Raw genomic sequence first — 55,061 nt, forward strand, 5'->3', positions numbered from 1 at the left:
CATGTTCGTGCGCGGCTTTGCCGACGCCATCATGATGCGCCTGCAACAGGCGATGGCCTTCGGCGGGTCCGAGGGTTACCTGAATGCCCACCACTATGACCAGATCTTCACCGCCCACGGCGTGATCATGATCTTCTTCGTGGCCATGCCGCTGGTGACGGGCATCATGAACTACGTCGTGCCGCTGCAAATCGGCGCGCGCGATGTGTCCTTCCCCTTCCTGAACAACTTCAGCTTCTGGATGACCACGGCCGGCGCCGTCATCGTCATGGCCTCGCTGTTCGTGGGCGAGTTCGCGCGCACCGGCTGGCTGGCCTATCCGCCGCTGTCGGGCATCGGCTACAGCCCCGGCGTCGGGGTCGATTACTACATATGGGCGTTGCAGATCGCGGGGGTGGGCACGACGCTGTCCGGCATCAACCTGATCGCGACCATCGTGAAGATGCGCGCGCCCGGCATGGGCATGATGAAGATGCCGGTCTTCACCTGGACCTCGCTGTGCACCAACGTGCTGATCGTGGCATCCTTCCCGGTCCTGACCGCCGTCCTGGCCCTGCTGACGCTGGACCGTTACGTCGGCACCAACTTCTTCACGAACGACTTCGGCGGCAACCCGATGATGTACGTGAACCTGATCTGGATCTGGGGTCACCCCGAGGTCTACATCCTGATCCTGCCGCTGTTCGGCGTCTTCTCGGAGATCGCCTCGACCTTCTCGGGCAAGAAGCTGTTCGGCTATACCTCCATGGTCTACGCCACGGTCGTCATCACGATCCTGTCTTACCTGGTCTGGCTGCACCACTTCTTCACCATGGGCTCTGGCGCCTCGGTGAACAGCTTCTTCGGCATCACGACGATGATCATCTCGATCCCGACGGGTGCGAAGATCTTCAACTGGCTATTCACGATGTACCGCGGGCGCATCCGGTTCGAGCTGCCGATGATGTGGCTGGTCGCCTTCATGCTGACCTTCGTGATCGGCGGGATGACGGGCGTGCTGCTGGCGGTGCCGCCGGCCGACTTCGTGCTGCACAACTCGCTGTTCCTGGTGGCCCACTTCCACAACGTCATCATCGGCGGCGTGCTGTTCGGCCTGTTCGCGGCGATCAACTTCTGGTGGCCCAAGGCCTTCGGCTTCAAGCTGGACAAGAAGTGGGGCCTGATCAGCTTCTGGTGCTGGGTGCCCGGTTTCTGGCTGGCCTTCCTGCCGCTGTACGTGCTGGGCCTGATGGGCGTGACGCGCCGGATGCGGGTGTTCGACGATCCCTCGCTGCAGATCTGGTTCGTCATCGCCGCCATCGGCGCCGGCGTCATCGCCCTGGGCATCGCGGCCATGTTCATCCAGTTCGCCGTGTCGATCCTCAACCGCGACAAGCTGCGCGACACGACGGGCGACCCGTGGGGCGGCCGCACGCTGGAGTGGGCGACCTCGTCGCCGCCGCCGGCCTACAACTTCGCCGCCACGCCCTACGTCCATGACGCCGACGCCTGGTGGGACATGAAGAAGCAGGGCTATCAGCGTCCGCTGAGCGGCTACAAGGCGATCCACATGCCCTCGAACACGGGGGCGGGGATCATCATCTCGGGCCTGTGCCTGGTGATGGGTCTGGCCTTGATCTGGTACATCTGGTGGCTGGCCGCCATCAGCTTCATCGGGGTGCTGGCCGTCTCGATCGGCCATACCTTCAACTACAAGCGCGACTACTACATCCCCGAGGATGAGGTCCGTGCGACAGAAGAGGCGCGTACCCGCGCCCTGGCCGGAACGGAGGCCTGATCATGAGCGCGAGTGCGACTGCGACCGAGATCGACCGGACCGTCTTCCACCTGGAAGAGGAGCCGCACCACGAGGAAGGCTCCAGCACCATGCTGGGCTTCTGGCTCTATCTGATGAGCGACTGCCTCATCTTTGCGATGCTGTTCGCCGTGTTCGGCGTACTGGGCGGCAACTACGCCGCCGGGCCGGGACCCAAGGAGCTGTTCGACTTGGAGCTGGTGGCGATCAACACCGCCATGCTGCTGTTCTCGTCGATCACCTATGGCTTCGCCATGCTGGCGATGGATCGGAACAACCAGCGTCAGACGCTGGTCTGGCTGGCGATCACCGGCCTGTTCGGCCTAGCCTTCCTGGGGATCGAACTCTACGAGTTCGCGCACCTGATCCATGAGGGCGCGACGCCGCAACGCAGCGCCTTCCTGTCGGCCTTCTTCACCCTGGTGGGCACCCACGGCCTGCACGTCACCTTCGGCATCATCTGGCTGGTAACGCTGATGGTTCAGGTCAGCATGAAGGGCCTGATCCCCGCCAACAAACGCCGCCTGATGTGCCTTTCGATGTTCTGGCACTTCCTGGACGTCATCTGGATCGGCGTCTTCACCTTCGTCTATCTGCTGGGCATGCTGCGATGAGCGCCGACAAGAACGACCACAGCCCTGAGTCTCACGAGACCGACCACCTGGGTCACGAGGGGCACAATCACGGCTCCTTCAAGAGCTATATGATCGGTTTCGTGCTGTCGGTGATCCTGACGGCCATCCCGTTCGCCCTGGTCATGACCGGCGTCCTGCCGACCCAGGCGACGGCCCTGATCGTCATGGGCTTCGCCGTGGTGCAGATCGTGGTCCACATGATCTTCTTCCTGCACATGAACTCCAAGTCCGAGGGCGGCTGGATCATGCTGGCGCTGATCTTCACCATCATCGTGGTGGTCATCGCCCTGTCGGGTTCGCTGTGGGTCATGTACCACCTGAACACCAATATGATGCCCATGACGCACGACATGGCGCAGATGGGCGGCTGAGGTCGAGATCACGGACCCGTCCTCAGTCCCGGCCGGCGGCAAGGCCAGACGTTCGCGAACCTTCCGCATGGCGGTCGTGGTCGCGGGCCTGGCGTTGTTCGTCGGCTTTCTGGCGCTGGGCGGGTGGCAGGTTCAGCGCCTGGCCTGGAAGACCCATCTGATCGCCCAAGTCGATGCGCGCGTTCATGCGGCCGCCGTTGCAGCGCCTGGCCCGACCCAATGGGCCGGCGTGACTCGCGACAAGGATCAGTACCGCCGCGTCACGGTTCATGGTCGATTCCTGCACGACAAGGAAACCCTGGTTCAGGCGGTGACCGACGCCGGCGGCGGCTTCTGGGTCATGACGCCCCTGGTTGACAACCGGGGCTACACCGTCCTGATCAATCGCGGCTTTGTGCCCGCTGGCCGACGCGATCCGGCCGTCCGCGCCGATGGTCAGGTCGAGGGGCAGCAGACGGTGACCGGACTGCTCCGGATCACCGAGCCCAAGGGCGGCTTCCTGCGCGCCAATGATCCCGCCGGGGATCGCTGGCGGTCCCGCGACGTCGCGGCGATCGCTGCGCGGCGCGGCCTGACGACTGTCGCACCCTATTTCATTGATGCGGACGTCAGTCCGAACCCAGGCGGATGGCCGCGCGGAGGGCTGACGGTGATCCGGTTCGCCAACAGCCATCTGGTCTATGCCCTGACCTGGTTCGGCATGGCGCTGCTGACCGTGGTCGGTCTTTGGCTGTTCCTGCGCGACGGCAGGCGCAACAGGTCGTGACGACAACAACTTTGCAAAGACTGCTGGGCCTGGGGCTCAGAGGCGGGGTCGCGACCCACGGCGGCGCCAACCGCCGCAACATGCTTTTGCTGATCCAGTTGCGCTGGCTGGCGGTCGCCGGGCAGGTGGCGACGATCCTGCTGGTCCAATATGTGATGCGGATCCCGCTGCCGGTGCTGTGGTTGCTGGCGGCGCCGGCGGGTCTGGTGCTGGTCAATCTGGTCAGCGCGCCTTTGACCGTGCGCCGGCAGGAGGTCGAGGATCAGGCGCTGATGATCGCCCTGTTGGCCGATGTGGCGGCCCTGACTTGGCTGCTGTTCCTGACCGGGGGCGCGGCCAATCCGTTTGTGGCGCTGTATCTGCTGCAAGTCGTCTTGGGGGCGGTGCTGCTGGCGCCGGTCTATGCCTGGGCGCTGATTGCTATCACCAGCCTCTGTTTCGCCGGGCTGGGCCTGCATTCCCGCCCGCTGAACCTGCCGCCGGCGCGCGAGGATTCGCTGCTCAGCCTTTATCTTCAGGGCAGTCTGATCTGTTTCGTGCTGATGGCCGTGCTGCTGGTGTTGTTCGTCACCCGGATCAGCCAAAACCTGCGCGAGCGCGACGCCTCCATGGCCGCCCTGCGCCAGCAGACGGCAGAGCATGATCATATCGTCCGCATGGGCCTGCTGGCGTCGGGCGCGGCGCATGAGCTGGGAACGCCGCTGGCCTCGCTGTCGGTGATCCTCAGTGACTGGAAGCGGATGCCGGCCCTGACCCAGGACGCCGACCTGGCCCAGGACATGACGGTGATGCGGGCCGAGGTCGAACGCTGCAAGGCGATCGTCACCGGCATCCTGATGTCGGCCGGCGAGGCGAGGGGACAGGCGCCCGAGCGCACCACTCTGCGCACTTTCGTCGCCGATGTGGTGGCCAGCTGGAGCGGTGACGGGGTGGCGGTGCAGATCCGCGACGAACTGGCCCAGAACCCGTCCATCATCGCCGACCCGGCCCTGCGTCAGGTGCTGGGCGTGCTGTTCGACAATGCGGTCGAGGCCGGAGCGAGCCGCATCACCGTGACCACGACACGTACGGACGAGGATTTCGGCATTGCGGTCCGCGACGACGGGCCGGGCTTTCCGCCGGCGATCCTTCAGGCCTGGGGCAAGCCCTACAACTCCACCAAGCCCAGGCCCGGCGCCGGTCTTGGCCTCTTTCTGCTCATGAATGTGATCCGGTCGCTGGGCGGACGGGTAGAAGCCTCCAATCCCCCGGCGGGCGGCGCAGAGGTGCGTCTGACCCTGCCGCTTTCGGCCTTGGCTCCGACGGACGAGATCGCGCATGACCGATGACGCCAGATTGCTGCTGATCGTCGAGGACGACGAGTCGTTTTCAACTACCCTGCGACGCTCGTTCGAACGGCGTGGCTATACGGTCGTCAGCGCCGCAAGTCCCGACCAGATGGCCGAGGTGCTGAAGACGCATCGCCCCGGCTATGCGGTCGTCGATCTGAAGCTGGGCGGACATTCCGGCCTGACCTGTGTCGAGGCTCTTCACGCTTTCGATCCCGAGATGAACATCGTCGTCCTGACCGGCTTCGCCAGCATCGCCACGGCGGTCGAGGCGATCAAGCTGGGCGCCCGGCATTATCTGGCCAAGCCCGCCAGCACCGACGACATCGAAGCCGCCTTCGGCCGGGCCGACGGCGACGCCGAGACGCCGCTGGGCACACGCCCCACCTCGATCAAGACGCTGGAGTGGGAGCGGATCCACGAGACGCTGGTGGAGACCGACTTCAACATCTCGGAGGCAGCGCGGCGGCTGGGCATGCACCGCCGCACCCTGGCGCGAAAGCTGGAAAAGCGCCGCGTCACCTAGTCCAGTTCGGCCGCGATCCGGTCGGCCAGCGCCCGTAAGGTCGCCGTATCCGCCATCGGCGCATGGCCGTGACCTTTCATCTCGCGATCGGCCCAGCGCGGCACGATGTGGAAATGCAGATGGAAGACCGTCTGTCCGCCCGCCTCGCCATTGAACTGCAGGATCGACAGACCTTCGGGCTTCAGCGCCTTCTCGACCGCCTTGGCCGTGCGTTGCAGGGCGGCGGTCACGCGGACCAGCACCTCGGGCTCGATCTCCAGCAGATTGCGCGCCTGGGACTGTTTGGCGATGATCAGGACGTGGCCTTTCGATTGGGGAAACACGTCCATGAAGGCCAGGACGTGGTCGTCCTCCCACACCTTCACCGACGGAATATCGCCGCGCAGGATCTTGGCGAAGATGTTGTTCGTGTCATAGGCGCCGTGCAGGCTCATGGGCGGTCTCGGTGCGGTTCGGATCTTCGATAGCAGCGCCGTCTGCGAAGGGGGAGCCTTCGTCCACCTTGTGCATTATGGTCACGCTTGAACGTTACGAGGGCCGTCATGATCCGTTTCATCATCCAGGCGCTGGTCACGATGGCGGGCCTTTGGCTGTCCGCCCGGATCGTGCCGGGCGTCGATTTTACCAGCACCGGGTCGTTGATCGCGGCGGCCATCATCTTGGGTCTGGTCAACGCCTTTGTACGGCCGATCCTGGTCGTGCTGACCTTCCCGATCACCGTCGTGACGCTGGGTCTGTTCCTGCTGGTGGTGAACGCCGCCATGATCGGGCTGACTTCCGTCTTCCTGGACGGTTTCCGGGTCGACGGCCTGTGGGCCGGCGTCGGCGCCGCCATCGTGACCGGCGTCGTCAGCTGGGTGGCCGGCGCCTTCATCGGCGGCGGCGAAGAGGCGCGGGGCTGAGCCTTATCCCACCTTCACCCGCGTCGCCGCCTCGGGCAGGTCCTCGCCGAAGGCGCGCTGGTAGAACTCGGCGATGGTCGGGCGTTCCAGCTCGTCGCACTTGTTCAGGAAGGTCAGGCGGAAGCTGAGGCCCAGGTCGTCGTTGAAAATCTGGGCGTTCTGAGCCCAGGTGATGACGGTGCGGGGCGACATGACGGTCGAGATGTCGCCGTTCATGAAGGCGTTGCGGGTCATGTCGGCGACGCGGACCATGGCGGCGATCCGGCGGTGCCCCTCGGCGTCCTTCCACTCGGGCACCTTGGCGGCGACGATCTCGGCTTCCACGTCGTGATCCAGATAGTTCAGCGTGGTGACGATGTTCCAGCGGTCCAGCTGGGCCTGATTGATCTGTTGCGCACCGTGATACAGGCCCGTGGTGTCGCCCAGGCCGATGGTGTTGGTCGTGGCGAACAGGCGGAACCAGCGGTTCGGGCGGATGACGCGGTTCTGGTCCAGCAGGGTCAGGCGACCCTGGGCCTCCAGCACGCGCTGGATCACGAACATCACGTCGGGCCGGCCGGCGTCGTATTCGTCGAAGACCAGGGCGATGGGGCGTTGCAACGACCAGGGCAGGATGCCCTCGCGGAACTCGGTGACTTGCTTGCTGTCCTTCAGGACGATGGCGTCCTTGCCGATCAGGTCGATCCGGCTGACGTGGCTGTCCAGGTTCACGCGAACCAGCGGCCAGTTCAGCCGGGCGGCGACCTGTTCGATGTGGGTCGACTTGCCGGTGCCGTGATAGCCCTGGACCATCACGCGGCGGTCGAAGGCGAAGCCGGCGCAGATGGCGATCGTCGTCTGAGGATCGAAGCGATAGGCCTCGTCGATCTCGGGCACATGGCTGTCGCGCTCGTCGAAGGCGGGCACGGTCATGTCGCTGTCCACGCCGAAGGCGTCGCGCAGGGTCACGCGGCGATGCGGTTCGAGCGTCAGCAGGGGATCGGGGGAGGCGTCGAGCGGGGAGGTCATGGACCTCATCTAGAGGCGCCGCGCGCGCGGCTCAACACGCGCGCGGCCCTTGGCGTCGGTTATTTCGCGCTCAGGCGAACATCGACGTTGTTGCGGGTGGCGTTGGAGTAGGGGCAGACCTGGTGCGCCTTCTCGATCAGGTCGTCGATCACGGCCTGGTCCAGGCCGTGGTCGGTCACGGTCAGGTCGACGTCCAGGTTGAAACCTTCACCCTTGGTGTTCTTGCCGAAGCCGACGCCGGCGGTGACCTTGGTGTCGGGGCTGACGGGCGTGCCGGCCTTGCCGCTGACCAGACGCAGCGCGCCGAGGTAGCAGGCGGCGTATCCGGTGGCGAACAACTGCTCGGGATTGGTGCCGTCGCCGCCCTTGCCGCCCATCTCGGTCGGCGTCGATAGTTTGACGTCGATCTTGCCGTCGTCGGTGGCCGAACGACCGTCTTCGCGGCCTCCGCCCGATGCCGTCGATTGGGCGCGATACAGAACTTCCATGGCAGGCTCCTTGGGTTGGGATGCTTGAGATGGGAGCTTAACGGCGTACGGGAAGGGGGCGTTGCATCGCGGCTCTAGCCATCGGCGGGCGACGCGGGCTAAAGCACCTGCTGGGGCGCGTCGTCGGAGTACGCAGTGAAGATTGCCGAACGCTGGTTCGTGTGGGCGGGCATGGTTCTGCTGGGCGGCATCGCCCTGGCGGGGTTGGTCGTCGCCGTCTATGCGGCGTGGCTGTTCCACGATCTGCCCGACGCGTCGGAGCTGGCGGACTATCGCCCGCCGACCGCGACGCGAGTCTATGCGGGCGACGGCACTCTGATCGGCGAGTTTTCCGACGAGCGCCGGATATATGTCGCCTACGACCAGATTCCCCAGCCGGTGATCCACGCCTTCCTGGCGGCCGAAGATCGCAACTTCTTCCAGCATGGCGGCATCGACGTGGGCGGCATCGGCCGCGCGTCGCTGAAGAACGTCTTCAACCTGGCGTCGGGACGCCGGCTGGAGGGCGGCTCGACCATCACCCAGCAGGTGGCCAAGAACGTCCTGCTGACCAACGAATCCAGCCTGAACCGCAAGCTGAAGGAAGCCATCCTGGCCAATCGCCTGGAGGCGACCCTGTCTAAGGAGCAGATCCTAGAACTGTATCTGAACGAGATCTTCCTGGGCTATCGCTCGTTCGGCATCGCGTCGGCGGCCTACAACTACTTCGGCAAGTCGCTGGCGCAGCTGACGCCGGACGAAGCCGCCTTCCTGGCGTCCCTGCCCAAGGGGCCGAACAACTATCACCCCAAACGTCACCCCGGGGCGGCCAAGGGCCGCCGTGACTGGGTGCTGGGCGAGATGGAGCAGAGCGGCTGGCTGACGCCTGAACAACTGATCGAGGCGCGCGCCAAGCCTCTGGTCACGCGCGATGCGCCGCAACGGTCGGATTACAAGGACGCCGACTTCTTCGTCGAGGAGGCGCGCCGCCAGGCCGCCGCCAACCCCCAGTTCGGCGAGCAGCTGCGCGCCGGCGGCTTCTATATGCGCACGACCCTGGACCCGACGCTGCAGACGGCGGCGCGTCGGGCCTTGATGCAGGGGCTCGAAAACTACGACCGTCGTCACGGCTGGCGCGGCGGGTGGGGCACGACCGACTTCGCCGACGGCTGGCAGGCGGTCGCGCTGAAGGAACAGGCGCCGCCCGAGCGCCGCAGCTGGCAGGCCGCCGCCATCGAAAGCGTCAGCGGCAACACGGTGCGCATCCGCACCGCCCGCGACGACAAGTCCGGCACGCTGCTGGCGTCGGACGCCGCCTGGGCCAACGCCAATCGGCAGCTGAAGCGTGGCGAGCTGATCTTTGTGGAGCCGCAGGGCGGCCAGTTCGCCCTGAAGCAGGTGCCTCGCGTCAACGGCGCGCTCGTCGCCATCGAGCCGCAGTCCGGACGCGTGCTGGCGATGGTCGGCGGCTATTCCTATGCGCTGTCCAGCTTCAACCGGGCGACCCAGGCGCGCCGTCAACCGGGTTCGGCGTTCAAACCCTTCGTCTATGCGACCGCGCTGGAGGGCGACTTCACCCCGGCCTCGATCGTCCTGGACGCGCCGATCAGCTTCGCCGGCGGTCCCAACGGCACGCGCTGGACGCCCGAGAACTACAGCCGCCAATACTATGGCCCTCAGACGCTGCGGCGCGGGCTGGAACTGTCGCGCAACGTCATGACGGTGCGGCTGGCCCAGTCGGTCGGCATGAAGAAGATCGTCGATCAGTCGGCCAAGATGGGTCTGCCGGGCATGACGCCGAACCTGTCGGTGTCGCTGGGCGCCGGCGAGGTCACGCCGCTGGAGATCACAGCCGCCTATTCCGCCTTCGCCAACGGCGGGCGGCGGGTCACGCCCTATCTGATCGACTATGTTCAAGACCGCGACGGCGAGACCATCTTCCGCGCCGACAACCGCAGCTGCCGCGAATGCGGACGGGGCTTCTCGGGTCAGGAATCGCCGCGGCTTCAGCAACGCGGCACCCAGGTCATCGACCCGATCACCGCCTATCAGATGAGCTCCATGCTGGAGGGCGTGGTTCAGCGCGGCACCGCCGCCAGCGCGCGCGGTCTCGGCCCCTGGGTCGCGGGCAAGACCGGCACGACCAACGAATATCGCTCGGCCTGGTTCGTCGGCTTCACCACCGACATCGTGGTCGGCGTCTTCATCGGCTTTGACGACAACCGCTCGCTGGGATCCGGAGAAGCCGGCGCCTCGGCCGCCGTGCCGGTCTTCACCGAGTTCATGCAGACGGCGTTGAAGGAAAGGCCAGCTCGCCCGTTCGTGCGGCCCAAGAACGCCATCTTCCGCAGCGTCAACGGCATCGAGGAGGCCTTCCGTCCCGGCACCGAGCGCCAGGCCCCGCCGCCGCGCCCGACCGGCCCGGCCCAGCCTGTCGGACCGCAGAACTACTATGAGGTGATCCGCCGCGAGCAGGAGGCCGCCAGCGGCGCGCCCGCCTCGTCGCCGGCGCCCACCGCACCGCCGCCGCCGAAGAAGGCGCCGGCGGAGGACTTGAGCGGATTGTACTGAAGCTCTAGGTAGGCCCATCGAACGGCGCGTCCTCGGGCGCGCCGTTTTCCATTAATCCTGCCCTGTCGCGCCGCCTGCGGGCCTCGCGACGTGAGGGCGTTGTGTCGCTGGAGATTGCGATGAGACCGGATGTCGAGGCCATGAAGGCCGACATCGAGCAGAGCGTCGCTCTGCTCAGGAGGCGTCTTTGACTGGGATGTCGCTCTAAGGAAGCTCGATGAGCTGAATGCGCGGGTCGAGGATCCGACGCTGTGGGACAAGCCCGACGAGGCCCAGGCCGTCAGCCGCGAACGCTCGCAGCTGGAAGGCAAGATCAACACCGTCAAGGCGATGGAGCAGGACCTCGAAGACGGGGTGATGCTGGCCGAGATGGCGGACGAGGAAGGCGACGAGGGCGCGCTGGAAGACGCTCGCGCGGCTCTGCGCGGCATCAAGGAACGCGCCGCGCGCGCCGAGCTGGAAGCCCTGCTGTCCGGCGAGGCCGACGGCAACGACGCCTATCTGGAAGTGAACTCCGGCGCCGGCGGCACCGAGTCGAACGACTGGGCCGGCATGCTGCTGCGCATGTACTCCCGCTGGGCCAAGGCGCACGGCTATGAGGTCACGATCGAGGCGCATGAAGAGGGCGAACAGGCGGGGGTCAAGTCGGCCACCATCCTGATCGAAGGCCCCAACGCCTATGGCTGGTTGAAGTCGGAATCGGGCGTGCACCGCCTGGTCCGCATCAGCCCCTATGATGCGGCGGCCAAGCGCCACACCAGCTTCGCCTCCATTGGGGTATCGCCGGTCGTGGACGACGCGATCGAGATCGACATCAACCCCTCGGACGTGCGCACCGACACCTATCGTGCGTCGGGCGCGGGCGGTCAGCACATCAACAAGACCGACTCGGCTGTGCGCCTCACGCACACCCCGACCAACACCGTCGTGGCCTGCCAGGCCGGCCGGTCGCAGCACCAGAACCGCGAGATGGCGTGGAAGATGCTCCGCGCGCGCCTATACGAGCTGGAACTGCAGAAGCGGGAGGCGGCGGCTCAGGCGCTGGCCGACGCCAAGACCGATATCGGGTGGGGGCACCAGATCCGCTCCTATGTCCTGCAACCCTATCAGATGGTGAAGGATCTGCGGACCGAGGTTGAGACCTCGGACACCCAAGGCGTGCTGGACGGCGACCTGGACGCCTTCATGGGCGCGGCCCTGGCCCAGCGGGTCGGCGAGACCCGGGGATCGAGCGTGGACTGACGGAAAAGGGCGGCTCCGACGAGCCGCCCTTTTTGTTTTGGGCTTCAGGCCTTGCGGCCGTTCGGATTCGACGCGGTCAGGCGGCGGTCTTGTCCGCCTTGTCGGCCTTCGGCGCGGGAGCTTCCAGCATGGCGGCGCCGGGGGTGTCGCGCTTGGCCTGATTGCAGCGGCCCTGGAACCAGGCGCCCTGGTCGATGGCGAGTTGCTCTTGCGTGATATCGCCCTCGACGCGGGCGGTGGCGTGCAGCTTGACCTGTTTGGCGACGATGGCGCCCGAGACGCGGCCGCGCACGTCGAGGACGTCGGCATGGACCGTGCCCTCGACCGAGCCGCCTTCGCCGATCACGACGCGCGAGACGCGGACGTCGCCCTTCAGCGAGCCGTCGACCTGAAGCTCGCCGGCGCCGGAGATGTTGCCTTCGTATTTCACGCCGGCCGACAGGGTCGACAGATTGCTGGACCGGGCTGCCGGACGGGCCGGTTCGGGCGCGCGCGGCGCAGGCGTCGTGGCGGGCAGGGACGGCGTGCTCGCAGCCGTCGGCGTGGGCGTGCTCGGTTCGGGCGCTGGGGGGATGCCCAGGCCGTTCGATCCGCTGTCGTAGGATTTGCTCTTGGTGAACATGGTGCGCTCCGCATCTGCCAGCCAAGGCCGGCCAAGCCCCTATTAGCCCCGACGCCCACTAGGCCGTGGAGGAGGGGCCAAGGTCAAGCATCGCTTCCGAACGATGCTCGCCGATCACAGGACCCTGGCGGCCTCCAGCACGGCGGCGGCGTGGTCGGCGACCTTCACATTGCGCCAGGCCTTGGCGACGCGGCCCTCGGCGTCGATCAGGAAGGTAGCCCGCTCGATGCCCATGTATTCGCGGCCATAGAGCTTTTTCTGCACCCAGACGCCCCAGGCTTCGCAGGCGGCGCCGTCCTCGTCGGAGGCCAGGGTGACGGCGAGATCGTATTTGGCCTTGAACCGGTCGTGCTTCTTCACCGTGTCCTTGGACACGCCGATGACCGGAACGCCCAGAGCGGCGAAGTCGGGCGCCAGGGCGGTGAAGTCCTGAGCCTCAAGCGTGCAGCCGGTCGTGTCGTCCTTGGGATAGAAATAGACGACGGCAGGCTTGCCCTTGAGGGCGGCGAGGGTGACGCGGCCGCTGCCGTCCGTTGGCAGGTCGAGGGCGGGCGCGGGTTGGCCTTCGGTTGCGGACATCAAACAGGCCTCACCAGAACGATCTTTTTCTTGCCGGCCGCCAGTTTGATGACGCCGTCCTTGAGGTCGGCTTCGGTCAGCAGTTGGGCGCCGTTGGACACTGAGGCGTCGTTGAGGCGCAGGCCGCCGCCCTGGGCCAGGCGACGAGCCTCGCCGTTGGAAGCCGTCAGGCCGGCCTTTGTCACGACGGTGGCGATCATGGCGCCGTAAACCTCGGCCGACGGCAGTTCGACGGTCGGCAGGTCGGCGGACAGCTGGCCTTTTTCGAAGGCGCTCTCGGCGGCGGCGCGGGCGGTTGCGGCGGCCTCCGCGCCGTGCAGCATGGTCGTTGCGGCGTCGGCGAGGGCCTTTTTGGCGTCATTGATGGCCGCGCCTTCCAGCGCTTCGTAGCCGGCGATCTGTTCCAGGCTCAGGTCGGTGAACAGGCGCATGAAGCGGCCGACGTCGGCGTCTTCGGCGTTACGCCAGAACTGCCAGTAGTCGTAGGGGCTGAGTTGTTCGGCGTTCAGCCAGATGGCGCCTTGGGCGGTCTTGCCCATCTTGCCGCCCGACGCCGTGGTCAGCAGCGGCGTGGTCAGGCCGAAGGCGGCCTTCTGATCCACGCGGCGCACCAGATCCACGCCCGAAGTGATGTTGCCCCACTGGTCCGAGCCGCCCATTTGCAGTGTGACCTTGTGGCTGCGGTTCAGCTCCAGGAAGTCCACCGACTGCATCAGCATGTAGTTGAACTCTAGGAAAGTCATCGGCTGCTCACGCTCGAGCCGCAGCTTGACCGAGTCGAAGGCCAGCATCCGGTTGACGGTGAAGTGGGTGCCGAAATCGCGCAGGAACTGGATGTAGCCGTAGCCGGACAGCCAGTCGTCATTGTTGACCATGACCGCATCGGTCGGTCCGTCACCGAACGTCAGGAACTTGGCGAAGACGGTCTTGATGGTGTCGATGTTCGACCGGATCGTCTCTTCGGTCAGTTGCGGACGCGACGTATCCTTGCCGGTGGGGTCGCCGACCTTGGTCGTGCCGCCGCCCATCAGGACGATAGGCTTGCCGCCCGCCTGCTGAAGCCGGCGCAGCATCATGATCTGGATCAGGCTTCCGACGTGCAATGACGGCGCAGTGGCGTCGAAGCCGATATAGCCCGGCACCACGCCCGCGGCGGCCGCCTCGTCCAGTTCGACGGGATGGGTGATCTGATGGATGTAGCCGCGCGCCTGAAGCGTGCGCAGGAAGTCGGATTTGAAGGCGTGTTCGGTCATGGTGAGGCTGGGTTAGCAGGGATGACGAGGGTCGTCTTCCCCTAGTCGAGGCGGCGTCGGCTGTTCAGACGGCGCGGATGAAAAACACCGTCTAAAGTGTCTAATTCGTCTAATCTCCGACGGCGCGATAAGGTCCGGCGCCCGGTTGCGCCAGTCGATGCGAGGTTGGCTGTCCAGACGGTGATGATGAAAAACACCGTCTAAAGTGTCTAATTCGTCTAATCTCGGTCGGCGCGAAATTGCACCGCAACGCGAAAACGCGTGCAAAATGCAAGGGGGTGCAACTTCAGACGGAGCGGCTTTGGGCATGGCGCGCCCATTTTAGCGGCGTTTCAGGCCGCGATGGGTGGAACGGCGCTGCTTGGCTCTAGGGCGTTGTAATGCCAGCCGACATCTCGAGAAAATGCGATGGCTGGCGACCTTGAGACCGGCGATTTCACTTTCAAGGAATCAGCCGGTTGAGGACTAGCGCGACCAGAGCGGCGCCCACTGTCCACGCCAGAAACACAGAGGACGGTTCGGAAGAAGCGCCGCTGACAGCCAGGCAGAGAACGAGCGGTCCGATCAGGAGGTGGAAGCGATCCTTCAGCATCTGACGCTTCTCAGGGAAGGTCATCTGCGGACCGTAGGGGGAGCGCTTGGGCATATCGCGATGTTTTCACGGAGGTCCGACGCCCGCAAGGGTTGATGAGGCGTTGGGGAGAAAGTCGGAGGCCGGCATTTGATCTAGCGCGTGGGCTTGCGAAGCAGCTTTCGCTCGAGCAGCCACCAGGTGGCGTTCGCCAGAGACGCCCCGATCGCGCCGCAAAGCGCCACCGTCAGCATGTGCGGCAAAGGCGGCGGCGCGGCCTCGCTCAAGAGCAACAGCGCGAATATGTAGGCCAATGTCAGCGCAAAGAGGACGAGGGGCTTCATCTCCAGATTGTAGATGTGCCGCCTGGGTTGATGCAATCGACGAGTTGGCCGGCCTGCGATACGAAGGTCCTATGCGTCTGCCCCTTATCCCGCATCCGACATCCAGCCCTGCGGGACTGACGCTGGAGGTCGAGGCGCGACGGGCGGGGCGGGTGCTGAGCCTGGAGTATGTGCTGGCCGGACCGGTGGAGGGGGTTTGGCGGCCGGAGGCGGCGGCGCGGGTGCGGACGGACGGGCTGTGGCAGGCGACCTGTTTCGAGGCGTTCGTGCGGACGGCGGGCGGCTATATCGAATACAATCTGTCGCCGTCGGGGGCGTGGGCGGCCTATCGGTTCGACGGCTATCGCGAGGGGATGCGGGATTTGGAGATGCCCGCGCCCTTCATCGTGACGCGGTCGGCGCCCGGACAATTCGTGCTGACGGCGGATGTGACCTTGCCGGAGGATGCGGTCGGGGCGACGGGCCTGAAGACGGGCTTGGCGGCGGTGATCCGGGGCGTGGACGGGGCGATCGGCTATTGGGCGCTGGCGCATCCTTCGGATAAGCCGGACTTTCATCATCCCGACTCGTTTGCGCTGGACCTGACATGAACTTCGGCCTCGACCGCCTTTTGTCCGACGACGCCCTGAGGGCGCAGCTGAAGGGACGGCGCGTGGCCTTGCTGGCGCATCCGGCGTCGGTGACGAAGGATCTGACCCATGCGGTCGACGCCCTGGCCGCCTGTTCCGAGATCCGCCTGACCGCCGCCTTTGGTCCGCAGCACGGGATGAAGGGCGATCTTCAGGACAATATGGTGGAGAGCCCGGATTATCGCGATCCGGTCCACGGCTTCCCGGTCTTCAGCCTGTACGGCGAGGTGCGGCGGCCGCGCGACGAATGGATGGCCGAGTTCGACGTGCTGCTGGTCGATCTGCAGGACCTGGGCTGCCGCATCTATACCTATGTGACGACGCTTTTGTACGTGCTGGAGGCGGCGGCGAAACACGGCAAGTCGGTCTGGGTGCTGGACCGGCCCAATCCGGCGGGACGGCCGGTCGAGGGGATGACGCTGAAGCCCGGCTGGGAAAGTTTCGTCGGGGCCGGGCCGATGCCGATGCGGCACGGGATGACGATGGGCGAACTGGGTCTGTGGTTCATCGATCAGTTCAAGCTGGATGTGGATTACCGGGTGGTGGAGATGCAGGGCTGGGCGCCCGAGGCGGGCCCGGGCTTCGGCTGGCCGCTGCTGGACCGGTCGTGGGTCAATCCCAGCCCGAATGCGCCGAACCTGTCGATGGCGCGCGCCTACGCGGGCACGGTGATGCTGGAAGGGGCGACCCTGTCGGAAGGGCGGGGGACCACACGACCTCTGGAGCTGTTCGGGGCGCCGGATATCGACGCGCGGGCGGTGATCGCGGAAATGCAGGCGCTGGCGCCGGATTGGCTGGGCGGCTGCGTCTTGCGCGACATGTGGTTCGAGCCGACATTCCACAAGCACGTCGGCAAGCTGTGCAACGGCGTGCAAATCCATGTCGATCACCCCGGCTACGACCATGCTTCCTTCAAGCCGTGGCGGGTGCAGGCGCTGGGTTTCAAGGCGATCCGGCGACTGTCTCCCGACTACGACCTGTGGCGGGATTTTCCTTACGAATATGCGTTCGGCAAACTGCCCATCGACGTGATCAACGGCGGGCCGGGCCTGCGGGAATGGGTGGACGATGCGGCGGCGACGCCGGGCGATCTGGATGCCGCGACGCAGCCGGACGAGGCGGCGTGGGAGGAAGCCCGGAGACCGTTCCTGCTGTATTGAAACCCGTCCAAACTTCGCCATGAAGACGGCATCACCTCGCGGTTAGATTGTGGAGGGGCGTCATGATTGGATTGATCCTTGCGGCCGCGCTGTTGGCGCAGCAGGCGCCAGCCGGCCTGAGTGCCGAGGCGAGAACGCTTGTTGCGCCGGTCGCTGAGGCGATCGCAGCCGAAAAGGCGCGGCAGGCCGCCTTGCCGCCGCCAACGACAGATCGCGAGCGACTCGAACGCATGGGCGCGCTGGATCAGGTCGGCAGACGGGCGTTCACAGTGCTGGATTTCAGCGCTCTGCCTGCCGACGAGCGACAAACCGCTGAGACCTTGGCGTGGGCGGACATCAACGCGGTGGACAAGGCCTTGCTGGACGAGCTTTTGACCATGGTTCCGGCGGAAGGATGGTTCAAAAAGTCGGTCTATGGCGAGCGTGCAGCCGGCGCCGCCTTCCTGATCATTCAGCATTCCGATTTGGAAAACTGGCGACGATTCGTTCCTGTGCTGGAGTCGCTGGTCGCGCAGGGCGAAGTCGAGGGTCAGAGCTATGGTCTGATGTACGACAGGCTGGCGATAAACGAAGGCCGCCCGCAGCGGTACGGCACGCAGATGACCTACAAAGATGGGCGCTGGGTGGTCGACACGCTGGAGGATCCCGAACGCGTCGAACAATGGCGTCGTGAGATGAAATTCCCTTGGACGCTGGCGGAATACGAGGCGCGCTTCAGGGACTATCCGCCTTGCACCCAGCAATAACGGCCATAAATAGAATCTATTGTGCATCTGCAAATAAGTGATTGGGCTTATTTGGTGCGGTGCGGTAGGGAGGGCGCCTCCCAACCACCTTGCATTGGATTTTGCGCATGGCCCTCATCAACACGACCATCAAACCCTTTACGGCCGAAGCCTATAAGGGCGGCAAATTCCTGACGGTCACGGACGCCGACGTTGCGGGCAAGTGGGCGATCTTCTTCTTCTATCCGGCCGACTTCACCTTCGTGTGCCCGACCGAACTGGAAGACCTGGCCGACAACTACGCCGAGTTCCAGAAGCTGGGCGTCGAGATCTATTCGGTGTCGACCGACACCCACTTCTCGCACAAGGCCTGGCACGACTCGTCGCCGGCGATCGGCAAGATCGAATACACGATGCTGGGCGACCCGTCGGGCCTGGTGACCAACAACTTCGACGCCATGCGTCCGGGCGTGGGCCTGGCCGACCGCGCGACCTTCCTGGTCGATCCGGACGGCGTGATCCAGTTCACCGAGACGACGTCGGAAGGTATCGGCCGCAACGCCGCCGAACTGCTGCGCAAGGTCAAGGCCGCCCAGTATGTGCGCTCGCACCCCGGTGAAGTCTGCCCGGCCAAGTGGGAAGAAGGCGAAGCCACCCTGGCCCCGTCGCTCGACCTCGTCGGCAAGATCTAAGACCCCAGGTTCGGCCGGCGGCGTTTCGATGTCGCCGGCCTGGACGCCCGATCCTTTCGGGCGTTCGCAGAGGCCGCGGGGTGCGTAGCGTTTCCAGCCCCGCGGCCTTTTTGCGTCCTGTCCTCGCCTGAAGCGGCTTGAGGGCGGCGCTCAACCTATTGAATTCCGAGGAGCATCCGATGCTAGACGCCAATCTGAAATCCCAGCTCGAAGCCTACCTCAAGAACATCGTCCATCCCGTCGAACTGGTCGCCTCGCTGGGGGCGGGGCCGAAGTCGATCGAGTTGAAGACCCTGCTGGAGGAGATCGTCTCGGTCTCGCATGGTAAGGTCGAGATGGGCCGCGACTATGACGACGAGCGCCAGCCCAGCTTCCTGATCCGGCGCAAGGGCACGGACATCGGCGTGCGGTTCGCGGGCATTCCGCTGGGCCACGAGTTCACCTCGCTGGTTCTGGCCCTGCTGCACGTCGGCGGCCATCCGTCCAAGGCGGCGCAGGAGGTGATCCAGCAGGTCAGGGACCTGGACGGCGACTATGTGTTCGAGACCTATTTCTCGCTGTCGTGCCAGAACTGCCCGGACGTGGTGCAGGCGCTGAACCTGATGAGCGTGATCAATCCACGCATCAAGCACGTCGCGATTGAGGGCGGCCTGTTCAAGGACGAGGTCGAAGACCGCAAGATCATGGCCGTGCCGACGGTCTTCCTGAACGGCGAGCTGTTCGGTCAGGGCCGGATGGAGCTGGAGCAGATCGTCGCCAAGCTGGATTCCGGCGCCGAGGCCCGCGCGGCCGAGCGTCTGAAGTCCAAGGATCCGTTCGAGGTCCTGGTGGTCGGCGGCGGGCCGGCCGGAGCGGCGGCCGCCATCTATACGGCGCGCAAGGGCATTCGCACGGGCGTCGTCGCCGAACGCTTCGGCGGCCAGGTGCTGGACACGATGGCGATCGAGAACTTCGTCTCGGTCCCCTACACCGAAGGACCCAAGCTGGCGGCCCATCTGGAGCAGCACGTCCGCGAGTATGACGTGGACCTGATGAACCTGCAGAAGGCGGCCAGGCTGATCCCGGCCAAGGTTCCAGGCGGCCTGCACGAGGTGGTGCTGGAGAACGGCGCATCGCTGAAATCGCGCACCGTCATCCTGTCGACCGGCGCACGCTGGCGCCAGATGAACGTGCCGGGCGAGGAGCAGTACAAGAACAAGGGCGTGGCCTATTGCCCGCACTGCGACGGGCCGCTGTTCAAGGGCAAGCGGGTGGCGGTGATCGGCGGCGGCAACTCCGGCGTCGAGGCGGCGATCGACCTGGCGGGCATCGTGGCCCATGTGACCCTGATCGAATACGACAGCGAGCTGCGGGCCGATGCGGTGCTGCAGCGCAAGCTGGCGACCCTGCCGAACGTGCGGATCGTGACCTCGGCCCTGACGACCCAGGTGCATGGCGACGGCGAGAAGGTGACGGGCCTGTCCTACAAGGACCGCAACTCCGACGCCCATCACGACGTCGATCTGGAAGGCATCTTCGTGCAGATCGGTCTGGTCCCGAACACCGAATGGCTGCATGGCGCGGTGGGCCTGACCCCTCGCGGCGAGATCGAGGTGGATCACCGCGGCGAGACCTCGCAGCCGGGCGTCTTTGCGGCGGGCGACGCGACGACCGTGCCCTACAAGCAGATCGTCATCGCCATGGGCGAGGGGTCAAAGGCGGGTCTGTCGGCCTTCGACTACATGATCCGCACCGAGCCCGCGAAAGAGGCGGTGGTCGAACCGGCGTGATCTAATCGGGCCGTGCGATCCGCTTTCGCACGGCCTTTACGATCTCGACCAGGATCGCCCAGATCAGGGTGACGAGGAAGTAGATCCAGCGGGCGGCGAGATAAAGGCCCATCGGCGCCGCCCACAGCAAAGCCCAGATATTGTAAGGCAGCGAGGAGTGGGTAAGCTTGCCCGCGACCAGTGCAAGCGCCCACATCGGCAGCGACAGCATCAGATAGTTGGGCAGGGTGATCCTGGGCCGTAACCACGCCCAGACTGTCGTGGGTTTCGCTTCCGCCGGCTCGGCCTTTTTTTTCCGCCGCGCCATCTCGCCTAGAATCGTCGTGCGAGACCGACGCCGAACTCAACATCCGGGCTGTCGTCGTTCAGGCCGAAGTTGAGGCCGAAGTCCAGCTGGGCGTCGGGCAGGGCCGGGGGCGACCAGACAGCGGTCAGGTCGAAGGTGGACGGCGTGGTCGGCGCGACGGGATCATCGTCGCGGCTGATCCAGACCTCGGCGCCCAGGTCCCATTGGCCGAAGCCGCGTCCGACGCCCGCGACCATCGTATAGGCGCCGTGGCGGCCGTCGCCGTCCGCATCCGAGACCCAGTCGATCTCGGGCGACAGGCTCAGGCTCCAGTCGTCGTTCAGCGGGATGGAGACCGGCAGAATGACGCCGCCCTCGAACCCGTCGGCGCGAATGTCGCGCGCACCCGTCGGCGCAGTGATGAAGCCGGAAATTGCGACGGACAGGCCCGAGCCGTCAGGGTTCTTCAGCGAGTGCCGCAGGCCGATAGTGAGATCGCCGACGCCATCAGCCACCTCACGGTCACCGGTCGCGCGGTCGAGGATCCGTTCGCGGTTCCAGGTCGTGAGCCCGAGTTGAAGCTCGGTCAGGCCCGTCAGGCCATAGCGCACGAACAGATCGCCGGCGTCCCAGGTGTCGGTCCGTGTGGTGTCGTCCGTCTGACGCGCGCCGTCGAACAGGCCGAGTTCGACCTGCCAGCGGCCCTTGTCGAGGATGCAGGTCGGCGTGCCCTTGCCGGGGCGATCGGCGCAGAAATCGCGCTCTGGCGCGGACTGAGCCGCCACCGCCGTGGGCGAGGCCAGGCAGGCGATCAAGGCGATCAGAAGGGGCGGGCGCATGGCGGATCTCGCAGCGATGTCTCGCCCGATCATGCCGCCTGCGCCTTAATCAGCCGTGACGCCGAGCCGAATAACAGGCCGGATGTCAGGCCGGCTTTTCTTCCAGACGCTTGTCCAGATAGGCGCCGACGCGGGTTTCGACCGCGCTCATATGGTCCTGCCAGAAGTGGCTGGCGCCCTCTTCCAGTTCGTAGTCGATGATGATGCCCTTTTGGGTGCGCAGCTTGTTGACCACGCGCTCGACCTCGACCGGCGGGACGATGGTGTCGGCCGTGCCGTGCAGGAACAGGCCGGACGCCGGGCAGGGCGCCAGGAAGCTGAAGTCATACATGTTCGACGGCGGCGAGACCGAGATGAAGCCGTCCGTCTCGGGGCGACGCATCAGAAGCTGCATGCCGATGTAGGCGCCGAACTGATAGCCGGCGACCCAGGTCTGGCTGGCGCCGGGATTATTGGCCTGGAGCCAGTCGAGGGCGGTGGCGGCGTCCGCCAGCTCGCCGATGCCCGAATCGAACTCGCCCTGCGACTTGCCGACGCCGCGCGAGTTGTAGCGCAGGGTCGCAAAGCCGCGCTGCTGAAACAGCTGGTGCAGGGTGACCGCGACCGGGTTGTTCATGTGCCCGCCCGCCTTGGGGTGCGGGTGCAGGATCAGCGCGATCGGGGCGTTCGGGCGCTTGCCCGGGGAATAGCGGCCTTCGATGCGACCGGAGGCGCCGGGCAGGATGACTTCAGGCATAGGGGCTCTGGAATCCGTTCAACTGTCATTTCGCGAGTGCGTAATACTTGACCGCAGAGGTGGGACTTTCTAAGTCCCTCCGCAAGCGCGCCGCCTTTGCGAAGGCGCGGGTTCTAGCACAGGAGCCCCGAAAAGCGCGCAATTTTTGAAGGTGCGAAATGCGTCTGTCGACCAAGGGACGATACGCCGTGATGGCGATGGCCGATCTGGCGAAGAACGGGCGCGGCGAGAGCGGTGAAATCCGGGCGGTTTCGCTGGCCGAGATCGCCGCGCGCCAGGAGATTTCGCTGAGCTATCTGGAGCAGTTGTTCGCCCGTCTGAGGAAGAGCGAACTGGTCAGGAGCGTTCGCGGGCCGGGCGGCGGATACCGTCTGGCCAAGGCGGCGCACGAGACGGTGGTCGCCGAGATCGTGCTGGCCGTCGATGAACCGATCCGGGCGACGCGGTGCGTGGCGCATGGCTCGCCCAAGGGCTGCATGCTGGCCGGCGAGCGCTGCATCACCCACAATCTGTGGGAAGACCTGGGCGACGAGATCCATCGCTATCTGGCGGGCGTGTCGCTGGAGGATGTGGTGATGAACCGCACGGGCCAGCGTCGGCGCAACGTGGAGGCCCCGGCCGTGGGGGTCGCGGCATGACCGGCGTCTATCTGGACTATAACGCCTCGGGCCTGGTGCGGCCGGAGGTGCTGGAGATCATGGCCAAGGCCCTGGCCGACAACGGCAATCCGTCCGCGGTCCATGCGGCCGGCCGGCGGGCGCGGGCGCGGGTCGAGACCGCGCGGGCGCAGGTCGCGGACCTGGTCGGGGCCGATCCGACGGCGGTGGTGTTCAACTCGGGCGGCACTGAAGCCAATGCCCAGGGCATCGCCAGCGCGCTGGCGGCCGGTTGCGAGCGGCTGATCGTCTCGGCGACCGAGCATCCGTGCGTGGCTGAGACGGCTGCGAATGCGGGGGCGCCGGTCGAGGTGCTGCCGGTCGATGCGAACGGGGTGGTGAAGTTGGACTGGCTGGCGGAGGCGCTGCGCCGTCCGGGCCGGGCCGTGGTCGCCATCCACCATGCGAACAACGAAAGCGGCGTCATCCAGCCGATCGCCGAGGCGGCGGCGCTGGTGCGGGCGGCGGGCGGTTGGCTGCATGTCGACGCCATCCAATCGGCGGGCAAGATCGCGGCGGATATGCGCGCGCTGGACGCGGACACCCTGACCCTGTCGGCGCACAAGCTGGGCGGGGCGCAGGGCGTCGGCGCCCTGATCTTCAAGGCAGGCCTGTCGGGCGTGCGGGTCCTGCACGGCGCGGGGCAGGAGCGGGGCCTGCGCGCCGGGACCGAGAACGTCCCGGGCATCGCCGGGTTCGGCGTCGCAGCGGATTGCGCCGCGCGGGACCTGGAGACGATGGCCTCGCACGTCGCTTGGCGCGATGCGGCCGAAGCCAAGGTCAAGGCCGCGGGCGCGACTATCATCGGCGGAGGCGTGGCGCGGCTGCCCAACACCCTGTTCATGGCGGTCGAGGGCTGGGACAGTCCGCAGCAACTGATCACCCTGGACCTGACGGGCGTGATGGTGTCGGCGGGTTCGGCCTGCTCGTCGGGCAAGGTCAAGCCGTCCAAGACTATCAGCGCCATGGGCCTGAATGCGCTGGCGACCGGGGGCGTGCGCGTGTCCGGTGGATGGGGCACGGTCGAGAGCGACTGGGCAAGGTTCGCCGACGCCTGGGTCGCCGCCTACAACAAGCACAAGACGCGCGCCGCCGAGCGCGTGAGAGAGGTCGCCTGATGGCCGCCGTCAAGGAAACCATCGACGCCGTCGCCGCGCTGGAAAAGTACGAGCACGGCTTCACGTCCGACATCGAGACGGAATATGCGCCCAAGGGGCTGAGCGCCGAGATCGTGCGCTTCATTTCCGAAAAGAAGGGCGAGCCGGAATGGATGCTGGAATGGCGCCTCGCCGCCTATGAGCGCTGGTTGGCGATGGAAGAGCCGACCTGGGCGGCGGTGAAGTATGAGCCGGTCGATTATCAAGACCTGTTCTACTATGCGGCGCCCAAGGCGAAGGAGGGGCCCAAGTCGCTGGACGAGGTCGATCCCGAGATCCTGGAAATCTACAAGAAGCTGGGCATCCCGCTGAAGGAGCAGGAGGTGCTGGCCGGGGTGCAGGGCGCGCCCAAGGTCGCCGTGGACGCCGTGTTCGACAGCGTGTCGGTGGTCACGACCTTCAAGGAAGAACTGGCCAAGGTCGGCGTGATTTTCATGCCGATTTCCGAGGCCTTGCGCGAATATCCGGATCTGGTGCGGCAATATCTGGGGTCGGTGGTGCCGGTCTCGGACAACTATTTCGCCGCCCTGAACAGCGCGGTCTTTTCGGACGGGTCGTTCGTCTACATCCCGCCGGGCGTGAAATGTCCGATGGAGCTGTCGACCTATTTCCGCATCAATGCGAGCCAGACGGGCCAGTTCGAACGCACCCTGATCATCGCCGACAAGGGGGCTTACGTCTCCTACCTTGAGGGCTGCACGGCGCCGATGCGCGACGAGAACCAGCTGCATGCGGCGGTGGTCGAGATCGTGGCGCTGGACGACGCCGAGGTGAAATATTCGACGGTCCAGAACTGGTATCCGGGCGACGCCGAGGGCAAGGGCGGCATCTACAACTTCGTCACCAAGCGCGCCGACTGCCGGGGGGATCGCTCCAAGGTGTCGTGGACGCAGGTGGAGACGGGTTCGGCCGTCACCTGGAAATATCCCTCGTGCGTCCTGAAGGGCGAGGAGTCGTCCGGCGAGTTCTATTCCATCGCCATCACCAACGGGCATCAGCAGGCCGACACCGGCACCAAGATGATCCACCTGGGCAAGAATTCGAAGTCGCGGATCATCGCCAAGGCGGTGTCGGCGGGTCGGTCGGACTCGACCTATCGCGGCCTGGTCTCGGTGCATCCGAAGGCGACAGGGGTGCGCAACTTCACCCAGTGCGATTCCCTGCTGATCGGCAAGGACTGCGGCTCGCACACCATCCCCTATATCGAGGCCCGCAACGGCTCGGCCCAGCTGGAGCACGAGGCGACGACGACGCGCCTGTCCGACGACCAGCTGTTCTACGCCCAGCAGCGCGGCCTGTCGCAGGAAGAGGCGGTGGCCCTGTTGGTCAACGGCTTCGTCCGCGACGTGATGCAGAAACTGCCGATGGAGTTTGCCGTCGAGGCGCAGAAGCTGGTGGCGATCAGTCTGGAAGGGAGCGTGGGGTGAGCAAGTTTGTGCTCGGAGCGATGCTGCTTATTCTGCCTGCCGCAGCGTGTGACGCACAATCGTGGTGTGGCGAAAACGCAATTTCGGATGAGCATTCTACTCAGATCGGCGTTCGACGCGGGTTAGCGGAGCTGCAACATCTCTATCCCGGTGAAGCGATGACACTGACGGCTGTTGAAGCTGCTTGGAAGCGCGCTGCATTTTTGGATGGACCGGATAGATGGCGTGTAATTGCAACCGCTCGGCGGGGTGACTTCGAATACGTGAGTTTTGTGGACGTCGCAGCATGCGGCGGTGAAGTCGTCGATTACGGCACTATGCGGGATACGATTTAGTCAATGCTTTCCATCTCCAACCTTCATGTTTCTGTCGGCGAAAAGCCGATCCTCAAGGGGCTGACGCTCGACGTTCCCACCGGCGAGGTGCACGCCATCATGGGGCCGAACGGGGCCGGGAAATCGACGCTGGGCTACGCCCTGTCGGGACGGCCGGGCTATGAGGCGACCGAAGGGTCTGTCGAATGGTCGGGCGCGGACCTGCTGGCGCTGGACCCGGCCGAGCGGGCCGCCAAGGGCGTCTTCCTGTCGTTCCAGTATCCGATCGAGATCCCCGGCGTGCCGGCTCTGACCTTCGTGCGGACGGCGCTGAACGCCCAGAAACGCGCGCGGGGCGAGGAGGAGGTGGCGGCGCCGGCCTTCCTGAAGCTGGTGCGGGAAGCGTCCAAGGCGTTGAAGATGGACTTCGACATGCTGAAGCGGCCGCTGAACGTCGGCTTCTCCGGCGGTGAGAAGAAGCGGATGGAGATCCTGCAGATGGCCCTGCTTGAGCCGTCGCTGCTGATCCTGGATGAGACCGATTCCGGCCTGGACATCGACGCCCTGCGCATCGTGTCGGAGGGCGTGAACGCCCTGCGGCGTCCCGACCGCGCCATGCTGGTCATCACCCACTATCAGCGCCTGCTCGACTACATCAAACCGGACCGGGTGCATGTGCTGGCCGGCGGTCGGATCGTGGCCTCGGGCGGACCGGAGTTGGCGTTGGAGCTGGAGGCGGAAGGGTACGACAAGTATCTGCCGCAAGCTGCATGAGCGCGGCCTTCGCCATCGACCTGACCGACGCCGAGACCTATCCGTCCAGGCGGACGGAGGCCTGGAAATACAGTGACCTGAAGCGCTACCTTCGCGCCGCGCCGGAGCCGTCGGGCACGGCCGAGGTCGGGCCGCCGGGACCGTTTTATGATCTGGGCGGCGAGGCGATCGTCTTCGCCAACGGACGCGCCGTGGGCGTGACCGACTTCATCGCCTCGGGCGAGCGGACCCTGCGGCTGCGCTATGTGTCGGACGCCGTCGGCACGGGCCACACGGCCAGCGCGCGGGTTTCGGCGCGCGCGGGCGCCAGGCTGCTGCTGCTGGAAACGCATGAGGGCGCAGGCTCGGCCTACGTCGCGCACAATACGCTGGAGCTGGACGTGGCGGCCGGGGCCGAGGTGACGCGCGTCGTCCTGGTCGAGGAGCCGGAGGACGCCATTTCCATCGCCGAGGCCCATGTGAAGGTCGAGGCGGGCGGCGTCTATCGCCAGACCATCGTCACGACCGGCGCCAAGTTGCAGCGGATCGAGACGCGCATCACCCACTATGCCCAGGGCGCGCAGGTTCAGGCCGACGGCCTTTATCTGCTGAACGGAGCGCGCCATGCGGATCTGACCAGCGTGGTGCGTCATGTGGAACACGACGGCGCGACTTCGCAGCTGATCAAGGGCGTGGCCCGCGACACGGCGCGGGGCGTCTTCCAAGGCAAGATCGTGGTCGAGCGCGGCGCCGACGGCACCGATGCGCGGATGGGCCACCATGCGCTGATCGCCTCCGAGCGTGCCGAGATCGACGCGAAGCCGGAACTGATCATCTATGCCGACGACGTCCAGTGCGCGCACGGCAACACGGTGGGGACGCTGGACGAAAGCGCCCTGTTCTACATGCAGCAGCGCGGCATTCCGGCGGACGAGGCGCGCGCCCTGCTGACACAGGCCTTCCTGATCGAGGTCATCGACCGGATCGAGCACGAAGGCGCGAGAGAGGTGGCGCGGGAATGGCTGACGGCGCGGTTGTGAACACCTTCGATCCCTATGCCGTGCGGGCGCAGTTCCCGATCCTGTCGCGACAGGTGAACGGCAAGCCGCTGGTCTATCTGGACAATGCGGCCTCGGCGCAGAAACCGCGCGCGGTGATCGACGCCCTGGTCGCGACGATGGAGGGCGGTTACGCCAACGTCCACCGGGGCTTGCATACCCTGTCGAACGAGGCGACCGAGGCCTTCGAGAAGGCGCGCGAGATCGTCGCCCGCTTCCTCAACGCCGAGAGCGCCGAACAGGTGGTCTGGACCAAGGGCGGGACAGAAGCGATCAATCTGGTGGCCAACGGGCTGGGGCTGAGCATCGAGCCGGGCGACGAGATCATCGTGTCGGAGATGGAGCATCACTCCAACATCGTGCCGTGGCATCTGCTGCGTGAACGGCGCGGGGCGGTGATCAGGTGGATTCCGGTCAAGGACGACGGGTCGCTGGACATGACGGCCTACGCCGACCTGCTGGGGCCCAGGACGCGGATGGTTGCGGTCACCCACATGTCGAACGTGCTGGGGACCATCAATCCGATCGCCGAGATCACGCGTCTGGCCCAGGCGGCCGGGGCTCAGGTGCTGATCGATGGGTGCCAGGGAGCGGTCCATGCGACGCCGGACGTTCAGGCCATCGGCTGCGACTTCTACGTCCTGACCGGCCACAAGCTGTTCGCCCCCACCGGCATCGGCGCCCTGTACGGCAAGGCCGAGGCGCTTGAGGCGCTGCCGCCCTATCAGGGCGGGGGCGAGATGATCGAGACGGTCGAGCAGGACCGCGTGACCTATGCCCGGCCGCCGCACCGGTTCGAGGCGGGGACGCCCCCGATCCTGGAGGCCATCGGCCTGGGCGCGGCGTTGGAGTGGCTGGCGCAATACGACCGGGCGGCCGTGCAGGCGCATGAGCACGCCCTTTATCAGCACGCTGTCGACCGACTTCAGGGTCAGAACTGGCTGGGGATTTTGGGGCAGGCCGAAGGCAAGGGCGCGATCCTGACCTTCGCCGTCGAGGGCGCGCATGCCCATGACGTCGCCCAGATCATGGACCGATACGGGGTCGCGGTGCGGGCGGGTCTGCATTGCGCCGAGCCGCTGGCGAAAAGAATGGGGGTGACGTCGAGCACCCGCGCCTCCTTCGCCCTATATAACACCGTGGAGGATGCCGACGCCTTCGTGGATGCGCTGATCAAGGCGCGGAACTTCTTCGTGTAAGCCGATGACAGATCAACCGATTCAAGACAGCGACGCCTTCAGGGACGCCTGGGACGAACCCCAGAAAAGCGCCCTGTCGCAGGCCGAGCTGGACACCCTGACCGATCAGCTGATCGAGGCGCTGAAGACGGTCTATGACCCGGAAATCCCTGTCGACATCTATGAGCTGGGCCTGATCTACCGCGTGGACGTCAACGATGACCGCGACGTGGTGGTGGACATGACGCTGACGGCGCCCGGCTGTCCGGTCGCCGGCGAAATGCCGGGCTGGGTGGAGACGGCGGTCGAGAAGGTCGAGGGCGTGCGCAGCGCCAAGGCCAATCTGGTGTTCGATCCGCCGTGGGACGCCTCCAAGATGAGCGACGAGGCCAAGCTGGCCCTGAATATGTTCTGATGGACCTGTTCTGATGACCGAGCTTCAAGCCACATCCCGTCCGCGCCGCCCGCGCCCCAAGGCCGTCACCCTGACGGACGCAGCCGCAGAGCGGGTGCGTGAGATCCTGGACAATGCCGAGAACGATCACATCGGCCTGAGGATCGGCATCAAGAACGGCGGGTGCGCCGGGCAGGAATACACCTTCGCCTATGCCGACGAGATCGGGCCGATGGACGAGGTGGTCGAGGACAAGGGCGTCACCATCCTGATCGAGCCCAAGGCCGTGCTGTTTCTGATCGGCACCGAGATCGACTATGAGACGACGCGGCTGGCGTCCAAGTTCGTGTTCAACAATCCGAACCAGACCGACGCCTGCGGCTGCGGCGAGAGCGTGACCATCGTGCCGGTCGCCGCCGACTGAGAGGGGCCCTGATCTGATGGGCTGCCGGACACTGACCGACGCGGCCCTTGACGATCCCGACGAAGCCGTCGCCTGGACGCGGCGGCCGTTGGACGTGGCGGTGGGGAAGACGCCGAAGCGCGCTACTTCGTCGGCGCCTCGATCAGCACGGCCGGCGTCACGGGTTGACCCGTGGCCTGGGCGACGAGCTCGGCGGTGCGGGTCTCGATGACGGCTTCGAGGCGAGCCAGGAATTCCTCCTTGGGCAGGCCGACGGGGATCGGGGCGAGGAACTCCAACGTCGCCGTGCCGGGGTGTTTTTCGTACTGTTCCTCTGGCCAGAAGAGGCCGAGGTTGGTGGCGAGCGGCACGACGGGCACGTCGAAGTCGCGGTACATGTGCCAGACGCCGGAGCGATATTTGAATTTCTTGCCGACGGGCGCGAGATGGCCCTCGGGATAGATCAGGATCTTGCGGTTCTCGGCGCGGGCCTCGGCGGCGCGCATGGCCAGGGCCTTGCGCGCTTCGTGGCCGCCGCAGGAGTTGACGACGATGGCGCCCAGTTTCTTCAGCACGCCGCCCAGCAGGGGAAACTTTTCCAGGTGATCGCCGGTGACGAAGGCGATGTCGTCGAACTGGTCATAGGTCGCAAAGCCGTCGCCCCAGCTTTGATGCTTGGAGGCGATGATGAAGGCGCCCTCGGGCAGGCGGTCCTTGCCACGCACGTCCAGCTTGATGCCGGCGAAGATCGACATGGCCTGGACCATGCGCTTCACATAGCGACGGATGACCCAGCTGGCCGGGCCGCTCCCGGGCGCGAGCGCAGCAAAGGCGGCGGTCAGCCCGTAGCCGATCGACAGGATCCAGTAGGCGACGTTGAAGGCGAAGCTGCGCATGGGACGACTATGGCAGAAAGCTTGGCCTTGTCAGACCCTAAGCCGCCTTTTCGAGCGAGGAGGCCGGCGTGACGCAGTTTCGGCCTGCACGTTTGGATTCGTACAGGGCGGCGTCGGCGCGTTCCAGCAGGCTGGCGGCGGTTTCACCTTTTTGGCGCTGGGCGAAGCCGGCGGAGACAGTCACCGAGCCCAGGTCATCATTGGTCGAACGACGGCGCAGCGCGCGTGACGCCACGTCGTTGCGGATGCTCTCCAACGCGGCCATGACGACGCCAGCGCCTTCACCGGGGAAGATGATGGCGAACTCTTCGCCGCCGAACCGGGCGGCGAATCGGGTCTTGCCGCAGATGTTGGACAGGACGGTGGAGACGTATCGCAGCACCTGGTCGCCGGTCTGGTGGCCCCAGGTGTCGTTGAACCGTTTGAAATGGTCGATGTCCAGGATGGCCAGGCTGAGCGGCGCGCCGTCATCCTCGGCGCACGCGGCCTCCAGCCGTTCGTCGAAGGCCTTGCGGTTGGCCAGATTGGTCAGGGCGTCGGTCATGGCGTCGCGGCGCACCTGTTCCAGGTTTTCGCGCAGGCGGATGACTTCCTTGTTGGACTTTTCCAGACGTTTTTCGAGGATCGCCGTTTCACGGCGCACGCGGTTGGTCGCGGTCGACAGGTCGCCGACCAGATCCTTCAGCGACGACGGATCATCGACGGTTTCCATGCACTGGGAGGCGTCGGCGAGGGTCTCGCCATAGTCGTGTTGGGTCTTGTGCGCCATGGCGATGGCGCTGGCGACGCTGGCCAATTCGCGGTCCAGCACGGCGCCGACGTCGCGGATCTGATCCGGCAGGCGGCCGCGCGGCAGGAACTCGGCGGCCAGCATTTCGGACGTCTTGTCGCTGATGACGGCGGACTGCGCCAGCAGACGGCGGATTTCCTGGGCGAGGGGGCCGTCGGGATCGCTGATGTAGTGCAGCCAAAGCTCGAAGTTCAGCGGAGTGGGCCAAACGCCCGCCTTCTCCATTTCGCCGATGACGTTGCGCGCCAAAGCATAGGCTTGAGGAGCTCTTAGCGCCGTCTCGACCTTTTTCGACATTCTTGTTCCCCTGGGCCCCTGTTCTGGAGCTGTGTCGGGGCGCACACTACGGGATGTTCCGTAATGCAGGGTAAACGACGCGGCGTTTCACCGCGCCGTTGTGCACGAGTTCAGGCGCGGATGACGACCGGCCGGCGCAGGAAGGCGGGGATGTCGTCGCCGAAGCCACGCACGCCCTGGCGCTGAGTATCGCTCTTGTCGGCCCTGCGGTCACCGCGGCGATCCGATTGCAACAGGTGCGGCTCGCGGTCTGCGCGCTCAGTACGCGGGGCGCGGGCCGTTTCGACGGGTTCGACGATCGCATCCGCCTCGACTGCGGCGGCGACGGGAGCTGCAACTTCGACCGGCGCCTCGGGGCGGGCCTTGCGGCGGCTGCGGCTGCGGGGCGCCGCAGCCTCTTCAGACGATGGCGCAGCGTTGACGGGAGCGATCTCGACAGGCTCGGCGGACGGGGTGGGCGCGCTGCTGGTGCGCGACGGGCTGCGACCGCGTTCGCCCGAGCGTTTGTCGTCACGTCGCGGGCCGTCTTTAATGGCGGCGAAGTCGATACCTTCAAGAACCAGCTCTTCCGGATCCTTCTTGATCAGCTTCAGCACCTTATCCAGCGACTTGTAGTCGGCCGGGGTCACGATCATGAAGGCCTGGCCCAGCTTGCCGGCGCGGCCGGTGCGGCCGATGCGGTGGACGTAGTCGTCGGCGTGGTGCGAGACGTCGTAGTTGAAGACGTGGCTGACGTCAGGGATATCCAAGCCGCGCGCGGCGACATCCGAGGCAACCAGAATCGTCAGCGCGCCCGAGCGAAAATCCGCCAGGGTCTTCATCCGGTGCGACTGATCCAGGTCGCCGTGGATCGGGGCAGCGTCGAAGCCGTGGGTCTTAAGCGACTTGGCGACGATATCGACTTCGGATTTGCGATTGCAGAAGACGATGCCGTTGCGCACATCCTCACGACCGACCAAGGCGCGCAGGGCGGTCCGCTTGGCCTTGGGGTCCGAGGTCGGGATGCGGACGATATATTGGGTGATGGTGTCGGCGGTCATCGCCGGACGCGAGGCCTCGATCCGGGTCGGATCCTTGAGGAAGGCGGTCGTCAGGCGCGTGATCTCCGGCGGCATGGTCGCCGAGAAGAACAGGGTCTGGCGGCGCGGCGGCGTCAGTTTGAAAATGCGCTCGATGTCGGGGATGAAGCCCATGTCCAGCATCCGGTCGGCCTCGTCGACGACCATGATCTCGACGCCGGTCAGCAGCATCTTTCCGCGTTCGAACAGGTCGAGCAGGCGGCCGGGCGTGGCGATCAGGACATCGACGCCCTTGTTCAGCGCCGCGACCTGGTCGCCCATGGAGACGCCGCCGATCAGCAGGACCCAGCTGAGCTTGGTGCCCTTGGCGTATTTGGCGAAGCTCTCGGCGACCTGGTCGGCCAATTCGCGGGTCGGCGCCAGGACGATGGCGCGCGGCATGCGGGCGCGGGCGCGGCCGGTGGACAGGCGATCGACCAGGGGCAGGGTGAAGGCGGCGGTCTTGCCGGTGCCGGTCTGGGCGATGCCCAAGACGTCGCGGCCGGCGAGGGCGACGGGGATCGCCTGTTCCTGAATGGGCGTGGCGGTCGTGTAGCCGGTGTCGGCGACGGCCTGAAGGGTCGTGGGCGAAAGGCCCAGTTGCGAAAATTCTGTCATGAATCCTTGGGAGAGAAAGCGTCTGCGTGCATAGCAGCGACGGAACCGCCCCTCTTTGGGCGAGCGGGCGGCGCGTATCGCAGACCTGTCCCGAGGCTGGGGGGCATATAGAAGCCCCTGCGCAGAAGTCAAGTATTCCTGGTTTTTCGCTCAGCAGGCCGCCGGCCGTAAAATGCGGCCCGCAAACGAAAATCGCCGGACGGGCGAGCCGTCCGGCGATCTGCTGGATCAGAGAGAAAGTGCGATCAGCGCTTGCCGAAGATCATGTCGCCCAGTTTGGCGAAGAAGCCCTTTTCCTCGGGCTTGGCGGCGGGCGCCGGCGCCGGCTTGGGGGCTTCGACCGGCTTGGCAGCGGGAGCCGGCGTCGGCGCGGGCGCCGCAGCGGCGGGCGCAGCAGCGGGTGCGGGCGCAGCGGCGGGCTTGGGCGCGGCGACTGGGTCCGCAGGCTTGGGCGCCGCTGCGGCCGGCTTTGCGGCAGGCGCAGCCTTCGAGGCGGCAGCGGGTTTCGAAGCGGCGGCCTTGGGGGCAGCAGGCTTTGCCGCTGTCGACTTCGGTGCGGCCGCTTTCGAAGCTGCAGGCTTCACTGCCGTCTTGGCGGCGGCGGGCTTGGCTGCGGCCGGTTTGGGGGCGGCGGCTTTGGGCGCGGCCTTCGGAGCAGCCTTGGGGGCAGGGGCGGTTTTCGGCTTGGCTGCGGGCTTGGCGGCGACCGGCTTAGCGGCGGCCTTGGGGGCGGCGGCCTTCGGCGCAGCGGTTTTCTCGGCGGCGGTCTTCACGGCGCTCGACTTCGGCGCGGCTTTAGGCTTGGAAGCGGCGGTCGCCGGCATTGGCGACGCAGGTTTAGACGTAGACGGTGACTTGGCCATGTATTCCCCGACCCCTCGGTTTGATAAAAACGCGGCGGCGACGGGCGTTCAGCACCGGATCGCTACGATTCGTCATATTACCGGTGTTTGAAAAATGTCCGAGTCCGCACTTCAGATAATCGCACGCGGCCCGCGCGCCGCCGCAGAGGCCGCCGCAGAGGCCGTAGACGCCGATCCGCGGCTGGAAGGCGCGACCTATTCGATCCTGGAAGAGGACGAGGACAATGACGTCTGGCGCATCGACGCCTTCCCCACGACCGATGACGAGGTCGAGGGGCTGAAGGCGGTGTTGGCGGGCTATCCGGTGACGGTGCTGGTGGAGAAGCTGGCGGACGCCGACTGGCTGGCCATGTCGCTGTCGGGCCTGCCGCCGGTCGAGGCCGGACGATTCTTCGTCTATGGCGCGCACGATCAGGGCAAGGTGCCCGAGGGCCGCGTCACGCTGAAGATCGACGCCGGCGCCGCCTTCGGCACGGGCCACCATGGCACGACGGTGGGCTGCCTGGAGGCGTTCGACAAGCTGCTGGAGACCGAAAGCTTCGAGAAGGTGCTGGACGTCGGCTGCGGCACGGGCGTGCTGGCGATCGCGGCGGCCAAGACGGGCACGCCCATCGCCGTCGGCACCGACATCGACGAGCCCTCAGCCCGGATCGCCAATGAGAACGCCGAGATCAACGAGGCCAAGTGCGACTTCTATTTCGCCGATGGTCTCAGCGATCCGCGCATCGCCCAGCACCAGCCATATGATCTGGTGTTCGCCAACATCCTGGCCGCGCCGCTGGTGCATCTGGCGCCCGAAATCGGGGCGGCGCTGAAGAGCGGCGGGGTCGCGATTCTGTCGGGCCTGCTGCGCACGCAGGAAGAGCGTGTGCTGGAGGCCTATCTGTCGCTGGGCTTTACGGTCGAGCAGACCATCCATCACGACGCCTGGAGCGCCCTGCAACTGCGCAAGGGCTGAGGATCGATCATGCGCCAGACTTTCGACGAGACGACCGACCCCTCCTTCGGGGCCAAGCACCTGCCGCTGCTGCGCGCCGAAATGGCCAAGCAGGGGCTGGACGGGTTTCTGATCCCGCATGAGGACGAGCATCAGAACGAATATCTGCCGGACGCCAATGAGCGTCTGGCCTGGGCGACCGGCTTCACCGGCTCGGCCGGGGCGGCGGTGGTGTTCCGGGATCGGGCCAGCATGTTCACCGACGGCCGCTACACCGTTCAGGTGAGGGCCCAGACCGATCCGGCGCTTTTCGAGCGACGCGACTTGAATGACGTGGCGGCCTATCTGGAGACGGCGACGAAGGGGGCGGTGATCGGTTACGATCCGCGTCTGCACAGCCCGGATGCGCTGGTCACCCTCAAGGCGGCGGCGCAAAAGGCGGGGGCCGAGTTGCGCGCCGTGGACGCCAATCCGCTGGACCTGGCCTGGGGCGCCGATCGTCCGGCCCAGCCGACGGCGCCGGTCGTGCCGCATGAGGACGCCTATTCCGGAGAGAGCCATGCATCGAAGCGGGCGCGGATCGGCAAGGCCGTGGCGGACGCCGGCGCAGATGCGGTGGTGCTGACGGCGCCGATGTCGATCGCCTGGCTGTTCAATGTGCGCGGCGGAGACGTGATCCGTTCGCCCCTGCCGATCGGTCAGGCCATTCTGGCGGCGGACGGCAAGGCGCGGCTGTTCCTGGACCCGGCCAAGGTGACGAATGCTTTGCCGGGCTGGCTGGGCGACGATGTTCGCATCGAGGCGACCGAGCAGCTGTCGGCGGCGCTGGACGGGCTGTCGGGCCAGAAGGTCATGATCGATCCGTCGCTGTCCTCGGCCTGGTATTTCGACCGGCTGGACGCGGCGGGCGCGACGGTGGTGCGGGCGATGGATCCCTGCGCCATTCCCCGGGCGGCCAAGAATGCCGTGGAGATCGAGGGCAGCCGTCAGGCGCATATCCGCGACGGGGCGGCGCTGAGCCGGTTCCTGCACTGGGTCGATACCGTGGTGCAGGCGACCCTGCCGGACGAGCGCGACGTGGTCGAGGCGCTGGAGCGGTTCCGCGAGGAGACCCGCGCGCTGAAGGATCTGAGCTTCGACACCATCGCCGGGGCCGGGCCGAACGGAGCCTTGCCGCATTACAAGCCGGTCGGCGCCAGCATTCGCAAGGTGGAGAAGGGCTCGCTGCTGCTGGTGGACGGCGGCGGCCAGTATCTGGACGGCACGACCGATGTGACCCGCACCATGGCGGTGGGCGAGCCGAGCGAGGACCAGCGCCACAAGTTTACCCTGGTGTTGAAGGCGCATATCGCCATGGCGACGATCCGCTTCCCGTCCGGGACCAGCGGCATGGCGCTGGACGCCATCGCCAGGGCGCCGATGTGGGCGGCGGGGCTGGATTACGATCACGGCACGGGCCACGGCGTCGGCAGCTATCTGGGCGTCCACGAGGGGCCGCAGCGGATCGCGAAATGGGGCACGTCCCAGCCGCTGCTGGAAGGCATGATCCTGTCCAACGAGCCGGGCTATTATCGCGAAGGCCATTGGGGCATTCGCATCGAGACGCTGCAGGTGGTGACGCCGGCCGTGGTTCCGGAGGGCGGCGAGCGGCCGATGCACGGGTTCGAGCAACTGACGTTCGCCCCCATCGACCGCAGGCTGATCGCGGTGGAGATGCTGACGCCGGACGAGCGGGCCTATGTCGACGCCTATCACGCCGAAACGCTGGCCAAGGTCGGGCCGTTGATGGACGGCGAGGCGCTGGACTGGCTTCGAGGGGCGTGTGCTCCGCTCTGACACCTTCCCTGCCGCTCATCCCCGCGAAAGCGGGGACCCAGCGCTTTGGGCGAAAAACTTGACCCCGTTTTCAAGATTGCTGTCCAACGCACTGCCGAGCGACAGAACTGTGTCCCCGCTTTCGCGGGGATGAGCGGATAGGTCAGAGGCCAGACCGAGATCTTCTCCTCAGGTGGGTGACGGGGACCGTCAGTTCGGCCAGCGCGGCCTTCATCGCCTCATAGCCGGTGGCAACGGGGCCGTCGTAGGTTTTCCAGTCGCGAATGTCGCTGCCGGCGACCTGGGGCAGGACCAGAACGTCCGCGTCGGCGCGCGACTGGGTCATCTCGACGTCGGTGGTGATTGTCGCTGAGCGCATCAGGATGGAGACGATGGGAGGACCGGCCTTCCAGGCGCCGGACAGGACCCATTTCCACCAGGACGGCGGATTCTCCAGCGCCTGGGGATCGACGCCGCGCGTCTGGGACATGTCGACGCCGATGATCGGGCCGCTGTTCAACTGGCGCATCACGCTGGTGGGGAAGTTCTTCAGCACGGCGCCGTCCACCAGCACCTGACCGTCCATCACGACCGGCGGCAGGACGCCGGGAATGGCGATGGAGGCGCGCATGGCCCGCCGCATCAGGCCCGTGCGATGCGCCTCGATCCGGCCCGAGGTCAGGTTGGACGAGACGGCGAAGAAGGGCAGGGCTAGGTCCGCCAGATCGATGTCGCCGTAAGCCTGCTCCAGCAAACGGGCGACTTTTCGGGCGCGGGACATGGCGATGATCGGCACGGCGAGGTCCGAGAGCGGATCGGACTCGACGAAGGCGCGCCGAATCTCGAAATCCAGCCGTTCGAAGGACCAGCCCAGGGCCGGGCCGGCGGCGACGACCGCGCCCATGGAGGCGCCGCCTGCGAAGTCGATGGGGACCTTGGCCTCTTCCAGCGCCCGGATCGCGCCGATGTGGCAATAGGCCCGCGCGCCGCCGCCGGACAAAACCAGACCGACCGCCGTGCCGGTGACGACGCGGGCGATCCGCTCGGCGTCCTTGGCCAGTCCTTCGACGCAATGGAACCAGCGATCGGGCTGGAGCGCATCCAGCCAGACGCGCGTGTTGGCCGGATGATGCATGCGCGGATCGCGCAACAGGATCAGGTCGGTCAGGCGGCGGCCGTCGCCGAAGCCCTGACGGCGCGGCACGGCGGACGGCGGCGCCAGAAGGCCGCTGCCGACGATGAACATCCGATCCACCTGACGCGCGCACAGACTGGCCCAGGCGGGCTGGTCCTGTTCGGCGACATAGAGGACGTAGTCGTGGTCGCCCTCCACCCGGCTGAACCATTCGGACGCCGAGGCCAGGGCCGACTGGTCGATGACCTGACAGGTGAAGCCCATGGCCTGGATGGCGGCGGCGATGCGTTCGACGAAGGCGCGAATGGGGCGGGGGCGGGCGGAGACGAAGCCGAAGACGCTGGGCTCGGATGCGCCGGCGGTGCGCTCGCGGGCGCGGTGGATCATCAGGCGCGACAGTTCGACCATCAGGTCCGGCTCGGTGCGTGCGGCCTCGAAAAAGGCTTCGCGCGGCAGGGCCAGGATTTCGCTGTCTCTCAGGGCGACGACGGTGGCGGTGTGCGGCGTGCCGGCCAGCATCGCCATCTCGCCCACCGGCTCGCCCGCCTTGACGACGCCCAGCATGTGCGGCGGTTGATCCGCCTCCATCCGAAACACGCCCAGACGGCCGGAGCGGACCAGATACAGGGTGTCGGCGGGGTCGCCCTGGGCGAACAGCGGCTCGCCGCCGGTCAGGGCGAACCAACTGGCCCGGTCGACCATGCGACCTTCGAAGATGCGCGCGAGCGAGGTCGCCAGCGTGTCGGGGCGAAGCGTGGCCATGGTCCGGTTGTAGGCGCGATTCTGGGGCGGGTGAATGGGATGTTTCGACGTGCGGAAGCGCCCTCGGGCAGTCGCCACGAGCCCCTGCCCGCAGAGCGGGGAGGAGACGATGATGCGAGCTTCTCGCGTTGCCCGATTCCGCGTGGGCGGGTAGAGCGTTCGGCTTCTCCCGCCCAGCCGAAGTTTCAGACCATGCACGACATCAGAGCCATTCGCGAGAACCCCCAGGTTTACGTGGCGGGCTGGTCGTCGCGCGGGGTGGATGACGCACAGAAGGTGGTGGACGATATCTTAGAGCTGGATGCCAAACTGCGTCACGCCCAGACGACGGGGCAGGACGCCCTGGCCAAGCGCAACGCGGCCTCCAAGCTGATCGGCGCCGCCATGGGGCGCAAGGACATGGCCGAGGCCGACCGGCTGAAGGCCGAGGTCGAGGCGCTGAAAGGCGACATCGCGGCGGCGGCCGAGGTCGAGACGCGTGTCGGCAAGGCGCTGCGCGACCTGCTGGCGGCGCAGAAGAACCTGGCGGCCGAAGATGTGCCGGACGGCGAGGACGAGGCGGGCAACGTCGAAGTCTCGACCTGGGGCGAGCCGCGTCGCACCGGTCCGGCCAAGGACCACGCCGACCTGGGCGAGGCCCTGGGGATGCTGGACTTCGAGGCGGCGGCCAGAATGTCGGGCGCGCGGTTCGCGGTGCTGAAAGGGCAGTTGGCGCGGCTGGAACGGGCCGTGGGGCAGTTCATGCTGGATATGCAGACGGACCAGCACGGGTATCTGGAAGTGAACCCGCCGCTGCTGGTTCGAGACGAGGCGATGTTCGGGACCGGGCAGTTGCCCAAGTTCGAGAATGACCTGTTTTTCGCGTCGAGTTTAATCGAGGGAGATTTCCATCGTCGTTGGACCGAAGTAGGCGAAGCTGATTTTTCGCTTTTGACCGACGATTTTCTCGTCAACGCAGACAGCTTGATGGTGTCCCATCCAGACGAAGGCGGCGTCCGTTTTCATCTGGCTGATGGAGAAGGAACGGCAGAGGATTTAGCTAAAGCTTTGCGGCCTCGCATGATTGCTAAGCGCCACTTCCTCATCCCTACCGCCGAGGTCTCCCTGACCAACCTCGTGCGTGACACCATTCTGTCTGAGGACGCGCTGGCGACGCCGATGCGGATGACGGCGTTGACGCCGTGCTTCCGGGCCGAGGCGGGGTCGGCGGGGCGGGATACGCGCGGTCTGATCCGCCAGCATCAGTTTTCGAAGGTCGAGATGGTGTCGATCGCGCGGCCGGAGGACTCAGACGCCGAGCATGAGCGGATGACGGCGTGCGCGGAAGCCGTGCTGAAGGCGCTGGAGCTGCCGTTCCGGCGGATGCTGCTGTGCAAGGGCGACATGGGCTTTTCGGCGCAGAAGACCTTCGACCTGGAGGTCTGGCTGCCCAGCCAGGGGACCTATCGCGAGATCAGCAGCTGCTCGAACTGCGGAGACTTCCAGGCGCGGCGCATGGACGCGCGGTTCAAGCGCGCCGGCGAGAAGAAGACCGAGTTCGTCCATACGCTGAACGGTTCGGGCCTGGCGGTCGGCCGGACGCTGGTGGCGATCATGGAAAACTATCAGCAGGACGACGGGCGGATCGCCGTGCCGGCGGTGTTGCAGCCCTATATGGGCGGGTTGACGCATGTGGGGTGACGCCTCGCTTTCGTCATCCTCCGGCGCGAAGCGACCGGGGGACCCAGCGGCGCGCGCGAGCGCGAACCTGTCGCGGTCCCGATTTGCCGGCATCGCGATGCCCAACCATTTCGCCTTCGGCGCCGCTGGGTCCCCCGGTCTCGCTGCGCTCGCCGGAGGATGACGAAGGAAAAGATGCGTATTCTCCTGACCAACGACGACGGGATCGAGGCGGAAGGCCTGGAATGCCTCGAGCGGATCGCGCGCACGCTGAGCGACGACGTGTGGGTGTGCGCGCCCGCCGTCGAGCAGTCGGGCAAGGGGCGCGGGATCACCCTGACCGAGCCGCTGCGGGTGCTGAACCTGGGCGAAAAGCGGTTCGCGGTGACGGGCACGCCGACCGACTGCGTCGTGCTGGCGGTCAACGACCTGATGCCGGAGAAGCCCGATCTGGTGCTGTCGGGCGTCAATCGCGGGCACAATATCGGCGAGGACGTCAGCTATTCCGGGACGGTGGCGGGGGCCTTGCAGGGGATGGCGTTCGGCATCCGCTCCATCGCCCTGAGCCAGAGCCTGGAGCGGTTTCACGACGAGGTGGTTGCGCACTGGGAGACGGCTGAGGCCTTCGCCCCGGCGATCATCAGCCGCCTGCTGGAGCAGAAATGGGCGAACGGGGTGGTGATGAACCTGAACTTCCCCAACCGCCCGCCCGAAGCGGTCGATCAGGTCGAGGTGACGACCCAGGGCTTCCGCAACGTCGGCGAGATGCACGCGGTGCGGCGCACCGACCTGCGCGGGCGGGACTATTACTGGATGAGCTTCCGGGGTGAAAAGCAGGAGCATGCCGAGGGCACGGACCTGCGGGCCATCGAGGAGGGGCGGATCTCGGTCACGCCGCTGCATATCGACCTGACGCACATGATTAGCGTGAATGACCTGAAGAAGGTGCTGGGCGGGGCGCCGCCGAGGAAGACGGATCGCGCCGCATGAACCTGCACGACGACCGGGCCGGGCGGCTGATCCTGTCGCTGCGGCAGCGGGGGGTCACGGACCCGCGCGTGCTGAAGGCGATGGAGAGCATCGACCGCGCGGTCTTCGTGCACGAGAAGTTCCTGGATCAGGCGTGGGAGGATCAGGCCCTGCCGATCGACTGCGCCCAGACGATCAGCCAGCCCTATATCGTCGGACTGATGACCCAGGCGCTGGAGGTGCAGGCGCGGCATCGGGTTTTAGAGATCGGCACCGGCAGCGGGTATCAGTGCGCGGTGCTGAGCCGGCTGGCGCGCTATGTCTATTCGGTGGAGCGGTATCGCAGTCTGCTGGTCGAGGCGGAAGCGCGACTGCGGGTGCTTAAGATCGAGAACGTCATCACCAAGCACGGCGACGGCGGCCTGGGCTGGGCCGAACAGGCGCCGTTCGACCGGATCATGGTCACGGCCGCCTCGCCGACCGAGCCGACCGAACTGCTGAAACAGCTGAAGCCGAACGGGGTGCTGGTCGCGCCTGTGGGACGCACGTCGGTGCAGATGCTGCATCGCTACGTCGGACAGGGCGACGGGTCGTTCCACCGCGAAAGCCTGACGGAAGTGCGTTTCGTGCCCCTGGTCGAGGGGACGGCGAAGGAAGGCTAGGGGCGTGAAGGGTGACGCGTGAGTCGAGATTCCGGGTGTGCGAACGCCATTCACGATTCACGAGTCACTCCTCACGACCTCACTCGCCCCAATTCCGTGCGGTTTGCGGGGTTGGCTTATGGGGCGCGAGCGGGCACACCGGGCGGGCGAGTTTAACCACGAATGGGAGCAGCCGGTGGCGATGATTTCGGGCTGGATGAGAGCGGTTCTGGTCGCGGGGGCGGCGTTGAGCACGGCGGCCTGCATCAGCTATCCTTCGGAGCCGCGCTATTCGACGCATGCGAACCCGGCGCCGGCCTATGGTCCGGGGCAGGGCGCCTACCCGCAGCAGCCGGCCTATCCGAACGCCGGCCAGAATTCGAACCAGCCCTATCGGCCGGCCCCCTATGAATCGCCGCCGCCCGCGACGGCGCCGATCGGTCAGGTGGACGGCGGGGCCTTGCCGCCGCCGGTCAACGTCGGGCCGAGCCAACCGACCTATCAGCCGCCGGCGTCGCAGCCGCCCGCCTATACGCCGCCGTCCAATCCGTCGTCGTCGGCCCCGGTGCGGCCGGGCGCGGCCTATGTGATCCAGCCGGGCGACACGATCTCGGGCGTGGGACGGCGGTTCCAGACCCCGGTCCAGACGCTGATCGACCTGAACGGCCTGGGCCCGCGCGGCGCGATCACGACGGGCCAGCGAATCATCCTGCCTGAAGCGGCGGTGGATACCGGCCGCGACCCTTACGCGACCGGCGCTTCGCCCGTCGGCGTGCTGGTGCCCAACAACGGCGCCGTGCCGCCGCCCCCGCCGCCGCCCTCTGGCAATGCGGCGCTGCCGGTCCAGACGCGGCCTGTCGAACAGACCAACGCCGCCGGCGCCGCTGCCGGTCAGCCGAATCTGCTGTGGCCCGTGCGCGGCGACATCGTGCGGCGTTTCGGCCCGGTCGGCATGGGCGAGCGGAACAACGGCATCAACATCGGCGCCTCGGCCGGAGCGACGGTCAGCGCCTCTGCGGCCGGGCGGGTGGCCTATGTCGGCAGCGATCTGGTGGGGCAGGGGCTGACGGTGCTGATCGTACACGCCAACGGCTGGCGCACGGTCTATGGCCATCTGGGTTCGGCGACGGTCAAGGATGGCGACGACGTGCGCGCGGGCCAGCAGATCGGCACCGTGGGTCTGACGGCCGGCGACGGACGCCCCTCGATCCACTTCGAGACCCGTCAGATGCGCGGCGACGATCCGGTCGCCGTCGATCCTTTGACAGTGTTGCCCAGGTAGCGCTTTCGCCGCGTTGCAATCTGCGAGGCGCGGCCCTAGGTTCCGCGCCTCGTTTTAATGGGGGCTCCGACGAGGGCTACCCTTCTATGTTCGGAGACGACCCATGGGCGCTGAAGGCGGCTTGACGGCGCAGTTGATCGGGTTTGCGCCCATCATCGGTATTTTCATCCTGTTCTACTTCCTGCTGATCCGTCCGCAGCAGAAGCGCGCCAAGGAACACGCGACCGCGATCGCCGCCGTCAAGCGTGGCGACACCGTCGTCCTGGGCAGCGGCATGATCGGCAAGGTCACCCGCGTCGAAGAGGCCGAGGTCAACGTCGAGATCGCGCCCAGCGTCAACGTGCGCGTGGTCAAGGCCATGATCGCCGAGGTGCGCAACCGCACCGCCATCGCCGCCAACGATTCCAAGGCCTGATACGCTCGCGTATCCGCCGATACCTGGACCGCCCTCATGATTCAGCTGTCGCGCTGGAAAGTCATTCTCGTCGTCGTCTCGGCCGTCCTCGGCTGTCTGCTGGCGTTCCCGAACCTGTTGTCGGATCAGCAGCGCGAGGCGCTGCCAGGCTTCATGCCCAAGAACAAGCTGAACCTGGGGCTGGACCTTCAGGGCGGTTCGTATCTGCTGCTGGAAGTCGACGTGCCGGCGATGCGCGAAAAGCGCGTCACCAACCTGATCGAAGACGTTCGGGTCACGCTGAACGGCGCCGGCGTCGCCACCAACGGCTTCCAGCGTGAAGCCGGCGGCGTGGTCGTCACCCTGGCCAATCCGGCCCAGGGCGATGCCGCGTTCAAGGCGCTGCAGCAACTGGGCGGTCAGGTCGGACCGGGCGGCCAGGCCGAACGCATCGCCACGCGCCTGGGCGACAACCGCATCCGCTTCGCCTATACCGACGCCGCGCTGAACAGCATGGGCGCGACGGCCGTGGACCAGTCGATCGAGGTGGTGCGCCGCCGGATCGACAGCCTGGGCACGCGCGAACCCTCCATCACCCGCCAGGGCGCCGACCGGATCGTGGTCCAGGCGCCGGGCGAGAGCGATCCGAGCAAGCTGGAAGAAGTCATCGGCCAGACGGCGCAGCTGACCTTCCAGATGGTCGATGTCGAGAACTCGGTCCAGGACGCCCTGGCCGGCCGTGTGCCGCCCGATTCCGAACTGCTGCAAGGCGAGGACGGCACGCCCTATCTGGTCAAGAAGCGCGTGCTGGTGTCGGGTGAGAACCTGACCCGCGCCGGCGTCGGTTCGGACCAGAGCGGCCGCCCGGCCATCGACTTCCGCTTCGACGGCGCCGGCGCGCGTCGCTTCGGCGAAGCCACGGCCGCCAACCTTCAAAAGCCCTTCGCCATCATCCTGGACGGCAAGGTCATCTCGGCCCCGACGATCCAGAGCGCGATCACCTCGGGCTCGGGTCAGATCACCGGCAACTTCTCGATCCAGGAAGCGGCGACGCTGGTGAACCTGCTGAACGGGGGCGCCCTGCCTGCGCCGCTGAACGTCGAGGAGCGCCGCACCGTGACGGCCGAACTGGGCGCGGACGCGGTCGCCGCCGGCGCCCTGTCGACCGCCGTCGGCTTCGCCATCATCGTGCTGTTCATGATCCTGGCCTACGGCCTGCTGTTCGGCGGCGTGTCGGTGGTCGGCCTGGTGTTGAACGGCGTGCTGATCGTGGCGGCCATGTCGTTGACCCAGGCGACGCTGACCCTGCCAGGCATCGCCGGTCTGATCCTGACCTTCGCGGTCGCGGTGGACGCCAACGTGCTGATCTACGAGCGGATGCGTGACGAGGCCCGGGCGGGCCGCAGCGTCATCGCCTCGATGGACGCAGGCTTCAACAAGGCCATGGGCACCATCATCGACGCCAACCTGACCACCCTGGTCGCGGCGGGCATCATGTTCGTGTTCGGCGAGGGGCCGGTTCGCGGGTTCGCCTGGACCCTGACCATCGGTGTGTTCACCTCGGTCTTCTCGTCGGTCCTGGTCGCCCAGGTCCTGCTCGGCTACTGGCTCAAGACGGCCAAGCCCAAAAAACTGCCGATCGCGGAGTGATGGCGATGCGTGGATGGCCCCTGATCAAACTGCTGCCGCAGAAGACGAACTTCCACTTCGTCAAATATGCGCGGTTCGCCGGCGTCTTGTCGGTGATCCTGTGCGTCGCGGCGATCGTCTCCTGCTTCTATCCCGGCCTGAACATGGGCATCGACTTCCGGGGCGGCGCCTCGATGGAAGTGTCCAAGCCGGCGGGTCAGACGATCGAGCTGGATCGGGTCCGTGAGGCCGTGAACGGCCTGAACCTGGGCGACGTCCAGGTTCAGGGCATCGCGCGCCGCGACACCAATGTCGATGACGGCTCGACCGCCATTCTTCGCTTCCAGGTGCCGGAAGGCCGCGATCAGACCCAGGTGGTCAACCAGGTCGAGGGCGCCATCAGCGGCGCGGTCGGTCAGGTCAACTATTCGGGCGTCAGCGTCGTCGGCTCCAAGGTGTCGGGCGAGCTGTTCACATCGGGCCTGTTGGCTCTGGGCGTCGCGATCGGCCTTATGTTCCTCTACATCTGGTTCCGGTTCGAGCCGCAGTTCGGGTTCGGCGCCGTGGTCGGCCTGCTGCACGACGTGATCCTGACGTTCGGGCTGATCGTGCTGTTCAAGCTGGAGTTCAGCCTGAACATGGTCGCCGCCGTCCTGACCGTCATCGGCTATTCGATGAACGACACCGTCGTGGTGTTCGACCGCCTTCGCGAGAACCTGCGCAAGTACAAGACCATGCCGCTGCGCGACGTGATCGACCTGTCGCTGAACGAGACCCTGTCGCGGACCATCATCACCGGCGTGACCGCCGTCATGGTGCTGGCGGCCCTGGCCATCTTCGGCGGCGAGGCCCTGTTCGGCTTCTCCATCGCCCTGATGTTCGGCATCATCATCGGCACCTATTCTTCGATCTATGTCGGCGCGCCGATCATCCTGCTGTGGGGCGTCAAGCGCGGCGCCCTGGCTGACGACGCCAAGCCGGTGAAGCTGGGCATGGCCAGCCGGCCGTAGGTCGAGCGCCAGCGTCGAAAGTTGGGCCGTCCCGTCATCGCCGGGGCGGCCTTTTCCTTGGACGGCGTCCGTGCAAGGCTGAGCCTATGAAAGCGCTCGTCTATACCGCCGCCGTCCTTGCCCTGACCGGCACCCTGACCGCCTGCACCGACAGCAAGCGGGCGCGCAACGACGCCACCTGGGGCGACAAGCCGGCGGACATCACCTGCTGGACCTATGGGGTGGAGAACTTCAAGGGACGCTCGACCGGCAAGGTCGAATATGACGACGGCGGCCGGATCTCGTTCGTCGATGCGTCCAACAACCGCTACACCACGATCGATGGCGATTGCCGCGTGGTCTATATGTAGCCCAGCAAATAGGACCGGATGGCGGACGGAGGCCTGAACCTCCGCCCTGGACCGATCAGCGCAGCGAGGCCGTGAAGCGCTGGATGCGGGTGCAGGCTTCTTCCAGCACAGCGTCCGAGGTGGCGTAGCTGATGCGGAAATAGGGGCTGAGGCCGAAAGCCTCGCCCTGCACGACGGCGACGCCCTCGGCATTCAGCAGTTCGGCGGCGAAGGTGGAGTCACCGTCGATGGCGACGCCCGTTTCCGTTGTCTTGCCGATCAGTCCGGCGATGGACGGATAGACGTAGAAGGCGCCCTCGGGCGTGGCGCAGGTGACGCCAGCCGCCTGGTTGAGCATCGACACGACCAGATCGCGGCGCTTCTCGAAAGCGGCCTTGCGCTCGGGGATGAAGTCCTGCGGGCCGTTCAGCGCCTCGACGGCCGCCCACTGGCTGATGCTGGACGGATTGGACGTGGTCTGGCTGGCCACCTTGCGCATCAGGTCGATCAGCGGCTTGGGCCCGCCGGCGTAGCCGATGCGCCAGCCGGTCATGGCATAGGCCTTGGACACGCCGTTGACCGTCAGGGTGCGATCGATCAGGTCCGGGGCCACCTGGGCGATGGTGGTGTATTCGAAGTCGCCATAGACGAGGTGCTCATACATGTCGTCGGTCAGCACCCAGACGTGCGTGTGGCGACGCAGGACCTCGGCCAGGCCTTCCAGCTCGGCGCGGGTGTAGGCTGCGCCGGTGGGGTTGGACGGGCTGTTCAGGATCAGCCACTTGGTGCGGGGCGTGATCGCGGCCTCCAGCACGGCCGGCCGCAGCTTGAAACCGTCCTTCTCCTCTCCAACCACGGTCACGGGTTCGCCGCCGGCCAGCAGCACCATGTCGGGATAGCTGACCCAGTAGGGGGCGGGCACGATGACTTCGTCGCCGGGGTTCAGCGTGGCGACCAGGGCGTTGAAGATGACGGGCTTGCCGCCCGGCGCCACGTGGATGTTGGCCGCCGTATAGTCGAGATCGTTCTCGCGCTTGAACTTGGCCACGATGGCCGCCTTCAACTCAGGCATGCCATCGGCGTCGGTATATTTGGTCTCGCCGCGATTGATCGCATCGATCGCGGCCTGTTTGATATTTTCGGGGGTGTCGAAGTCCGGTTCGCCGGCGCCCAGGCCGATCACGTCGCGACCCTCCGCTTTAAGCTTCCGGGCCTGCGCGGTGACGGCGATGGTGGCCGAGGGCTTGACGCGAGCGAGGGCGGAAGATTGCAGGCTGGACATGAACTATCCCGTGGTTTTGGAAGTTTTTTGCCGGGGAGGCGGGGTTGTTTACGCGGCGTCGCCCCTCGGGACAATGCGCTGATGCTCGCTAATGCAGAGATGGGATGATAAGCGGCGGCTCTGATGCGCTGGATCATCGATTTCCTGTCGAACATGGAGGCGCGTCGCTGGCGGGCCGTGCTGGCGACGGCCCTGCTGCTGGGCGCGATGATCGCCCTATTCGCTGTGGGCAAGAGCCGACTGGGGCTGGAGGCCGAAGGGCGGCTGGAAGACTGGCTGGCCGGATTCCGCCAGGGGCCCTGGGGGCTGGTGGCCGCCATCGTCGTGTTCACGGTCTCGGCTTTCTTCGGGGCGCCGCAGTTCATCCTGATCGCCGCCTGCGTCGTGGCGTTCGGGCCGTGGTTCGGCTTCCTCTACAGCTGGATCGCGACGGTCGTGTCGGCGGGCGTGACCTATTGGCTGGGACGCGGACCCACGGCGCGGCTGCTGGCGCGGCACGGCGGCAAGACGGTCGGACGCCTGACGCGGTTCGTCGGCAAGAACGCCTTCTACGCCAGCTTCATGATCCGCAATGTGCCGTCTGCGCCGTTCATCGTCGTCAACATGGCGTTCGGGGCGGCGAGGGCGTCGTTCCCGGGCTTCCTGGCGGGGTGCGCGCTGGGCGTATTGCCGAAGACCGCTCTGGTCGCCTTCTTTGGCGGATCGTTCATGACGGCGGTCAGCGGCGACGGGATCTGGACCTCGGCCATACTGGCTGGCGTGGCGCTGGCTTGGCTGGCGCTGATGCTGGTGGTGCGTGAACTGGTGAAGCGGCGCGAGATCGCGCGCGGCGACTGAGGGAATTTGCTTAGCCTGCTATTTAGATTCCATTCATCCACAGGTTGCATTATGCGTGGTGGGAGGCATCGCTATGGATGTCGAGGTTCTAAAAACGCAGCACGGCCGGATCATACGATTGGCCAGCGCCTTGGGCGGGATCGCCGCTGTTCTAAAAACATCGGATGATGCGACACGCGCCCGCGAGTTGATGAGCGCGCTGAACGTCGCCCTGACCGAGCATCTGGCGATTGAGGACGGTGAACTCTACCCTGTCCTGATGCAGTGCGAAGATGTGTCGGTTCGTGACCTCGCTCAGCATTACGTCGAGGACATGGGCGCGCTCAGCGGGGTTTGGGCGCACTATTTTATGGAATGGACTCAGGCCCGGATTCTAGCGGATCGTGACCGGTTCGCCGGTGTGACCAAGGGGTTGATCGGCGCGCTGGCGCACAGGGTCGCGCGCGAGGAAGACACGCTGTATCCGACGATGCTGGCCGCCACGAATTTTGGCTTGGGCCCACATGGGCGGAGCAGGGCGGCCGTGTAGTCATCGCGTCCACAGGCGTCGCGCCTCGATAGCCCTCTGCATATGACGACACTGTCATCGGGGCTTGTAATCCCGGTTTCATACGGGCAAACCCGCCGCTAGTAGGCGTGGCGAAGACGATCAGGAACTGTCCGGCGTGGGGATGTCAGGGCAGTTGGGGCGTCGCCAGGTCGACTGAGACATCTAGACGCCCTGCCAGCTAACAACGGTATCGATTCCCATGAGCTTCTCCCTTTTCGGCGCGATCTCCAACGACATCGCGATGGACCTGGGCACCGCCAACACCCTGATCTACATGAAGGGCAAGGGCATCGTCCTGAACGAGCCGTCGGTCGTGGCGCTGAGAAACGTCGGGGGGCGCAAGGTCGTCCACGCCGTGGGCATCGAAGCCAAGCAGATGCTGGGCCGCACGCCGGGCCACATGGAGGCGATCCGCCCCATGCGCGACGGCGTCATCGCCGACTTCGAAGTCGCCGAAGAGATGATCAAGCACTTCATCCGCAAGGTGCATAACCGTAAGGGCTTCGTGAACCCCAAGATCATCGTCTGCGTGCCGTCGGGCGCCACGGCGGTCGAGCGCCGCGCGATCAACGACAGCTGCCTGAACGCCTCGGCGCGCCGCGTGGGCCTGATTGACGAGCCGATGGCCGCCGCGATCGGCGCCGGCCTGCCGATCCATGAGCCGACCGGCTCGATGGTCGTCGACATCGGCGGCGGTACGACCGAAGTCGCCGTCCTGTCGCTGTCGGGCATCGTCTATTCGCGTTCGGTCCGCGTCGGCGGCGACAAGATGGACGACAGCATCATCAGCTACATGCGCCGCAACCATAACCTGCTGATCGGCGAAACGACCGCCGAACGCATCAAGAAGGACATCGGGACCGCCCGCATCCCGGCCGACGGCGAAGGTCTGTCGATCGAGGTCAAGGGTCGCGACCTGATGCAGGGTGTGCCGCGCGAGGTGCGCATCTCTGAGCGTCAGGCGGCGGAAGCCCTGGCCGAGCCGGTCACCCAGATCATCGAGGCCGTCAAGGTCGCGCTGGAGGCCACGCCGCCGGAACTGGCCGCCGACATCGCCGACAAGGGCATCATGCTGACGGGCGGCGGCGCCCTGCTGCGCGGCCTGGACGTCGAGATCCGCGATCACACCGGCCTGCCGGTTTCGGTCGCCGACGATCCGCTGTCGTGCGTGGCCATCGGCTGCGGCCGCGTGCTGGAGCACCCGCGCTGGATGAAGGGCGTGCTCGACTCCGCGCTCTGATCCGTCCGTTGCGGCCAGGTGAAAGCTTGGCTGCAAATCCTTGTCTGGCCTGCGTGATCACGGTTCCATTCCGGCCTTGATTTTGCGATAGGCAGGTTCAGCGGCAGGGGGCGTCCTGCCGATTCCAACCCCTTTGAGTGGAAGGTCGCCCGTGGCGTTTCGCGACGGCCCTTTTGAAAGCATCAAGGTGCCGCTGGCGTGGACCGCCGCGGTCGTCGTCGTCGTGGCCGTGATCGGCGCGATCGTCCTGTTGCTGGGCGACCGGACCACGTCCGAGGGCGGCTCGACCATGGGCGCGGCGCGCGGCGGTTTCGAAGCGGCAGCCGGTCCAGTGGGCGGGGTCTTCGCCGCGCCGGTGCGTTGGGCAGGGGCCGCGCGCGACTATGTCGGCGGCTATTTCTTCGCCATCGGTGAGAACCGCCGCCTGAAGGCCGAGATCGCAGAACTGCGCGGCTGGCGCGACGAAGCGATCGCACAAAAGAACATCAACGGCCGCTATGAGGCCCTGCTGGGTCTGCGCACCGAGCCGCCGGTGCCCATGGCCACGGGACGGGCGATTTCGGAATCGCGCGGTCCCTTCTCCAACGCCAAGCTGATCGACGTCGGGTCGGCCAAGGGCGTGCGGATCGGCAATCCGGTTGTGACGGAACACGGGCTGGTCGGGCGGGTGAGCGGCGTGACGGGCGGCGTCAGCCGTGTCGTGCTGCTGACGGACGTGGCGTCGCGCACCCCTGTGATGATCGAGCGGACCGATGCGCGCGCCATGCTGACCGGCGACGGCGGCGACAGCCCGCGTCTGGAGTTCATTCGCGGATCCGGTTCGATCAAGGCGGGTGACCGCATCCTGAGTTCGGGCGACGGCGGCGGTCTGCCGCGTGGTCTGCCGATCGGGGTCGCCGCCAAGGGCGTGGACGGCGCCTGGCGGGTCAAGCTGTTCAGCGATCACGGCGCGATCGACTATGTCCGCGTGCTGCTGTTCCAGAGCTTTGGACAACTGGTCAGCCCGAACGCCTTGAACGCGCCGCCGCTCGCAGGCCTGACGACGGCGCCGGAGCCGAGCGCGGCCGAGGTCGGAGCGCTCCGTGACGCCGCCGCCCGTCGCGCGGCGGCGCAACAGGCCCAGGCCGAACGGGCGCGTGCTGCGGCGGCGACGCCAGCGCCAACGCCTGCGCCCGCCGCTGCGCCGACTGCGGCTCGTCCGGCTGCGACGTCTCCAAGGCCTGCGGGTTCGACCCCTTCGCCTGCACCGGTTGCGCCCATCCCTGCGCCGACGCCCGCTCCGGGAGGCGCGGCGTGAGACGGCCCGTCGCGGTTCGCGTTGTCGGACCTCTTCAGTGGATTGTCTATCCGGCCCTGCTCGTCCTCGCCGCGACGGTCGTTTTGGGAACGCCGCTCCAGCTGTTCGGTCTGCATCTGCCCGAGCCGGTCATTCCGATGATCCTGGCCTTCGCCTGGCCCTTGATCCGGCCGTCGATGCTGGCGCCTGCGGTGTTGTTTCTGATCGGCCTTTTCCTCGATCTGTTCTGGAATACGCCGCTGGGTCTGTGGGCGCTGTGCCTGATGGGCGTCTATGGAACGGTGCTGCTGTCCCGCAATCTGCTGGCGGGGCATGAGGGACTGATCCGCTTCGGAGCCTATGCCGCCTGTACGCTGGGCGCCTTCTTTCTGGCCTATCTGGTGGTGACCATGCGGGCGACGAACGCGCCGGCGATTCTGCCGCTGGTCGGACAGCTCGCGCCGACGCTGCTGCTGTATCCGATCGCCAACTGGATGCTTGAGCGATTCGACGACGGAGATATTCGGTTCCGATGAGCGGCGAGCCCTCCATCTTCTTTGCCGATGTGAATGAGCGTCAGGGGTCCTTCCTGCGGCGCACCTTCGTGCTCGGCGGGGCAACGGCGCTGGGGATCACCGCGCTGATCGGACGGCTGGGTCAGCTGCAGGTCGTTCAGGCTCAGGAATATGCGACCCTGTCGTCGCAGAACCAGTTCAACTTTCGCATGGTCCCGCCGCCGCGCGGCCTGATCAAGGACCGCAACGGCGTCGTCATCGCCGGCAATCGCCCCAGCTTCCGGGTGCTGGTGGTGCGCGACGAGACCAAGGACCTGGACCAGACCCTGGACCTTTTGGGGCGGCTGCTGCCCGACACGCTGGAGCGCCGTCGCGCTATCATCCGCGACGTCAATGCGGCGTCCAAGTTCAACCCGGTGCCGGTCAAGAGCGACCTGACCTGGGAGGAGTTCGCCAAGGTCAATCAGTACGCCAACGAACTGCCCGGCGTGATGGTCGATATGAACGAGGCGCGCTACTATCCGTTCGGCGGGTCGTTCGCCCACGTCATCGGCTATGTGGCCAAGGTGTCGGACCGGGACGTCAAGGCGATCCGCGACAAGGGCGAGCAGCCGCCCGCGCTGTTGTTCAACCCCAGCTTCCGCATCGGCCGCCAAGGTGTAGAAAAGGCTCTGGATACGTCGCTGCGGGGCGAGCCGGGCGGCAATCGGGTCGAGGTCGATGCGCGCGGTCGTGTCGTCGCCGAGGACATCGGCGGCTCGCGGCCGGCCGTGCCGGGCAAGGAAGTCGTCCTGACGCTGGACGCCGACGTCCAGAACCGCGCGCTGGAGGTGTTTGGCGATGAGTCGGGCGCCTGCGTTGTCATGGACGTGCGCAACGGCGACATTCTGTGCATGGTCTCGGCGCCGTCGTTCGACCCGAACCTGTTCGTCGGCGGGGTGCCAACCAAGACCTATCGCGCGCTGGCCGACTATGAACGCAAGCCGCTGCTGGACAAGACGCTGAACGGCACCTTCCCGCCGGGCTCGACCTTCAAGCCGACGACGGCGCTGGCCCTGCTGGAAGCCGGCGTCGATCCCAACATCAGCGTCTTCTGCAGCGGCGCCTATCGCACCGGCAACCGCGTGCAACGTTGCTGGGGGCGGCATGGCACCCAGAATATGCACGACGCGATCAAGAACTCTTGCGACGTCTATTTCTACGCCATGTGCAACCGCGCGGGCGTGGACAATATCCGCAAGGCCGGGCTGGCGCTGGGCTTCGAGCACGAGTTCGACATCGGCGTCGGCAACCAGCGTAAGGGTCTGTTGCCGTCGACGGAATGGAAGGCGCGGACCTTCCCGCGCGATCCGGTCTGGCATCCAGGGGAGACGACCTCTGTCGCCATCGGCCAAGGGGCGATCACGGTGAACGCCCTGCAGCTGGCGGTCATGACCTCGCGTCTGGCGAACGGGAAGAAGCAGCTTCAGCCGCGCCTGATCAAGTCCATCGGCGGTGTCGAACAGCCCAGCGGGGCCGAGGCGCCGGACCTGCCGTTCGATCCGGCCCACGTCGAATATGTGCGCCAGGGCATGATCGCCGTGGCCAACGATCGATCCGGCACCGCCTATCGCCAGAGCCAGTTGGGCCTGGGCGACATCCAGATGGCCGGCAAGACCGGCACGGCGCAGGTCCGGAACTACGGCTCCGGCTCGCGCAAGAGCAATATCTGGGCGCTGAAGGACCACAACCTGTTCGTGGCCTTCGCGCCGGTGGATGCGCCGCGATATGCGGTCGCCGTCATCGTCGAACACGGGGGCAAGGGCGGGGCGACCGCAGGCGCGCCGCGCGCGCGCGAGGTGATGCGCACCGTGCTGCTCAAGGATCCGGACATGCGCGCCCGCATCGAACGGCCGCTGCCGCCCGAACCGACCGGCGACGCCATCGTTGAGGACGGGGTGGTCGGCGCCGCGCCCGAGCCCGATGTCGTGGCCCCGCCGCAACCAAGCCGCCCTGCGCCGTCTGCGACCAGCGGGCCGCGTCCTTATCTGTCGGAGCCCGGCCGTTGACCGCCTCGGCCCTGTCACGTCCCGGCGAGCGCGAACGCGTCTCGACCAAGCTGGGCCAGATCGACTGGCGGCTGACGGCCTTGCTGTGCGTGGTGTCCGGCACCGGCGCCCTGATGCTGTATTCGGTGGCGGGCGGATCCTGGTCGCCATGGGCGATGAAACACCTGATCCGGTTTGGCCTGTGTCTGGCGCTGATGCTGATGCTGTCGCTGATCAGCATCCGATATTGGTTCGCCCTGGCCTATCCCATCTACGGGATGGCGCTGTTCATGCTGGCGCTGGTGGAGACGCCGCTGGGCTATACGGCGCTGGGGGCCACGCGATGGCTGGACCTGGGCTTCACCCGCATACAGCCGTCCGAGATCATGAAGATCGGCGTCGTGCTGGCCCTGGCGCGCTGGTATCACGGCGCCTCGGCCAAGGAGGCGAGCTTCCATTGGAAGCTGATCTTCCCCGTCGGGATTATCGGCCTTCCGTTCCTGCTGGTCGCCCACCAGCCGGACTTGGGGTCGGCCATGTTGATCGGCTTGACGGGCGCGGCGATCATGTTCGTCGCCGGGCTGAGCTGGCGGATCATCTTGCCGCTGATCATCGCCGCCGCCGTGCTGGTGCCGCCCTATGTGATGTTCGGCATGCACGACTATCAGCGTCACCGGGTGCTGACCTTCCTGAACCCCGAGGCCGATATGTCGGACAAGGGCTATCAGATCGTCCAATCCAAGATCGCCATGGGGTCGGGTGGGCCGTTGGGACGCGGGTTTGGCCTGGGCAGCCAGAGCCAGCTGGAGTTCCTGCCCGAACGCCAGACCGACTTCATCTTCGCCGCCTTCGCCGAGGAGTTCGGTTTCGTGGGCACCTTCACCCTGCTGGCCTCCTATGCCGCCATCATCCTCATCTCGCTGAGGATCGCCTCGCTGTCGCACAGTCACTTCGGGCGATTGGCGGCGTCGGGGGTGACGGCGACATTCGCGCTCTATGTGCTGATCAACGGGGCGATGGTGATGGGTCTGGCGCCGGTCGTGGGCGTACCGATGCCGCTCTTGTCCTATGGCGGCACGGTGATGCTGACCGTC

Annotated in this window: 57 protein-coding genes (2 of these 57 cut by a window edge); 40 read left to right on the forward strand and 17 right to left on the reverse strand. The window is 66.4% G+C overall.

The features are described from left to right. The 6 genes from cyoB to ABIB58_RS00620 form a co-directional block, all read left to right on the forward strand. Positions 1–1,777 carry the 3' portion of a cytochrome o ubiquinol oxidase subunit I gene (gene cyoB, locus ABIB58_RS00595; RefSeq protein ID WP_354038536.1) on the forward strand. The gene continues 227 nt to the left of window position 1, outside the view, so only the last 1,777 of its 2,004 coding nucleotides appear in the window; the start codon falls outside the window, past its left edge; the stop codon is at positions 1,775–1,777. Between the two features lie 2 nt (positions 1,778–1,779). Continuing rightward, positions 1,780–2,409 carry a cytochrome o ubiquinol oxidase subunit III gene (gene cyoC / locus ABIB58_RS00600; protein WP_354038538.1) on the forward strand — a complete coding sequence of 210 codons (630 nt, stop codon included), beginning with the start codon at positions 1,780–1,782 and terminating at the stop codon, positions 2,407–2,409. Continuing rightward, positions 2,406–2,801: a cytochrome o ubiquinol oxidase subunit IV gene (gene cyoD / locus ABIB58_RS00605; RefSeq protein WP_045811653.1), complete on the forward strand. Its 396-nt coding sequence runs from the start codon at positions 2,406–2,408 to the stop codon at positions 2,799–2,801. The genes cyoC and cyoD overlap by 4 nt, the downstream gene beginning before the upstream one ends. Positions 2,802–2,868: 67 nt before the next feature. After that, entirely contained in the window at positions 2,869–3,567 is a 699-nt protein-coding gene (locus ABIB58_RS00610; protein ID WP_354038541.1) for an SURF1 family protein, read from the forward strand. Positions 3,568–3,578: 11 nt separating this feature from the next. Next, positions 3,579–4,895 carry an ATP-binding protein gene (locus ABIB58_RS00615; RefSeq protein ID WP_354038543.1) on the forward strand — a complete coding sequence of 439 codons (1,317 nt, stop codon included), beginning with the start codon at positions 3,579–3,581 and terminating at the stop codon, positions 4,893–4,895. After that, positions 4,885–5,421: a response regulator transcription factor gene (locus ABIB58_RS00620; protein WP_039247355.1), complete on the forward strand. Its 537-nt coding sequence runs from the start codon at positions 4,885–4,887 to the stop codon at positions 5,419–5,421. Before ABIB58_RS00615 ends, ABIB58_RS00620 begins: the two co-directional genes overlap by 11 nt. On the opposite strand, the gene ABIB58_RS00625 is transcribed toward ABIB58_RS00620, so the two are convergent. Continuing rightward, positions 5,418–5,855: an HIT family protein gene (locus ABIB58_RS00625; protein ID WP_354038546.1), complete on the reverse strand. Its 438-nt coding sequence runs from the start codon at positions 5,853–5,855 to the stop codon at positions 5,418–5,420. The genes ABIB58_RS00620 and ABIB58_RS00625 overlap by 4 nt on opposite strands. 108 nt (positions 5,856–5,963) lie before the next feature. Between ABIB58_RS00625 and ABIB58_RS00630 the strand changes: the two genes are divergently transcribed. Beyond that, a complete protein-coding gene (locus tag ABIB58_RS00630) occupies positions 5,964–6,323 on the forward strand; it encodes a phage holin family protein (protein WP_161639028.1) in 360 nt (119 codons plus the stop codon). Positions 6,324–6,326: 3 nt separating this feature from the next. On the opposite strand, the gene cobS is transcribed toward ABIB58_RS00630, so the two are convergent. Both cobS and ABIB58_RS00640 read right to left on the reverse strand, forming a co-directional pair. Beyond that, a complete protein-coding gene (gene cobS, locus ABIB58_RS00635; RefSeq protein WP_354038548.1) occupies positions 6,327–7,331 on the reverse strand; it encodes a cobaltochelatase subunit CobS in 1,005 nt (334 codons plus the stop codon). Between the two features lie 59 nt (positions 7,332–7,390). Continuing rightward, positions 7,391–7,819, reverse strand: coding sequence for an organic hydroperoxide resistance protein (locus ABIB58_RS00640; protein WP_039247361.1), 429 nt, complete (start codon positions 7,817–7,819; stop codon positions 7,391–7,393). Positions 7,820–7,954: 135 nt separating this feature from the next. On the opposite strand from ABIB58_RS00640, the gene ABIB58_RS00645 reads away from it, so the two are divergent. Both ABIB58_RS00645 and prfB read left to right on the forward strand, forming a co-directional pair. Then, entirely contained in the window at positions 7,955–10,369 is a 2,415-nt protein-coding gene (locus ABIB58_RS00645) for a penicillin-binding protein 1A (protein ID WP_354038551.1), read from the forward strand. Positions 10,370–10,488: 119 nt separating this feature from the next. Further along, a protein-coding gene (gene prfB, locus ABIB58_RS00650) for a peptide chain release factor 2 (protein ID WP_354038553.1) occupies positions 10,489–11,611 on the forward strand; the annotation gives its coding sequence in 2 pieces (ribosomal slippage) (positions 10,489–10,557 and positions 10,559–11,611; 1,122 coding nt in all). Positions 11,612–11,687: 76 nt separating this feature from the next. Here prfB and ABIB58_RS00655 read toward each other — a convergent pair. The 5 genes from ABIB58_RS00655 to ABIB58_RS00675 all read right to left on the reverse strand — a co-directional run bounded on the left by ABIB58_RS00655 (position 11,688) and on the right by ABIB58_RS00675 (position 14,980). Then, positions 11,688–12,233: a polymer-forming cytoskeletal protein gene (locus ABIB58_RS00655; protein ID WP_295165605.1), complete on the reverse strand. Its 546-nt coding sequence runs from the start codon at positions 12,231–12,233 to the stop codon at positions 11,688–11,690. Between the two features lie 114 nt (positions 12,234–12,347). Beyond that, positions 12,348–12,812: a peroxiredoxin gene (locus ABIB58_RS00660; protein WP_354038556.1), complete on the reverse strand. Its 465-nt coding sequence runs from the start codon at positions 12,810–12,812 to the stop codon at positions 12,348–12,350. After that, complete coding sequence (gene tyrS, locus ABIB58_RS00665; protein ID WP_354038558.1) at positions 12,812–14,065, reverse strand: tyrosine--tRNA ligase; 1,254 nt, start codon at positions 14,063–14,065, stop codon at positions 12,812–12,814. Before tyrS ends, ABIB58_RS00660 begins: the two co-directional genes overlap by 1 nt. 442 nt (positions 14,066–14,507) lie before the next feature. Next, positions 14,508–14,657 (reverse strand): hypothetical protein, encoded by a 150-nt coding sequence (locus tag ABIB58_RS00670; RefSeq protein WP_354038560.1) that lies wholly within the window; start codon positions 14,655–14,657, stop codon positions 14,508–14,510. Positions 14,658–14,791: 134 nt separating this feature from the next. After that, positions 14,792–14,980, reverse strand: coding sequence for a hypothetical protein (locus tag ABIB58_RS00675; RefSeq protein WP_265148559.1), 189 nt, complete (start codon positions 14,978–14,980; stop codon positions 14,792–14,794). A gap of 71 nt (positions 14,981–15,051) precedes the next feature. Between ABIB58_RS00675 and ABIB58_RS00680 the strand changes: the two genes are divergently transcribed. From ABIB58_RS00680 to ahpF, 5 genes are all read left to right on the forward strand, one after another. Further along, positions 15,052–15,570: a DOMON-like domain-containing protein gene (locus tag ABIB58_RS00680; protein ID WP_354038563.1), complete on the forward strand. Its 519-nt coding sequence runs from the start codon at positions 15,052–15,054 to the stop codon at positions 15,568–15,570. Further along, on the forward strand, positions 15,567–16,769 hold the full coding sequence (locus ABIB58_RS00685) for an exo-beta-N-acetylmuramidase NamZ family protein (protein ID WP_354038565.1): 1,203 nt from the start codon (positions 15,567–15,569) through the stop codon (positions 16,767–16,769). The genes ABIB58_RS00680 and ABIB58_RS00685 overlap by 4 nt, the downstream gene beginning before the upstream one ends. A 92-nt stretch (positions 16,770–16,861) precedes the next feature. Beyond that, complete coding sequence (locus tag ABIB58_RS00690; protein ID WP_354038567.1) at positions 16,862–17,515, forward strand: DUF6624 domain-containing protein; 654 nt, start codon at positions 16,862–16,864, stop codon at positions 17,513–17,515. A 107-nt stretch (positions 17,516–17,622) separates the two neighbouring features. Then, positions 17,623–18,186: an alkyl hydroperoxide reductase subunit C gene (ahpC, locus tag ABIB58_RS00695; protein ID WP_185224023.1), complete on the forward strand. Its 564-nt coding sequence runs from the start codon at positions 17,623–17,625 to the stop codon at positions 18,184–18,186. A 179-nt stretch (positions 18,187–18,365) separates the two neighbouring features. Continuing rightward, on the forward strand, positions 18,366–19,955 hold the full coding sequence (gene ahpF, locus ABIB58_RS00700; RefSeq protein ID WP_354038570.1) for an alkyl hydroperoxide reductase subunit F: 1,590 nt from the start codon (positions 18,366–18,368) through the stop codon (positions 19,953–19,955). Position 19,956: 1 nt separating this feature from the next. On the opposite strand, the gene ABIB58_RS00705 is transcribed toward ahpF, so the two are convergent. The 3 genes from ABIB58_RS00705 to ABIB58_RS00715 all read right to left on the reverse strand — a co-directional run bounded on the left by ABIB58_RS00705 (position 19,957) and on the right by ABIB58_RS00715 (position 21,816). After that, entirely contained in the window at positions 19,957–20,262 is a 306-nt protein-coding gene (locus ABIB58_RS00705) for a hypothetical protein (protein ID WP_354038572.1), read from the reverse strand. 5 nt (positions 20,263–20,267) lie between these two features. Beyond that, positions 20,268–21,080, reverse strand: a complete 813-nt coding sequence (locus tag ABIB58_RS00710; protein ID WP_354038574.1) for a transporter — start codon at positions 21,078–21,080, stop codon at positions 20,268–20,270. 85 nt (positions 21,081–21,165) lie between these two features. Then, positions 21,166–21,816 carry an alpha/beta hydrolase gene (locus ABIB58_RS00715; protein ID WP_017504016.1) on the reverse strand — a complete coding sequence of 217 codons (651 nt, stop codon included), beginning with the start codon at positions 21,814–21,816 and terminating at the stop codon, positions 21,166–21,168. Between the two features lie 158 nt (positions 21,817–21,974). Between ABIB58_RS00715 and ABIB58_RS00720 the strand changes: the two genes are divergently transcribed. Genes ABIB58_RS00720 through ABIB58_RS00760 form a run of 9 tightly spaced genes read left to right on the forward strand, consistent with a single transcriptional unit; the run spans position 21,975 to position 29,177 of the window. After that, positions 21,975–22,454 carry an Rrf2 family transcriptional regulator gene (locus tag ABIB58_RS00720; RefSeq protein WP_354038577.1) on the forward strand — a complete coding sequence of 160 codons (480 nt, stop codon included), beginning with the start codon at positions 21,975–21,977 and terminating at the stop codon, positions 22,452–22,454. Further along, positions 22,451–23,590, forward strand: coding sequence for a cysteine desulfurase family protein (locus ABIB58_RS00725; protein ID WP_354038579.1), 1,140 nt, complete (start codon positions 22,451–22,453; stop codon positions 23,588–23,590). The genes ABIB58_RS00720 and ABIB58_RS00725 overlap by 4 nt, the downstream gene beginning before the upstream one ends. Continuing rightward, positions 23,590–25,056 (forward strand): Fe-S cluster assembly protein SufB, encoded by a 1,467-nt coding sequence (gene sufB, locus ABIB58_RS00730; RefSeq protein WP_354038581.1) that lies wholly within the window; start codon positions 23,590–23,592, stop codon positions 25,054–25,056. The genes ABIB58_RS00725 and sufB overlap by 1 nt, the downstream gene beginning before the upstream one ends. Next, positions 25,053–25,391: a hypothetical protein gene (locus tag ABIB58_RS00735; RefSeq protein WP_354038583.1), complete on the forward strand. Its 339-nt coding sequence runs from the start codon at positions 25,053–25,055 to the stop codon at positions 25,389–25,391. Before sufB ends, ABIB58_RS00735 begins: the two co-directional genes overlap by 4 nt. A gap of 3 nt (positions 25,392–25,394) precedes the next feature. Then, positions 25,395–26,144: a Fe-S cluster assembly ATPase SufC gene (gene sufC / locus ABIB58_RS00740; protein WP_354038585.1), complete on the forward strand. Its 750-nt coding sequence runs from the start codon at positions 25,395–25,397 to the stop codon at positions 26,142–26,144. After that, on the forward strand, positions 26,141–27,163 hold the full coding sequence (gene sufD, locus ABIB58_RS00745; protein ID WP_354038587.1) for a Fe-S cluster assembly protein SufD: 1,023 nt from the start codon (positions 26,141–26,143) through the stop codon (positions 27,161–27,163). Before sufC ends, sufD begins: the two co-directional genes overlap by 4 nt. After that, positions 27,142–28,380 (forward strand): aminotransferase class V-fold PLP-dependent enzyme, encoded by a 1,239-nt coding sequence (locus tag ABIB58_RS00750; RefSeq protein WP_354038589.1) that lies wholly within the window; start codon positions 27,142–27,144, stop codon positions 28,378–28,380. The genes sufD and ABIB58_RS00750 overlap by 22 nt, the downstream gene beginning before the upstream one ends. A gap of 4 nt (positions 28,381–28,384) precedes the next feature. Continuing rightward, positions 28,385–28,774, forward strand: coding sequence for an SUF system Fe-S cluster assembly protein (locus ABIB58_RS00755; RefSeq protein ID WP_039247388.1), 390 nt, complete (start codon positions 28,385–28,387; stop codon positions 28,772–28,774). A gap of 13 nt (positions 28,775–28,787) precedes the next feature. Continuing rightward, positions 28,788–29,177: a HesB/IscA family protein gene (locus ABIB58_RS00760; protein WP_045810742.1), complete on the forward strand. Its 390-nt coding sequence runs from the start codon at positions 28,788–28,790 to the stop codon at positions 29,175–29,177. A 122-nt stretch (positions 29,178–29,299) separates the two neighbouring features. On the opposite strand, the gene ABIB58_RS00765 is transcribed toward ABIB58_RS00760, so the two are convergent. The 4 genes from ABIB58_RS00765 to ABIB58_RS00780 form a co-directional block, all read right to left on the reverse strand. Beyond that, positions 29,300–30,052, reverse strand: coding sequence for a lysophospholipid acyltransferase family protein (locus ABIB58_RS00765; protein ID WP_185224030.1), 753 nt, complete (start codon positions 30,050–30,052; stop codon positions 29,300–29,302). Between the two features lie 37 nt (positions 30,053–30,089). Next, the gene (locus ABIB58_RS00770) at positions 30,090–31,139 is read right to left on the reverse strand and encodes a GGDEF domain-containing protein (protein ID WP_045810744.1); all 1,050 of its coding nucleotides are present in this window, start codon (positions 31,137–31,139) and stop codon (positions 30,090–30,092) included. Positions 31,140–31,249: 110 nt separating this feature from the next. After that, positions 31,250–32,815: a DEAD/DEAH box helicase gene (locus ABIB58_RS00775; protein ID WP_045810745.1), complete on the reverse strand. Its 1,566-nt coding sequence runs from the start codon at positions 32,813–32,815 to the stop codon at positions 31,250–31,252. Between the two features lie 245 nt (positions 32,816–33,060). Next, positions 33,061–33,588 (reverse strand): hypothetical protein, encoded by a 528-nt coding sequence (locus ABIB58_RS00780; RefSeq protein ID WP_354038594.1) that lies wholly within the window; start codon positions 33,586–33,588, stop codon positions 33,061–33,063. A gap of 184 nt (positions 33,589–33,772) precedes the next feature. On the opposite strand from ABIB58_RS00780, the gene ABIB58_RS00785 reads away from it, so the two are divergent. Beyond that, a complete protein-coding gene (locus ABIB58_RS00785; RefSeq protein WP_354038596.1) occupies positions 33,773–34,636 on the forward strand; it encodes a 50S ribosomal protein L11 methyltransferase in 864 nt (287 codons plus the stop codon). Between the two features lie 9 nt (positions 34,637–34,645). Continuing rightward, complete coding sequence (locus ABIB58_RS00790; RefSeq protein WP_354038598.1) at positions 34,646–36,451, forward strand: aminopeptidase P family protein; 1,806 nt, start codon at positions 34,646–34,648, stop codon at positions 36,449–36,451. A gap of 142 nt (positions 36,452–36,593) precedes the next feature. Here the strand turns inward: ABIB58_RS00790 and ABIB58_RS00795 are convergent, their stop codons facing one another. Then, positions 36,594–38,327 (reverse strand): patatin-like phospholipase family protein, encoded by a 1,734-nt coding sequence (locus ABIB58_RS00795; RefSeq protein ID WP_354038600.1) that lies wholly within the window; start codon positions 38,325–38,327, stop codon positions 36,594–36,596. 192 nt (positions 38,328–38,519) lie between these two features. On the opposite strand from ABIB58_RS00795, the gene serS reads away from it, so the two are divergent. From serS to ABIB58_RS00835, 8 genes are all read left to right on the forward strand, one after another. Beyond that, positions 38,520–40,007, forward strand: coding sequence for a serine--tRNA ligase (gene serS / locus ABIB58_RS00800; RefSeq protein ID WP_045810749.1), 1,488 nt, complete (start codon positions 38,520–38,522; stop codon positions 40,005–40,007). 174 nt (positions 40,008–40,181) lie between these two features. Beyond that, entirely contained in the window at positions 40,182–40,976 is a 795-nt protein-coding gene (gene surE / locus ABIB58_RS00805; protein WP_354038603.1) for a 5'/3'-nucleotidase SurE, read from the forward strand. Then, the gene (locus ABIB58_RS00810; RefSeq protein WP_354038605.1) at positions 40,973–41,617 is read left to right on the forward strand and encodes a protein-L-isoaspartate(D-aspartate) O-methyltransferase; all 645 of its coding nucleotides are present in this window, start codon (positions 40,973–40,975) and stop codon (positions 41,615–41,617) included. The genes surE and ABIB58_RS00810 overlap by 4 nt, the downstream gene beginning before the upstream one ends. A 181-nt stretch (positions 41,618–41,798) precedes the next feature. After that, positions 41,799–42,878 carry a peptidoglycan DD-metalloendopeptidase family protein gene (locus tag ABIB58_RS00815; protein WP_354038975.1) on the forward strand — a complete coding sequence of 360 codons (1,080 nt, stop codon included), beginning with the start codon at positions 41,799–41,801 and terminating at the stop codon, positions 42,876–42,878. 103 nt (positions 42,879–42,981) lie between these two features. Further along, positions 42,982–43,293, forward strand: a complete 312-nt coding sequence (gene yajC / locus ABIB58_RS00820) for a preprotein translocase subunit YajC (RefSeq protein ID WP_017504795.1) — start codon at positions 42,982–42,984, stop codon at positions 43,291–43,293. Between the two features lie 36 nt (positions 43,294–43,329). Continuing rightward, positions 43,330–44,922, forward strand: coding sequence for a protein translocase subunit SecD (secD, locus tag ABIB58_RS00825; protein ID WP_354038608.1), 1,593 nt, complete (start codon positions 43,330–43,332; stop codon positions 44,920–44,922). Further along, positions 44,922–45,911, forward strand: coding sequence for a protein translocase subunit SecF (gene secF, locus ABIB58_RS00830; protein WP_039243629.1), 990 nt, complete (start codon positions 44,922–44,924; stop codon positions 45,909–45,911). Before secD ends, secF begins: the two co-directional genes overlap by 1 nt. Positions 45,912–45,997: 86 nt before the next feature. Continuing rightward, the gene (locus tag ABIB58_RS00835) at positions 45,998–46,261 is read left to right on the forward strand and encodes a hypothetical protein (protein ID WP_354038610.1); all 264 of its coding nucleotides are present in this window, start codon (positions 45,998–46,000) and stop codon (positions 46,259–46,261) included. Between the two features lie 55 nt (positions 46,262–46,316). Here ABIB58_RS00835 and ABIB58_RS00840 read toward each other — a convergent pair whose 3' ends face one another. Continuing rightward, positions 46,317–47,522 carry a pyridoxal phosphate-dependent aminotransferase gene (locus tag ABIB58_RS00840; protein WP_354038612.1) on the reverse strand — a complete coding sequence of 402 codons (1,206 nt, stop codon included), beginning with the start codon at positions 47,520–47,522 and terminating at the stop codon, positions 46,317–46,319. A gap of 123 nt (positions 47,523–47,645) precedes the next feature. Between ABIB58_RS00840 and ABIB58_RS00845 the strand changes: the two genes are divergently transcribed. The 7 genes from ABIB58_RS00845 to rodA all read left to right on the forward strand — a co-directional run. Continuing rightward, positions 47,646–48,359, forward strand: a complete 714-nt coding sequence (locus ABIB58_RS00845; RefSeq protein WP_354038614.1) for a TVP38/TMEM64 family protein — start codon at positions 47,646–47,648, stop codon at positions 48,357–48,359. A 73-nt stretch (positions 48,360–48,432) separates the two neighbouring features. Next, entirely contained in the window at positions 48,433–48,888 is a 456-nt protein-coding gene (locus tag ABIB58_RS00850) for a hemerythrin domain-containing protein (RefSeq protein ID WP_354038616.1), read from the forward strand. A 220-nt stretch (positions 48,889–49,108) separates the two neighbouring features. Next, positions 49,109–50,149, forward strand: a complete 1,041-nt coding sequence (locus ABIB58_RS00855) for a rod shape-determining protein (RefSeq protein ID WP_017504801.1) — start codon at positions 49,109–49,111, stop codon at positions 50,147–50,149. 151 nt (positions 50,150–50,300) lie between these two features. Continuing rightward, positions 50,301–51,446, forward strand: a complete 1,146-nt coding sequence (gene mreC, locus ABIB58_RS00860) for a rod shape-determining protein MreC (protein WP_354038619.1) — start codon at positions 50,301–50,303, stop codon at positions 51,444–51,446. Further along, positions 51,443–51,961, forward strand: coding sequence for a hypothetical protein (locus ABIB58_RS00865; protein WP_354038621.1), 519 nt, complete (start codon positions 51,443–51,445; stop codon positions 51,959–51,961). Before mreC ends, ABIB58_RS00865 begins: the two co-directional genes overlap by 4 nt. Next, a complete protein-coding gene (mrdA, locus tag ABIB58_RS00870; RefSeq protein WP_039243637.1) occupies positions 51,958–53,988 on the forward strand; it encodes a penicillin-binding protein 2 in 2,031 nt (676 codons plus the stop codon). The genes ABIB58_RS00865 and mrdA overlap by 4 nt, the downstream gene beginning before the upstream one ends. Continuing rightward, on the forward strand, positions 53,985–55,061 hold the 5' portion of the coding sequence (gene rodA, locus ABIB58_RS00875) for a rod shape-determining protein RodA (protein WP_039243638.1). 78 nt of this gene lie beyond the right edge of the window; the window shows 1,077 of its 1,155 coding nt (coding positions 1–1,077); the start codon lies at positions 53,985–53,987; the stop codon falls past the right edge of the window. The genes mrdA and rodA overlap by 4 nt, the downstream gene beginning before the upstream one ends.

This window comes from Brevundimonas sp. UYEF29 (assembly GCF_040546195.1).
GTDB classification, from domain to species: Bacteria; Pseudomonadota; Alphaproteobacteria; order Caulobacterales; family Caulobacteraceae; genus Brevundimonas; species Brevundimonas huaxiensis.

Bases quoted from the DNA above. Each gene is read 5' to 3' on its own strand.
- cyoC (WP_354038538.1), top strand. From the start codon at position 1,780: ATGAGCGCGAGTGCGACTGCGACCGAGATCGACCGGACCGTCTTCCAC.
- cyoD (WP_045811653.1), top strand. From the start codon at position 2,406: ATGAGCGCCGACAAGAACGACCACAGCCCTGAGTCTCACGAGACCGAC.
- ABIB58_RS00610 (WP_354038541.1), top strand. From the start codon at position 2,869: ATGGCGGTCGTGGTCGCGGGCCTGGCGTTGTTCGTCGGCTTTCTGGCG.
- ABIB58_RS00620 (WP_039247355.1), top strand. From the start codon at position 4,885: ATGACCGATGACGCCAGATTGCTGCTGATCGTCGAGGACGACGAGTCG.
- ABIB58_RS00625 (WP_354038546.1), bottom strand. From the start codon at position 5,855: ATGAGCCTGCACGGCGCCTATGACACGAACAACATCTTCGCCAAGATC.
- ABIB58_RS00630 (WP_161639028.1), top strand. From the start codon at position 5,964: ATGATCCGTTTCATCATCCAGGCGCTGGTCACGATGGCGGGCCTTTGG.
- cobS (WP_354038548.1), bottom strand. From the start codon at position 7,331: ATGACCTCCCCGCTCGACGCCTCCCCCGATCCCCTGCTGACGCTCGAA.
- ABIB58_RS00640 (WP_039247361.1), bottom strand. From the start codon at position 7,819: ATGGAAGTTCTGTATCGCGCCCAATCGACGGCATCGGGCGGAGGCCGC.
- ABIB58_RS00655 (WP_295165605.1), bottom strand. From the start codon at position 12,233: ATGTTCACCAAGAGCAAATCCTACGACAGCGGATCGAACGGCCTGGGC.
- ABIB58_RS00660 (WP_354038556.1), bottom strand. From the start codon at position 12,812: ATGTCCGCAACCGAAGGCCAACCCGCGCCCGCCCTCGACCTGCCAACG.
- tyrS (WP_354038558.1), bottom strand. From the start codon at position 14,065: ATGACCGAACACGCCTTCAAATCCGACTTCCTGCGCACGCTTCAGGCG.
- ABIB58_RS00670 (WP_354038560.1), bottom strand. From the start codon at position 14,657: ATGCTGAAGGATCGCTTCCACCTCCTGATCGGACCGCTCGTTCTCTGC.
- ABIB58_RS00675 (WP_265148559.1), bottom strand. From the start codon at position 14,980: ATGAAGCCCCTCGTCCTCTTTGCGCTGACATTGGCCTACATATTCGCG.
- ABIB58_RS00680 (WP_354038563.1), top strand. From the start codon at position 15,052: ATGCGTCTGCCCCTTATCCCGCATCCGACATCCAGCCCTGCGGGACTG.
- ABIB58_RS00685 (WP_354038565.1), top strand. From the start codon at position 15,567: ATGAACTTCGGCCTCGACCGCCTTTTGTCCGACGACGCCCTGAGGGCG.
- ahpC (WP_185224023.1), top strand. From the start codon at position 17,623: ATGGCCCTCATCAACACGACCATCAAACCCTTTACGGCCGAAGCCTAT.
- ahpF (WP_354038570.1), top strand. From the start codon at position 18,366: ATGCTAGACGCCAATCTGAAATCCCAGCTCGAAGCCTACCTCAAGAAC.
- ABIB58_RS00705 (WP_354038572.1), bottom strand. From the start codon at position 20,262: ATGGCGCGGCGGAAAAAAAAGGCCGAGCCGGCGGAAGCGAAACCCACG.
- ABIB58_RS00710 (WP_354038574.1), bottom strand. From the start codon at position 21,080: ATGCGCCCGCCCCTTCTGATCGCCTTGATCGCCTGCCTGGCCTCGCCC.
- ABIB58_RS00715 (WP_017504016.1), bottom strand. From the start codon at position 21,816: ATGCCTGAAGTCATCCTGCCCGGCGCCTCCGGTCGCATCGAAGGCCGC.
- ABIB58_RS00720 (WP_354038577.1), top strand. From the start codon at position 21,975: ATGCGTCTGTCGACCAAGGGACGATACGCCGTGATGGCGATGGCCGAT.
- ABIB58_RS00725 (WP_354038579.1), top strand. From the start codon at position 22,451: ATGACCGGCGTCTATCTGGACTATAACGCCTCGGGCCTGGTGCGGCCG.
- sufB (WP_354038581.1), top strand. From the start codon at position 23,590: ATGGCCGCCGTCAAGGAAACCATCGACGCCGTCGCCGCGCTGGAAAAG.
- sufC (WP_354038585.1), top strand. From the start codon at position 25,395: ATGCTTTCCATCTCCAACCTTCATGTTTCTGTCGGCGAAAAGCCGATC.
- sufD (WP_354038587.1), top strand. From the start codon at position 26,141: ATGAGCGCGGCCTTCGCCATCGACCTGACCGACGCCGAGACCTATCCG.
- ABIB58_RS00750 (WP_354038589.1), top strand. From the start codon at position 27,142: ATGGCTGACGGCGCGGTTGTGAACACCTTCGATCCCTATGCCGTGCGG.
- ABIB58_RS00755 (WP_039247388.1), top strand. From the start codon at position 28,385: ATGACAGATCAACCGATTCAAGACAGCGACGCCTTCAGGGACGCCTGG.
- ABIB58_RS00760 (WP_045810742.1), top strand. From the start codon at position 28,788: ATGACCGAGCTTCAAGCCACATCCCGTCCGCGCCGCCCGCGCCCCAAG.
- ABIB58_RS00765 (WP_185224030.1), bottom strand. From the start codon at position 30,052: ATGCGCAGCTTCGCCTTCAACGTCGCCTACTGGATCCTGTCGATCGGC.
- ABIB58_RS00770 (WP_045810744.1), bottom strand. From the start codon at position 31,139: ATGTCGAAAAAGGTCGAGACGGCGCTAAGAGCTCCTCAAGCCTATGCT.
- ABIB58_RS00775 (WP_045810745.1), bottom strand. From the start codon at position 32,815: ATGACAGAATTTTCGCAACTGGGCCTTTCGCCCACGACCCTTCAGGCC.
- ABIB58_RS00785 (WP_354038596.1), top strand. From the start codon at position 33,773: ATGTCCGAGTCCGCACTTCAGATAATCGCACGCGGCCCGCGCGCCGCC.
- ABIB58_RS00790 (WP_354038598.1), top strand. From the start codon at position 34,646: ATGCGCCAGACTTTCGACGAGACGACCGACCCCTCCTTCGGGGCCAAG.
- ABIB58_RS00795 (WP_354038600.1), bottom strand. From the start codon at position 38,327: ATGGCCACGCTTCGCCCCGACACGCTGGCGACCTCGCTCGCGCGCATC.
- serS (WP_045810749.1), top strand. From the start codon at position 38,520: ATGCACGACATCAGAGCCATTCGCGAGAACCCCCAGGTTTACGTGGCG.
- surE (WP_354038603.1), top strand. From the start codon at position 40,182: ATGCGTATTCTCCTGACCAACGACGACGGGATCGAGGCGGAAGGCCTG.
- ABIB58_RS00810 (WP_354038605.1), top strand. From the start codon at position 40,973: ATGAACCTGCACGACGACCGGGCCGGGCGGCTGATCCTGTCGCTGCGG.
- ABIB58_RS00815 (WP_354038975.1), top strand. From the start codon at position 41,799: ATGATTTCGGGCTGGATGAGAGCGGTTCTGGTCGCGGGGGCGGCGTTG.
- yajC (WP_017504795.1), top strand. From the start codon at position 42,982: ATGGGCGCTGAAGGCGGCTTGACGGCGCAGTTGATCGGGTTTGCGCCC.
- secD (WP_354038608.1), top strand. From the start codon at position 43,330: ATGATTCAGCTGTCGCGCTGGAAAGTCATTCTCGTCGTCGTCTCGGCC.
- secF (WP_039243629.1), top strand. From the start codon at position 44,922: ATGGCGATGCGTGGATGGCCCCTGATCAAACTGCTGCCGCAGAAGACG.
- ABIB58_RS00835 (WP_354038610.1), top strand. From the start codon at position 45,998: ATGAAAGCGCTCGTCTATACCGCCGCCGTCCTTGCCCTGACCGGCACC.
- ABIB58_RS00840 (WP_354038612.1), bottom strand. From the start codon at position 47,522: ATGTCCAGCCTGCAATCTTCCGCCCTCGCTCGCGTCAAGCCCTCGGCC.
- ABIB58_RS00845 (WP_354038614.1), top strand. From the start codon at position 47,646: ATGCGCTGGATCATCGATTTCCTGTCGAACATGGAGGCGCGTCGCTGG.
- ABIB58_RS00850 (WP_354038616.1), top strand. From the start codon at position 48,433: ATGGATGTCGAGGTTCTAAAAACGCAGCACGGCCGGATCATACGATTG.
- ABIB58_RS00855 (WP_017504801.1), top strand. From the start codon at position 49,109: ATGAGCTTCTCCCTTTTCGGCGCGATCTCCAACGACATCGCGATGGAC.
- mrdA (WP_039243637.1), top strand. From the start codon at position 51,958: ATGAGCGGCGAGCCCTCCATCTTCTTTGCCGATGTGAATGAGCGTCAG.